At 39.8% G+C, this 57,671-nt stretch carries 48 protein-coding genes and 1 other annotated feature (1 of these 49 running past the window's edge); of the genes, 9 read left to right on the plus strand and 39 right to left on the minus strand.

What is annotated here, in order from left to right:
- Window positions 1–722 precede the first annotated feature (722 nt).
- From JZO85_RS18385 to JZO85_RS18495, 23 genes are all read right to left on the minus strand, one after another.
- Window positions 723–1,034 (minus strand): hypothetical protein, encoded by a 312-nt coding sequence (locus tag JZO85_RS18385; protein WP_207109968.1) that lies wholly within the window; start codon window positions 1,032–1,034, stop codon window positions 723–725.
- Window positions 1,035–1,126: 92 nt separating this feature from the next.
- Window positions 1,127–1,465: a carboxymuconolactone decarboxylase family protein gene (locus JZO85_RS18390; RefSeq protein ID WP_207109969.1), complete on the minus strand. Its 339-nt coding sequence runs from the start codon at window positions 1,463–1,465 to the stop codon at window positions 1,127–1,129.
- Between the two features lie 259 nt (window positions 1,466–1,724).
- Window positions 1,725–2,948: an MFS transporter gene (locus JZO85_RS18395; protein WP_207109970.1), complete on the minus strand. Its 1,224-nt coding sequence runs from the start codon at window positions 2,946–2,948 to the stop codon at window positions 1,725–1,727.
- Window positions 2,949–3,062: 114 nt separating this feature from the next.
- Window positions 3,063–4,235, minus strand: coding sequence for a glycoside hydrolase family 3 N-terminal domain-containing protein (locus tag JZO85_RS18400; protein WP_207109971.1), 1,173 nt, complete (start codon window positions 4,233–4,235; stop codon window positions 3,063–3,065).
- Window positions 4,236–4,415: 180 nt separating this feature from the next.
- A complete protein-coding gene (locus JZO85_RS18405) occupies window positions 4,416–5,120 on the minus strand; it encodes a helix-turn-helix domain-containing protein (RefSeq protein ID WP_207109972.1) in 705 nt (234 codons plus the stop codon).
- A gap of 169 nt (window positions 5,121–5,289) precedes the next feature.
- Complete coding sequence (locus tag JZO85_RS18410; RefSeq protein WP_207109973.1) at window positions 5,290–5,901, minus strand: hypothetical protein; 612 nt, start codon at window positions 5,899–5,901, stop codon at window positions 5,290–5,292.
- Window positions 5,902–6,005: 104 nt separating this feature from the next.
- Window positions 6,006–6,947, minus strand: coding sequence for an oxygen-dependent tRNA uridine(34) hydroxylase TrhO (gene trhO / locus JZO85_RS18415; RefSeq protein WP_207109974.1), 942 nt, complete (start codon window positions 6,945–6,947; stop codon window positions 6,006–6,008).
- A gap of 166 nt (window positions 6,948–7,113) precedes the next feature.
- Window positions 7,114–8,373 carry a DUF5068 domain-containing protein gene (locus JZO85_RS18420; RefSeq protein ID WP_207109975.1) on the minus strand — a complete coding sequence of 420 codons (1,260 nt, stop codon included), beginning with the start codon at window positions 8,371–8,373 and terminating at the stop codon, window positions 7,114–7,116.
- Window positions 8,374–8,535: 162 nt separating this feature from the next.
- Window positions 8,536–9,240, minus strand: coding sequence for a DUF975 family protein (locus tag JZO85_RS18425; RefSeq protein WP_207109976.1), 705 nt, complete (start codon window positions 9,238–9,240; stop codon window positions 8,536–8,538).
- 93 nt (window positions 9,241–9,333) lie between these two features.
- The gene (locus JZO85_RS18430; RefSeq protein WP_207109977.1) at window positions 9,334–11,034 is read right to left on the minus strand and encodes an immunoglobulin-like domain-containing protein; all 1,701 of its coding nucleotides are present in this window, start codon (window positions 11,032–11,034) and stop codon (window positions 9,334–9,336) included.
- 79 nt (window positions 11,035–11,113) lie between these two features.
- Window positions 11,114–11,908 (minus strand): helix-turn-helix domain-containing protein, encoded by a 795-nt coding sequence (locus JZO85_RS18435; protein WP_207109978.1) that lies wholly within the window; start codon window positions 11,906–11,908, stop codon window positions 11,114–11,116.
- Window positions 11,909–11,953: 45 nt separating this feature from the next.
- The gene (locus JZO85_RS18440) at window positions 11,954–13,057 is read right to left on the minus strand and encodes a coiled-coil domain-containing protein (RefSeq protein ID WP_207109979.1); all 1,104 of its coding nucleotides are present in this window, start codon (window positions 13,055–13,057) and stop codon (window positions 11,954–11,956) included.
- 22 nt (window positions 13,058–13,079) lie between these two features.
- Window positions 13,080–13,820, minus strand: a complete 741-nt coding sequence (locus tag JZO85_RS18445; RefSeq protein ID WP_242550432.1) for a hypothetical protein — start codon at window positions 13,818–13,820, stop codon at window positions 13,080–13,082.
- 46 nt (window positions 13,821–13,866) lie between these two features.
- On the minus strand, window positions 13,867–15,444 hold the full coding sequence (locus tag JZO85_RS18450; protein ID WP_207109980.1) for a hypothetical protein: 1,578 nt from the start codon (window positions 15,442–15,444) through the stop codon (window positions 13,867–13,869).
- Window positions 15,444–16,220, minus strand: coding sequence for an MFS transporter (locus tag JZO85_RS18455; RefSeq protein WP_207109981.1), 777 nt, complete (start codon window positions 16,218–16,220; stop codon window positions 15,444–15,446). Before JZO85_RS18455 ends, JZO85_RS18450 begins: the two co-directional genes overlap by 1 nt.
- 28 nt (window positions 16,221–16,248) lie before the next feature.
- Window positions 16,249–16,827 (minus strand): signal peptidase I, encoded by a 579-nt coding sequence (lepB, locus tag JZO85_RS18460; RefSeq protein ID WP_207109982.1) that lies wholly within the window; start codon window positions 16,825–16,827, stop codon window positions 16,249–16,251.
- 154 nt (window positions 16,828–16,981) lie between these two features.
- Window positions 16,982–19,168, minus strand: a complete 2,187-nt coding sequence (locus JZO85_RS18465) for a glucosaminidase domain-containing protein (protein WP_207109983.1) — start codon at window positions 19,166–19,168, stop codon at window positions 16,982–16,984.
- Window positions 19,169–19,182: 14 nt separating this feature from the next.
- A complete protein-coding gene (locus JZO85_RS18470; protein WP_207109984.1) occupies window positions 19,183–20,937 on the minus strand; it encodes a sortase family protein in 1,755 nt (584 codons plus the stop codon).
- 110 nt (window positions 20,938–21,047) lie between these two features.
- On the minus strand, window positions 21,048–21,764 hold the full coding sequence (locus JZO85_RS18475) for a pilin N-terminal domain-containing protein (protein WP_207109985.1): 717 nt from the start codon (window positions 21,762–21,764) through the stop codon (window positions 21,048–21,050).
- 1 nt (window position 21,765) lies between these two features.
- Window positions 21,766–26,664, minus strand: coding sequence for a SpaA isopeptide-forming pilin-related protein (locus JZO85_RS23460; RefSeq protein ID WP_207109986.1), 4,899 nt, complete (start codon window positions 26,662–26,664; stop codon window positions 21,766–21,768).
- Between the two features lie 27 nt (window positions 26,665–26,691).
- The gene (locus JZO85_RS18485) at window positions 26,692–28,476 is read right to left on the minus strand and encodes a SpaH/EbpB family LPXTG-anchored major pilin (protein ID WP_207109987.1); all 1,785 of its coding nucleotides are present in this window, start codon (window positions 28,474–28,476) and stop codon (window positions 26,692–26,694) included.
- 486 nt (window positions 28,477–28,962) lie between these two features.
- Window positions 28,963–30,066: a tyrosine-type recombinase/integrase gene (locus tag JZO85_RS18490; RefSeq protein ID WP_207109988.1), complete on the minus strand. Its 1,104-nt coding sequence runs from the start codon at window positions 30,064–30,066 to the stop codon at window positions 28,963–28,965.
- Between the two features lie 628 nt (window positions 30,067–30,694).
- Entirely contained in the window at window positions 30,695–31,798 is a 1,104-nt protein-coding gene (locus JZO85_RS18495; RefSeq protein ID WP_207109989.1) for a 5-methyltetrahydropteroyltriglutamate--homocysteine S-methyltransferase, read from the minus strand.
- A gap of 58 nt (window positions 31,799–31,856) precedes the next feature.
- Window positions 31,857–32,098, minus strand: a binding site (T-box leader).
- Window positions 32,099–32,275: 177 nt separating this feature from the next.
- Here JZO85_RS18495 and JZO85_RS18500 point away from each other — a divergent pair.
- The 5 genes from JZO85_RS18500 (at window position 32,276) to JZO85_RS18520 (ending at window position 36,859) form a co-directional block, all read left to right on the plus strand.
- Window positions 32,276–32,947, plus strand: a complete 672-nt coding sequence (locus JZO85_RS18500; RefSeq protein ID WP_207109990.1) for a response regulator — start codon at window positions 32,276–32,278, stop codon at window positions 32,945–32,947.
- Window positions 32,935–34,083, plus strand: coding sequence for a HAMP domain-containing sensor histidine kinase (locus JZO85_RS18505; protein ID WP_207109991.1), 1,149 nt, complete (start codon window positions 32,935–32,937; stop codon window positions 34,081–34,083). The genes JZO85_RS18500 and JZO85_RS18505 overlap by 13 nt, the downstream gene beginning before the upstream one ends.
- Before the next feature lie 74 nt (window positions 34,084–34,157).
- The gene (locus JZO85_RS18510) at window positions 34,158–35,042 is read left to right on the plus strand and encodes an ATP-binding cassette domain-containing protein (protein ID WP_242550433.1); all 885 of its coding nucleotides are present in this window, start codon (window positions 34,158–34,160) and stop codon (window positions 35,040–35,042) included.
- Between the two features lies 1 nt (window position 35,043).
- Window positions 35,044–36,255, plus strand: coding sequence for an ABC transporter permease (locus JZO85_RS18515; RefSeq protein ID WP_207109992.1), 1,212 nt, complete (start codon window positions 35,044–35,046; stop codon window positions 36,253–36,255).
- Window positions 36,239–36,859, plus strand: coding sequence for a hypothetical protein (locus JZO85_RS18520; RefSeq protein WP_207109993.1), 621 nt, complete (start codon window positions 36,239–36,241; stop codon window positions 36,857–36,859). The genes JZO85_RS18515 and JZO85_RS18520 overlap by 17 nt, the downstream gene beginning before the upstream one ends.
- Window positions 36,860–36,898: 39 nt before the next feature.
- On the opposite strand, the gene JZO85_RS18525 is transcribed toward JZO85_RS18520, so the two are convergent.
- The 3 genes from JZO85_RS18525 to JZO85_RS18535 are packed head-to-tail and all read right to left on the minus strand — an operon-like array spanning window position 36,899 to window position 41,548.
- On the minus strand, window positions 36,899–38,209 hold the full coding sequence (locus tag JZO85_RS18525) for a PTS sugar transporter subunit IIC (RefSeq protein ID WP_207109994.1): 1,311 nt from the start codon (window positions 38,207–38,209) through the stop codon (window positions 36,899–36,901).
- 5 nt (window positions 38,210–38,214) lie between these two features.
- On the minus strand, window positions 38,215–40,593 hold the full coding sequence (locus JZO85_RS18530; protein WP_207109995.1) for a glycoside hydrolase family 9 protein: 2,379 nt from the start codon (window positions 40,591–40,593) through the stop codon (window positions 38,215–38,217).
- Entirely contained in the window at window positions 40,586–41,548 is a 963-nt protein-coding gene (locus tag JZO85_RS18535; RefSeq protein ID WP_207109996.1) for an ROK family protein, read from the minus strand. The genes JZO85_RS18530 and JZO85_RS18535 overlap by 8 nt, the downstream gene beginning before the upstream one ends.
- Window positions 41,549–41,728: 180 nt before the next feature.
- On the opposite strand from JZO85_RS18535, the gene JZO85_RS18540 reads away from it, so the two are divergent.
- Genes JZO85_RS18540 through JZO85_RS18550 form a run of 3 tightly spaced genes read left to right on the plus strand, consistent with a single transcriptional unit; the run spans window position 41,729 to window position 44,709 of the window.
- On the plus strand, window positions 41,729–42,787 hold the full coding sequence (locus JZO85_RS18540; RefSeq protein ID WP_207109997.1) for a LacI family DNA-binding transcriptional regulator: 1,059 nt from the start codon (window positions 41,729–41,731) through the stop codon (window positions 42,785–42,787).
- Window positions 42,787–43,593, plus strand: a complete 807-nt coding sequence (locus JZO85_RS18545) for a Cof-type HAD-IIB family hydrolase (RefSeq protein ID WP_207109998.1) — start codon at window positions 42,787–42,789, stop codon at window positions 43,591–43,593. The genes JZO85_RS18540 and JZO85_RS18545 overlap by 1 nt, the downstream gene beginning before the upstream one ends.
- Window positions 43,594–43,608: 15 nt before the next feature.
- Entirely contained in the window at window positions 43,609–44,709 is a 1,101-nt protein-coding gene (locus JZO85_RS18550) for an SIS domain-containing protein (RefSeq protein WP_207109999.1), read from the plus strand.
- Window positions 44,710–44,917: 208 nt separating this feature from the next.
- On the opposite strand, the gene JZO85_RS18555 is transcribed toward JZO85_RS18550, so the two are convergent.
- From JZO85_RS18555 to JZO85_RS18565, 3 genes are all read right to left on the minus strand, one after another.
- Window positions 44,918–45,379 (minus strand): PTS sugar transporter subunit IIA, encoded by a 462-nt coding sequence (locus JZO85_RS18555; protein WP_207110000.1) that lies wholly within the window; start codon window positions 45,377–45,379, stop codon window positions 44,918–44,920.
- Window positions 45,380–45,407: 28 nt separating this feature from the next.
- Complete coding sequence (locus JZO85_RS18560) at window positions 45,408–46,910, minus strand: PTS transporter subunit EIIC (RefSeq protein ID WP_207110001.1); 1,503 nt, start codon at window positions 46,908–46,910, stop codon at window positions 45,408–45,410.
- Window positions 46,911–46,988: 78 nt separating this feature from the next.
- On the minus strand, window positions 46,989–47,672 hold the full coding sequence (locus tag JZO85_RS18565) for a putative N-acetylmannosamine-6-phosphate 2-epimerase (RefSeq protein ID WP_207110002.1): 684 nt from the start codon (window positions 47,670–47,672) through the stop codon (window positions 46,989–46,991).
- Between the two features lie 146 nt (window positions 47,673–47,818).
- Between JZO85_RS18565 and JZO85_RS18570 the strand changes: the two genes are divergently transcribed.
- The gene (locus JZO85_RS18570) at window positions 47,819–48,637 is read left to right on the plus strand and encodes a MurR/RpiR family transcriptional regulator (RefSeq protein ID WP_207110003.1); all 819 of its coding nucleotides are present in this window, start codon (window positions 47,819–47,821) and stop codon (window positions 48,635–48,637) included.
- Window positions 48,638–48,685: 48 nt separating this feature from the next.
- Here the strand turns inward: JZO85_RS18570 and JZO85_RS18575 are convergent, their stop codons facing one another.
- The 10 genes from JZO85_RS18575 to JZO85_RS18615 form a co-directional block, all read right to left on the minus strand.
- A complete protein-coding gene (locus JZO85_RS18575; RefSeq protein WP_207110004.1) occupies window positions 48,686–49,285 on the minus strand; it encodes a winged helix-turn-helix domain-containing protein in 600 nt (199 codons plus the stop codon).
- 280 nt (window positions 49,286–49,565) lie between these two features.
- On the minus strand, window positions 49,566–52,217 hold the full coding sequence (locus tag JZO85_RS18580; protein ID WP_207110005.1) for a WxL domain-containing protein: 2,652 nt from the start codon (window positions 52,215–52,217) through the stop codon (window positions 49,566–49,568).
- Window positions 52,210–52,557, minus strand: coding sequence for an EF2685/EF0750 family sortase-dependent surface protein (locus JZO85_RS18585; RefSeq protein WP_207110006.1), 348 nt, complete (start codon window positions 52,555–52,557; stop codon window positions 52,210–52,212). The genes JZO85_RS18580 and JZO85_RS18585 overlap by 8 nt, the downstream gene beginning before the upstream one ends.
- A 14-nt stretch (window positions 52,558–52,571) precedes the next feature.
- The gene (locus JZO85_RS18590) at window positions 52,572–53,606 is read right to left on the minus strand and encodes a WxLIP family cell surface protein (protein ID WP_207110007.1); all 1,035 of its coding nucleotides are present in this window, start codon (window positions 53,604–53,606) and stop codon (window positions 52,572–52,574) included.
- Between the two features lie 576 nt (window positions 53,607–54,182).
- On the minus strand, window positions 54,183–54,431 hold the full coding sequence (locus JZO85_RS18595) for a hypothetical protein (RefSeq protein WP_207110008.1): 249 nt from the start codon (window positions 54,429–54,431) through the stop codon (window positions 54,183–54,185).
- A 185-nt stretch (window positions 54,432–54,616) separates the two neighbouring features.
- Window positions 54,617–54,742, minus strand: coding sequence for a hypothetical protein (locus tag JZO85_RS23370; protein WP_277988957.1), 126 nt, complete (start codon window positions 54,740–54,742; stop codon window positions 54,617–54,619).
- A 147-nt stretch (window positions 54,743–54,889) separates the two neighbouring features.
- Complete coding sequence (locus JZO85_RS18600; protein ID WP_207110009.1) at window positions 54,890–56,038, minus strand: DUF3089 domain-containing protein; 1,149 nt, start codon at window positions 56,036–56,038, stop codon at window positions 54,890–54,892.
- Between the two features lie 111 nt (window positions 56,039–56,149).
- Window positions 56,150–57,028 (minus strand): 16S rRNA (adenine(1518)-N(6)/adenine(1519)-N(6))-dimethyltransferase RsmA, encoded by an 879-nt coding sequence (gene rsmA, locus JZO85_RS18605; RefSeq protein WP_207110010.1) that lies wholly within the window; start codon window positions 57,026–57,028, stop codon window positions 56,150–56,152.
- Window positions 57,025–57,588 carry a ribonuclease M5 gene (rnmV, locus tag JZO85_RS18610; protein ID WP_207110011.1) on the minus strand — a complete coding sequence of 188 codons (564 nt, stop codon included), beginning with the start codon at window positions 57,586–57,588 and terminating at the stop codon, window positions 57,025–57,027. Before rnmV ends, rsmA begins: the two co-directional genes overlap by 4 nt.
- Window positions 57,581–57,671, minus strand: the 3' portion of a protein-coding gene (locus JZO85_RS18615) for a TatD family hydrolase (protein WP_207110012.1). It continues 686 nt past the right edge of the window; only the last 91 of its 777 coding nucleotides appear in the window; the start codon falls outside the window, past its right edge; it ends in the stop codon at window positions 57,581–57,583. The genes rnmV and JZO85_RS18615 overlap by 8 nt, the downstream gene beginning before the upstream one ends.

Here is a 57,671-nt window from a genome sequence, read left to right on the forward strand (position 1 = left end):
TTAGAAAGCAATAAAATTTTTGTCATGACATCTCTCCCAACTCATTTGCATACAAGCAACTTCAGCTATATCAATAAATAACGAATAGAAAATCATATATTTTATAAAAAAAGCCCATGAAGGCTTCAGTAAAATTTTATTCTCTAATTTTTTATTTTCAATAAAATTATATAAATTACTCTTGCTCATATTTCTATGGATCAAAACCAACAGCATATCAATAATACCTATAAGCAGACATGAAATCAATATATATATAACGATATATTTACATAATGGATGTTTTTTAATTATTTATGCCTTGATATGTCAATTGTTAAGATTAAAAAAAGATACATATATATAACAAAAAAATCCTTATTATTAAAAAATCAACTTTTATTTCATTGTTATTCAACAAGAAACAATTCTAAACCTACTGTTTTCCTGATATTTTTAAAAGAATTACCTAATAATAATTATTATCGATTCACTTAATATTTAAACCTCCATTTTTATGCATAAAGATAGTCCAATCACGAAATAAATTGATTGGACCTAAAGTTATCCTGTCTTTATATGAATTTTTTTAGATTCGTTAATAAAATTTGTGAAACTTCACTTATGTAATTAGCTTTGTATTTTTTTATCTTTTAATCATCTAAACTCCAACAAAAACAAAGTGAGTATCACTACTTTCTTAACCATTCATTACCAACAACTCAACCTACATTGTCCTTCGATCACTTTTCCAAGACGATATTCCGAATAGCAATTTCTTTTTTTACCTCATTCATTTTCTTTTCCAGTGCCCGTTTTATCTTGTCGAAAAGCGGATCGTATTCGTCGGATACATTCCTGAGAATCGCTATTACTTCTAGTTCAAGATTCTTGGCAACCTCTTCTAACGTATAGTAGTAAATTTTTAAATGGTCATTATTGATTGCGACTAATGGAAGCTCAACACGCTCAGAATTGATCCAGCAGTTTTCCTTCGCAGCTAAAAATGGCACCCCACTTTTATGTCGCAATACTTTTTTCAAGTCTTGATTCACGATAAACCTCCTAAAAATTTATTTTCAATTATTCAATCCCTCTGATTGAAAAGGCTTGCATTTTCAGTCAAAAAGCAAGTAATTCATACTGTCTAACCTAACAAATGCTCCGCAATGGATAACGCTTTTGCTCCATAGGCGGTTGAAGGTCCTCCACCCATCAGGATAGCTACTTCGATCGTTTCAGAGAGTTCTTCAATTGTTGCTCCGGCTTTAATCGCATCCCGTACATGACCCAAAATACAGCTTTCACAGCGAACAGAAACAGCGATTCCTACTGCAATCAATTCTTTTGTTTTTGTAGGTAGATGCTTCTCTTTCAATGCTTCCTTAGCTACTTCTTGAAACTTTCCAATCATTTCAGGAGTGTTTCTCCTTAAAGCGGCTTGGGTTCTAGCTAAATCTGTATATTCTTCCTTGTAATCTATCATGTCATTACCCCTTTCATGTATTAAAAAGTAAGTATATTTAAAATAACTATTTTGGTCAATTTTTATGAACTATTTTTGTTCATTAGACAAAAAATCTTGAATAATTCACCATATTGAATACTTATATACAGATATCCGACAGAAAAATGCTAAAGAGAAGTCTGGTAATTTTAAAAAATCAAAAAAACTTGACCAACGATGTAATTTTACATGCGCTGATCAAGTCTTGAAGTGAATATTAATCACTCAAACACCATATTTAGCTTTTTTCGATTTTCAGTTTTGCTCGACGATAAAAGACCAAACACAAAAGACTGAATAATAGAGTCAGAATTCCTGAGATCAGAAACCATTTTGCGATTCCAAATTTTTCTGACAAAGGACCAGCTAGTAACAAGCCGATCGGCATCGCTGTCGACATCACACTGCCAAACAGTGAAAAGACCCGGCCTAGCTTTTCTGGTGCGACAGTCTCCTGTAAGTAGGAGGTAAACGGAATATTATATAAATTTCCAACTCCGCCCATTAAAATACAGAAGAAGACAAACATCCAGTATCCTGTTAGGTTCGCCGGTGCTAAGCCGCTGCCGATGAAGGTGATCGCCAAACCGATGTTTGAAAGCTGTGAGGCTAACAATTTCTCTCGCCAATTCTTCTTCATTCCGATCAAAAAGGCACTAACCATCATGCCGGCTGCATAAGAAAATTCTACTACGCTAGCAAACCATGCGGATAATTCAAAATGAACATTCGTCATTAATGGAAATAAAATTCCTAATGGCAGATAAAAGATCATGATGAAAAAGGAAAAGAACATGACTACCAGCATTGGCGGATCTTCCTTAAATACGTTAAATCCATCCTTCAACTCCTGCAGATAGTGCTGCATACTCTCTTCGCTGCGGGGAATGTCTGGTACTTCTACAACCCATAAGGTCATACAAGCAGCCAACGCCCCAAGCAAATCTGTCAGTAGAATCACCCATAGTGGCATTGCCGCAAACATCACCGCACCTAGAACCGGCCCTAGCATGAAAGCACCCGATTGTAAAAATTGATTCCAGCTATTTGCTTTGACCAACTCTTCTTCCGGCACCAATAGAGGAACGATTGCTTGAATCGAAGGCGTGTGGAATACATTTGCCAATGATCGTAAAAATAGTGCTGCGATCACCACTAGATAGCCAGGATTACCGAAGAGAAACCAAATAGACAGCCCAAGTGCTACTAGGCCCATAAATAGATCCGCAAAAATTACGACATATTTTCGCTTCAGTCTATCTAGCCAAACACCGACAAAAGGACCTAAAAAGATTTGCGGTAAATAGGCAGATAATCCGGCTAAAGATAGCATAATGGCTGATTTAGATTCATTGGTCAGCCACCAAATCAAGGCAAACTGAACAGCGGAGCTTCCAATCAAAGAAACCGTCTGTCCAGATAAAATCGTTAAATATTTTTTTCTCCATTGTTGTTTTTCCATAATTTCTCCTTTGTTTGTCGTTTGAACAAACAAGAAGTCCGTCAAACGTTAATTATTTGGCGATTCGATCAATTCTCAAACGCATAGAAGCACACATAAAAAATCCTCCTTTATTTATTTGATTAAACCTAATTCAACTTTCCATGTCAATAAACGCTCAACAGATTGTTCCAATTGTTCTTCGCTGTACTCCCCTTTTTTGATTGCTTCCAAGATATAGGGAATCTGAGTACTGTAGCTTGAGGATAAAATCATATCATTTCCTGCTTGCAGCGCCTGCAGCCCCGCTTCTTCCTGAGAAATGAAGTTTGCTAATCCTGCCATATCCATATCATCCGTCATGATCACACCTCGAAATCCTAACTCATTACGAATGACATCATGCACTGGTTTTGAAATCGAGGCTGGTCGATCACCATCGATTGCTTGAACAATATTATGTGAAACCATGATACTGTCAGCTCCTGCTCTGATTCCCGCTTCAAAAGGCAAAAAGTCGCTTTTTCTCAACTCATCTAACGAACGGTCATCCGTCACGATCTCCACATGCGAATCACGATTATTACCATATCCTGGGAAATGCTTTAAGGTGGAGCCAAGCTTTTGTTTCTTCATTTCCTCCACGCTTAATTTCACATAATGACTGGTTCCTTCTGCGTCCATCCCGATTGTCCGATCATAGATGAAAGATTGCGGATCTGTTGATACATCCGCATCTGGGAACATCCCCAATTGAATCCCTAGCTCGCCAAAAACCTGTGCCTTTCGATCGATTTCCTGCGTGATACCTTCCCAACCATTTTCTTGATACAACTCTTGGGGACTTTTAAACGCAGGGGAAACGATTTGATTCCGGCTTAACCGACTAACGATCCCGCCTTCTTCATCCGATCCAATAAACATAGGTGTCTTACTGGCTTCCTGATAACTCTCAATCACTTGTTTTACATCGGCTTGGCCTCTATTTTCCATGTCGCGATCAAAAAGTAAATAACCGCCCAAATGGTAGTTTTGAATATCTGCCACTTGATTTTGCTCGGGCACACGTGCCATGAAGAGCTGCCCGACCTTTTCTTCTACAGTCATTGTTGCCAGTAGTTTATCGACTTTTTCTTTCACAGTCATTTCCTCATTCTTCGATTCTGTTGTTTGTTCAGTTTGCTTCGTTGTCTCACTAGATTTTTTCGAACTGCTATTTTCTGAAGAGTCTGTCGCAGTATTTCCACAGGCGGTTAAAATGAATAATGCCGATAGAAACATCAGACTCATTAAAATACTTTTTTTCACTTTTCTTGCTCCTTCATTGGATCGAAAAACTACTCTTTTATAAGATAGCTTGAGTAAAACTCATATCCATACAGTACTTTGCTTATATTTTAGCATAGCTTGCAAAAAGAACGCATCGTTTCGAATTTTGCAAAAAAAAAACGCCGATAAAAAGTATCGCTACTTTTATCGGCACAGTGTTTACTTGTTTTGAACAGCGACATCTTTACGAACACGATACCCCTTGCCCCAAATGGTTTGAATGATTTCTTGATCAACCTCAAGAATTTCCAATTTCAGCTTGATATTTTTTACTAAAGAAGATAGCTGAGCCAATCTTGATTGGGAAACATTCCCCCACAGAGTCATACACAACTCATCACGCGAAACGATCTCGCCTGGTTGGCTGCGCAACTTCTCCAATACCTGAAGCTCAAGCGAAGATAGATTAATCAAAGTCATCGCTGAAAGACCTTTATCTTCTTCCACAGTCACACATTCTTCTGTTGCGACAGGTTCGAACGATCTGCCATGGTACTGGGTTGCCACTTCCGCTAACTGCTCCCGCAACACTTCAACTGAATCACTATTTTGAACCACTCCAGTTAAGCCTTGTTCAATTAACGCTGCTCGTTCCTCTTCACTAAGGTAGTGGTCGACCTCACGCAAAATACTCTGACTGCGCTGCTTTAATTTCGGCAGCATCAATTCCATTTCGTAACTTGAAATTGTTTCACCAATAATAATAATTGGGAAATGATTTACTAGTTCAGGAATACGTCCATCCATTTGAATTTCATCTAAAATACTCGTAGAACAAAAAACTTCATAATTTAAATGCTGCAATTTATTGGTTATAATTTCTTCCGCCAAAATATTTTTAGTTAAAACTAATACTCGAACCATCCACTCGCCCTCATTTTCTATACAAGAATAACTATGAATAAAATATAACTTAAATTTAAGCAAATAAAAGGTCTTTTTTTAGATGATATTAAATAAAATTATGAACATTCCTAACTATTTCGCTTTTTTCATTTTTAAATAAAGAAAAACCGTGATTTATTATCACGGTTTACACTGTTACCTTATGCAATTCTTTTTCCTGTTTAACAGCTTTCTCAAAGATAGGTAAGTTAAATTGTTTGTACAATGCTCCTGCAACAAAGTACGCAATATTGAAATCCACTAAGCTGTGAATCAATCCGCCGATCCCCATCAAGATAAAGACTGTGTACAAATAGCCTTGTGAATAGAAGGTATCTGGCATGTTCCCCATGAAGTAAAAAGCTGATACAACAATCATCTCAGCAGCCGCATGAATAACGCCAATCACTAAATTGAATACCTGGAAGCGTCCATTTGCTAAAGTGAATTTTCCATCCTTCAAAACAAGCTCTGGATGTTTTTGCAGATAACTCGCTCCGATCCAAGCAAAAATCAAATGAGAAAAGGCTCGTAATGCAATGATCGGTGTGGTTGAAATAAAGAAACCAAATGTCGTTCCGAGAACGACCGCAAGTGCTACTAATGGTGAAAAGAACATCGCGATAAACACAGGCACATGGCTTGCTAAAGTAAACGATGCTGGTCCAATGACGATTTTCGGCATGACCATCGGAATCAAAATTCCTAATCCAATCAATAATGCGGAAATCGTTAAATTTCTAACAGAATTATTTTTCATTTTCTCCTCCTACATATGTCAAGACACTTAATTCGTACTTTAGTGTAGATCAAACCCTTCGATGTGTCAAGACATATAGAGTGAGAATTTTTTGAAAAGTTTCACTAGTTTTCAATCAAAGCGAGCTGTTCCTCTCGTTCTTCTGTTGTCATTTGGTGCTTTTTAACGTAGCGGTTATTTGGATTTTTAGCGCAGTCTATGGAGCATGCACCTAAATATTTTGCTTCATTTTCTTCTGAGACCAACATTTGACGATTGCATTCCGGATTGCTGCAATTGATATAGCGTTCGCAAGGTGTACCGTCGAACCATTCTTTACCGATGACCTTTTTATCCACCTGATTGATCTCCACACTGATACGCTCATCAAAAACGTACATTTTGCCATCCCATAGCTCACCACGTGTGACTTCATCTTTTCCATACGCCGTGATTCCTCCATGAAGCTGAGCTACGTCCTCGAAGCCTTCGCGCAACAGCCAGCCAGAAAATTTTTCGCAGCGAATTCCGCCGGTACAATAGGTCACAATTTTTTTATCCATAAATTCCTCTTTATTCTCACGAATCCATGCAGGCAATTCACGGAAGTTATGAATTTCTGGGCGAATCGCACCGCGGAAGTGTCCTAGATCGTATTCATAGTCGTTCCGAGCATCAATGACGACAGTCTCTTCGTCTAATAAAGCTTCGCGAAACGCTTGCGGTTCCAAGTATTTACCAGTCAATTGACGAGGATTTACATCTTCTTCTAAATTTAGCGCCACTAATTCTGTTCGTGGACGAACAAATAATTTCTTAAAGGCATGTCCTTCGCTTTCATCCATTTTAAAATAAGTGTCCTTAAAACGTTCATCACCCAACATGACCTCCATATAACGATCTGTCGCTTCAATTGTCCCTGAAAGTGTGCCGTTGATTCCTTCTGGTGCAACTAAGATACGTCCCTTGATCCCCAGACTACGACAAAACTCAAGGTGCTCTTTAGCAAAAACCTCCGGGTCTTCGATCTTTGTATAGTTATAATATAGTAATACACGATAATCCATATTGATTCTCCTCCAACATTTATAGTCCATAAACTACTATAGGAGATGGAAATCGTTTTTTCGAACTTGATGCTTGTGTAATCAGTTACAAGAAAGAATCCTCTTGTAAAAAATCTACAAGAGGACAATGATTTAATCTACTATTCTATCTCTGAACACAATTACATTATGGATTTGAAAGCTCAAATGATAGATCGTCACTAGTTGTTATACGCTCAGATTTCGCATTGTAAAGATTGACATTTAGTAGATAGTTTTGATTCTTGTAAAGCTTTTCGTAAGATTCTTTGTCTAGTAAGAAAACTAAATACTTAGTAGCATTGCTTCCTTTTCCAATATTTTTTGCTCCAGTATCCACTTCCAACATATTTTCACTCATCATCTTGACTTTATTACCAATTGTCAAAGTGGCATAGGTGCTGTCGACATCCAGCGATTCCTCCCCTTCATTTTTTACATTGAGTTTAACTGTCAGTAGGACAACTCCAGAATCAAATTTACTAAATCTTGCTGCTTGGTCTTCATTTGGTTCAAATGAAGAAACTTGATAGCCTTCTACAGTAACATCTACCTCTTCAAACTTTTCTGTTTTACCTAATTCTTTTTCTTGTATCATCGTTTTTGTCCCCATATTGTCCTTCGTAGCCTTATCTTCATAAAACTCAGAACTGGCAGACTTGCTGCTGCTTCCTTTGTCAGATAGAGCAATGACTTCTTTTTCGGGTTCAATAATGGCATCTTCCTTATTAAAACTATTTGCTTTGCTATAAAGCCCTGAAAGATTGAATGTAGCTGTTCCAGTTTCTAAAATTTTTTCCATGGCAGCTGGCTTGATTGCTAAACCTACGTATCCTGAAATTTCTTCATTCGGTTTAATTTCATTTTTCTTCTTGACTAACTCGCTAACTAAGTCTTCTCCTAAAAGATCTGCATTGCGACCAACTAAAGAATCATAGCCAACTACACTCATTGAAAAGCTTGGGCTAGCATAAACGCTTTTATCGCTATTATTTTTGTAAGTCGCTGAGACTAACAATACGCCACCTTCTTTGACTTGATCACCAAAAGGAGTACGAAAATTACGCGAAAAATTTTCGATCTTAATATATTTATAGCCATTTATAGTAAAACTGGCTTGATCATTGCCATTGACAATAGGCTCATCTTTTCCAAAAAGTGTTGTCAGCTTTTCTGCTTCGGTGTTCTCTTTCAGTAATTCTTGTGCTTCGCTCATGTCGTTTTTTTCAGTTTTTTTGAGAGCTTCTTGTTTGCTACTACTAGCTTCAGTAGTACTTTCTTTTACCTTTGAGCTACTAACAGAAACCTTTGATTTACTAGTTTTTGAGCTATCAACCTCTTGTTTACCACACCCGCTAATTCCTAATAAGGCGATTGCTACAAGAGAGAGTATTACCTTCTTTTTCATTTTGTCCCTTCTTTCATTAATCATTTTTGATATTCCTATTTCTAATTAAAAAAAGAATGGACTCCCCCATATCTTTTTCTAAAATTTATTTATACTAACCCCACTTTATCCACTCCATAAAAAAATAGTATTTTTTTGAAATACTATTACTCAAAATCAATTTTATTTTTGGGTATGCTCTTGCAAATCTTTATAAAAAGCGGCTCTAGTAGCAGAAACATAAGGGGCTACCCATAAGCCAGCAATACCTAATGTTAAGGCGACGATGAGATACCAGCCAATAAAAGTAATATCCAACCAAAACAAACGTTTTTTATGACCATTCATTATGCGGCGACTTGTCGTGATTGTATCTAAAACTTTCGGTTTTTCACCCGTTTGTCGAACCTGATCGTAATAGATAAAATAGCATTGAGAGTATGCGTAAATTTTTATAATTCCTGGAATCAAAAATAGAATCATCCATAAAGAACTGAAAATGGTATAAAGTAGTGACAGTAGAATTACACCACCAATGTAAGTTCCCTGAAATCCCCGAAATACATCTTTAAATGGTGCAATTGCTGTCCGTTCCTTTCGCAATAAATCCAAATATGTCCAAGAAATTCCGCTCATAAATAATGCGCTGATAATTGTAGATAAAAGACCCATTCCTCTATCTGCATTAGCTAGTTGATACTCTGTAGCAAAAGAGACCAAGCTAGCAGTTGTTCCGTGAGTAGAATACCAGACTAATCCAGATAATGTAGAAAAGATCAGCACACCTACAATTAATAATGTAGGAATAAGATTCAAAAGAATTGCCTGACCCCATCTCCCTCTCAGATTATCTTTTGCTTCTAGTTTTAATTCAGTAGTTGTTTTCATAACCTATTAAACCTTCCCAATAAAAAAGGGGGAAGGATCCCCCTCTTTTCTCAATATGAAATTTGCAAATATCAGTAGAGTTTTCTCTACTTTTTAATTCTTAATATTTTTTTCAGTGATTTTTTTCTTAAACAGAAATGCACCAACGCCTGCACTCATAATCAAACCAATCAATGTCAGGAACACATTACTTGAAGACTCACCCGTTTTTGGTAATGTTGAAGCTGTCTTTACTGAACCTTTTTGTTCCGTTTTCACTGTCGTAAGCTTACTTGTTACCTTAGGACTTGTCTTTTCACTATTCACATCTCCAGCTGAGTCAATAGTTTGCGTTGGCTCATTCTTGTTAGCTTCAGATCCGTCATCTTCAGCTGGAATTTCTCTCTCTTTGACTGTCAATGTCATTGATTTTTCTGCTGTTTTTCCTTCATTTGTTATAGCAGAAAACATGATTTCGTGTACTCCAGGCTCTACTAAAGTACTTCCCACGAACTTAACTTTAATTTTCCCATTAACAACTTTAAATCCAGTAATAAAATCATTTGGATTTTCAGTTGTTGCCCAAGCCAAAATCATTTCTTTGGTTAATTTGTCTCCGACATACATCACTTTATCTTCAACAATAATGTTAGGTAAACGATCGCTAGTATCACTTACAACATTTACATTGATTGTTTTTGTAACTACAGTACCCGCAGCACTTTTTGCTTGATAAGTCACTTGATAGGTACCTGCTTTTGAGGTATCAGTATTGTCTGACAAAACAAAGATTCCGACACTTGAAGCATCCGCGGCTTGACCTAATTCTGTCTCTGCGCCATTGACATCTGTCTCATAGCCTTTAGCATAGCTATAAGGATCGAAAGTATCGCCTACATTTAACGTGACATCCGTCGCATCAATTCTTACTGCACTATTATCAACAATTGTAATATTGACAATTTTTTTGGTTACTGTGTTATAACTTGAAAGAACGGCAACTTCAACAGCAATTGTGCCTACTTTATCTGTTGAATGATGACCCGAAACTAAAATATTTAACGGCCCGTTAGGAAGAACGGTGCCATCAGCATCCTTCACCACAATACGATCCCGAATAGCTTGAACATAATCAGCTCCTTTAGGTAAACTAAAGTCAGCTAGTTCGATACTGTACATACCAACATTTGTATCGACTACTCTAATATTTGCAGACTGAGTTGCGGTTTGTCCTTTTGAGTTCGTGACTGAATAAGTAAGTAAGTAAGAGCCGACAACATTTACATCAACTGTACCTGTATACGTTACTTTTGAGGTAATGTCTCCATCTGTTTGATCTGTTGCACTCACTCCAGCCATCGGATCAAATGCAGTTCCTTTAGGTATTGACTGAACTGGAATGATATTGATTGCTGGCTTTGAATCTGACGGTACATTGGGCGGAAATGGATTCACATCTAATGGTTTTACTTCTGCTGGCTTTTCTTGTACCGCATTTTCTTGCTGAGGTGCCGCAGGTGCTGGTACTTGTGTACTAGCTTGAGTTGTTTCTGCTGTTGGTGCAGTATTGCTCGGCGTTGACACCTCTGGCGCTGGTGTTGCTGCTGTATCAGGAGCAACTGGTGTTGATACCTCTGGCGGTGAAACTGGAGCTTCTACTACTGGCGCTGCAGGTGCAACAGGTGCTTCGGTTGCTTGAGTTTGTTCATGCAAATTTGTCTCATTTTCAGCAGCGGTCCCCGTTTGAGTAGCAAGAAATGCGGGTAGTAACACCGATGCTATAGTGAATGTTGCCAAATATTTTCTTCTTTTCATTTTTCTCTCCCTTTATTCCATAATTATTTATCTAACCTCAAAAGAGGATAAGATCATCATTTGTACACTTTCTTAAAACCTATCCATTTGAAACAATGCTTTTGTAAAGTTCATCCGTTTGAATATGCTTAAGTAAATTCTGATTAATTCTATATCCTTTACCCCACAATGTATGGATAGCGATTTTCTCTAAATTCGCTTGCTCAAATTTCATTTTAATTCGTGTTACCGTGCTGGAAAGAGAAGCCAAATGTGATTTAGTCACATCTTCTTTCCAGATTTTGTGACAAATTTCTTCTCGAGTAACAATTTGATTTCCTGCTTCGATTAAAATCGATAAAATTTTTGATTCAGTTTGGGATAATCGATGCAGCGTCTCAATAATACGGCGATTGGATTCAGTGTATCTGCCTGTATCTTGAAGATAATTTGATCCAATTAGTGAAACTTTGCCTGACAATTGAACAACATTGCTATTCTGTTGGGTACCTTCCGTTAGATTTCTGTTTTTCTTCAGGTTATACAAGCATTCGCGTAATTCATCAACAGAGTCTCCTGAAGAAATAATCGCATTGAGTTGTTCAAATTCTAAATATTGTTGATCTGCTTCTGTCACATTTGATTCTACTTTTCGAATAATAAGGACAGGGTAATTCTTTAAGATCGGTATGAGTTCTATTACTTCTCCCTCACAAATTGTTTCACTTAAAATGACATATTGGAAAAGATTAAAGAACTCTCTTGCATCCAGTTGTTGGCTGCATGTTTCAAAAATTTTTGAGGAACAATAAACTTCATAATTCAATGCCTGCAACTTTCGTTGAATTTCTTGTTCAGCTAAAACATTTCTAGTCAGAATCAAGACTTGATTCATAGTAATCTCCCCTACCTAAATAATTATTATTTTGCTCTCAATAGCTTATTTATACTCTTTTCGTGAGATCACAGAGACTTTTGGGTATTCGTAACGTCCCTTAATTTCTTCTATATCTGGGAGATTACTTTGTGCCAATTGATCCACACGACTCTTCAACTCTTCATAGATACTCATAATTGTTTGGCGAGACTCATCTACTTCACATGAAATTTCTTTGGCTCGATCATAAATTGTTTGAAGTTCTACTTCAGAATCTTTGACAATTCGTTGAGCATCTAATTTAGCTTTTTCTACCATCCGGTTAGCTTGACGCCGAGCGGAAATCAAAACTTCCCCAATTTCATGTTGGGAATGCGTAGCTTCTTGCTTCAACGCTTCATTTTCATTTTCTAATTTTGCGATTTGGTGCTGCAATTGCGAAATAAGTTCACTCTCAATTACAGAGTCTTTACGTTTCTGCTCTTCGATCAATTGCTGAACGAGTTCTTCTTTTTCTAAAATTAGTTGGTCCTTATGCACGATTAATTGATCCAGTTGAGCGACCTGTTCTTCTTTTTCCTTAAGTTCATTCACTACACTCTCCATTTCTCGTTCGATTTTCTGGATAGCTTCGTGATATTGAAGATCGGCATCTTTTTGGTCTCTAGTGAATTTGTGAATTTGTTGTTTGGCCTCTTGCAGCTCATTTTCTAAGGTCTGATAACTTTTCAATGATGTCTGTAAGGATGAAACTTTTTTTTCTGCTTCTTCTAGCTGCTCTTTCAAATATCGTGACTCTTTATTGTCTTGCAAACTCTGAATTTCTTGTCTATTTCGTCGAACTTCAGCCTCTAAGTCTTGAACCTGACGACGATTTTCGGCTTTTTCTTCGCCAGTTCTAATCAAGGCCTGTTTATATTTCTCGTTTTCTTTCATTAAACGCTGATTCTCTAATGTACTTTCTTTTGTCAGCTTATTCAGAAGATCATCTTTCTCACTGTTCAAACGTTTCAACTCGGCAATTTCATCAAGTTGCTTTTTTGAATATTTTTCCGGTAGAGTGTTCGGCTCTTCCTCAAATAGAATGTCTTCTTCTGGAACAGAATTAATCTCATCAATAATATTCTTATTGAAAAACCAACCATTTTTCTTTTGTTGTGCGTTCATAGTAACTCCCTCTCCTCTTTCTTTACTCATCTTCTTGGATCAATGAAAAATCTTCGTCCGCTTTCTCACGAGAAAATGTACAACTATACGTTTTTTTCTTATTTTTGTCATTCATCAAGTTCATCTGGAATGTGATCTGGGTTAACTTCGATACATCTTTTGCTTCTTTAGCAAATGCCTTGATGTTATCCTTGATTTGCTGACGATTTTCTTCACTGCCAGAGTCACCCGCTAAAGCGATATTCAGTGTCTGAGTTGGAATATCCAATACGATCAATGTGGTAGAAAGCCCGAAGTAAGAACTCACCTTCGTCGACAAATCACTCTCTATCTCGTATTGCTTCTCACGATTTTCTTTTGAAAATAATTCATCCCATGGATATTTTTTCAATCCAATTCCTTTTTTGGGATATTCTTTTATCGGTAGTTTCGTAACAATTTGCCTTTGTTCCTTTTTCAATGTATAAAGCTCATCCTTTAGCTGATTGCTTCGTTCCGACATTATATATACCTGTTCTTCCATCTTAAACAATCCATAAGTGGTCAGTAAGAGACCCATTGCCAAAAAAATTGTTAGATAGAGCAAAGCGGATACATGCTTTTCTTGTTCAGTCTGCTTGACAAACTCCAGCTTTCGCTGAAATGATGGTGATGTATCCGTTGGTAGATTTAGTCGCTGTAATTGTACTTTTATAACCATTCGGCGAAACCAAACAATGAATACTAAAATGACCAACCCTACACTAATCCAGTTTATGATCAAAATATGCTTATCTCCTTTTCTTCGACTTAGTCAACTATTGTTTTGTTTAGTTTCGTGTTGTATCAAAATATTCGGAGCGATTCTGATCTTGTTTATTTTTCTTTATCTCCTTCAACAGTGTTCCGTTGGAAAGTGCCTCTACCTTGAATTCCAAATCATCATAGATAGAAAGGACATTTTTTCTTGATTCGGAGACTTCGATCAAGATTTTTCTCGCTCGGTTACTGATATTTTCTAATTCCAATTCTGCCGAACTGATAAGATGTTTCGCTTCTGTCTGTGCTTCTTCAATCGTTCTATTCGCTTGTTTTTTCGCTGAAATCAGGACCTCACCGATTTCCTGTTGTGACTGAATGACTTCCTTTTTAAGCTGTTCGTTTTTTTCCATCAGCTCATCGACTTGTTTCTTAGCTTGAATCAATTCAAGACTTTCTTCATTGGCTTTTTGTTCTTTCAACTTACTTAGTTCTATTTGAGCATCTGCTAAACGACTTGCCAGCCGTTCTTTTTCAGCCTCTAACTGTTCCAAATTACTCGTCTTCTCTTCCAGCTTTGCGATCTCTTCATGGGCATCAAACAAGGCACTATTGAGCGCTTCTTTTTCAGCCGCGAGCTGCTCGATTTCTTCAATGGTTTCTTCTTGAATTTGTTCTTCTGGTAATTGTCCTTGTTCCCCAACATCCATGTGTGATTCCTCCAATGCATTTTTAAGCTTTTGAGCAACTTGTTTCTTTAACTGCTGAATCGTCTGTCGGTATTTGGCATTCTCTTCCCTGAGACGTGTCAGTTCTGCTTCGGTTTCTTGTTCTTTCTCATCAAGCAACTCTAGCAATGTATCATTTTCTTCTTGAAGCTCATTTACCTTTGTCTCATTCTTTTGATTGATGGTATGTAATTGCTGATAATCTTGTTCCAACTCGTTGTATTGCTTTTTCAACTGATTAAATTGATTGATTTCTTCTTTATGATCTACTTTAATCTGAGCTAATTTTTCTTCTTTTTTCTTATTCTCTTCTTGCGTGTCTAGGTAATTCTTTTGGTACTCCTCAAGCTGTTTAGTTACTTCTTTCAGTTTTACTGATGCTGCTTTTCTTTCCGCGTTTTCTTTTTGAGCACGTTCGTCTGTATCAATTAACTCTCTTTGTTTTTCATTTAACTGCTGCTGAAGCTGCTGGACTGTTAATTTTGTTTCTTTCTTCTCTTCATCTATTTCGGCAAACTTTCTTTTCCAATCCCTATCTCGTTCTTTTAACTCATCTTCTAGTCGAATGCGTTCGAATTCTAATTTCCCTTTCAATTCATCATTCTCTATTTCTAGCTCCTGAATATGAGATTCGGTCTCCTTTTTATACATGGCCAGTTCTTCTGGATTTTCCTGAATTTCTAGCCCTGCTGGTGGAACAGCAATTTTGCTTTCAGATTCCTCATCCATTTTCAGATTGATAAGGCCTTCTTGTTCCTGAATAAAGTTTTCTTCCTCATCCATCATCATAGAAGTCTCGGAGTTATTTTTAGTTTCGCTGTACAGCTCTTCTGCACTCAATTCTTCTTCGGTAATATCGTTAATAAACTCCTTCAACGCATTCGTTGACAGCCATTTTCGTTTTTTCTTATTCTCTGCCATTAGCCTTTCCCACCGTCATTCTTTAGATTCTGCTCAGATACATTTTTTTTATTGAAAACACCCTCGCTGTTCTCGCGAGAATAATTCACACTGTAGACAACCTTTTTCTCCTTACCAACGGACGTAATCATCCGAACATGAATATTGGTCAGCTCGGAAATGCCTTCCGCTTCCTTTGCAAAACGATCAATATTTTTTTGGATCGTTTCTTTACTCGCCTCATCATCTGCTCTTCCTTTCAATTGAAGAGACATCGTTTTCGGTTCTGACAACGAAACACTCGTCTCAATAGAACCAAAATAAGGCATCGTTTGTTGGGAAATCGTTGCTTCCATTTGACTCTGAAGCTTAGAATCTTTAGTTTCCGCAGTTAATTTATTCCATTCATGCGCTTTGAGCCCGATTCCTTCATCCGGATAGTTTTTCAATGGAATACTTAATATAAGCTGTTCCTGTTGATATTCCATCCCTTTGATACGGTCCTCTAATTGAGCATTTTTACTTTTTAATTTTTGATGATCCTCCGCTAAGAATAAAAACGAGCCTATAAAGAGCATCAATCCAAGCCCAGTCATCAAACATACAAGTAGTAAGTAACGAATGTGTCTCGCCTGTTCAAGCTTTCTCAGGTAGTTAACCTTTCGGCGAAACAAGGGTGATTGATCTGGTTCCTTTTGAATTGCGGCGAATCGTAAATCAAAGAGTAGTCGGATAAGAACAAAAATAATAGCTAAAATAACGAACCCAGCACTGATTATTCCTAGTATGATCGTCATTCCTTCACCTCTAGCAGGTTTTTCTTATTCATTCACTATTCGCCTGCTTTCTGATCACTGATGGAAGATGGAACTGAACAGTCCCCTCGATTTCCTTTTTGTAGACAAAGCCAAAAGTACGACTATCCTTCGACACATCAATATGGTCGCCGGTCGTGAAGTATAACCCTTTAGGAATCTTCGTTAAGTCTTGAAATTTTTCAGCAACTGCTGGGGATAATTGAAAGGTATACGTCGTTTCAAAATCCCCCTGCTCACCAATACTCAAGACCATTCGATCGTTGCGGATGAACATGGTGTCTCCTGGCATCCCAATTACACGCTTCACAAATTTTCCATCCTCTCCTTTGACAGAAAAAGCAATTACATCGTATCGGTGAATCGGATTTCGTCTCTTCACTAAAACCATATCCTTTTCCGTCAACGTCGGACTCATAGAAGTTCCTGAAATTGGGTGAAAACTATACTCTCTGCGCACCAGCTGTCCTGAAATGAATAGGACAACCAGCAATAAAAGAGTGAGAATAGTGAGAACTAGACTCTTTGCGATCGATCTTTTCGGCGGATGGTCTTCTTTTTTTATTTGACGTGAGCGAACAGTTGCCATAAGTTACGGTGCTCCTTTTTTGTTAATAAATAAATTTTCTATGGAAAAATCTGTCTTACTCTTAAGTCGCTTATCTTTCCGTACATTAATTAGCTACGACTAACGCTTGTTAACTTACTGAAGCAAGAAGTAAAGCTGCTAAGCTGAACTTGTCTTATTTTGCTTTGATATATGAAACTTGATCAGATGTCGCCAAGGCAGTATCGATCACTCGATAGGAAACTACTGTACCGCCATAGACATTACCTTCTGAAATTAAGATGCCCTCAGGTCGAACGACTTCCACAAAAGCCACATGTCCATATCGCGGATCTGATCCAGCGACCCCCGGCTTGAAGGAAATCAACCATCCAGCCTTCGGTTTCTGGCTGACCTCATAACCTAAAGCTTTGCCTTTGGTTGCCCATTGGCCACCGTTGCCCATGTAATCATCGACGGTTTTTCCTAATTGATTCACACGGTTGAAGGCATACCATGTACATTGACCAACTGGGTAGGAGCCTGAACTGTTGTAATCCACTCCGTTGTAATCAGGATATTTCATCATAGAACGATATTCTTCTGGAATTTCTTCCTTTCCTTTAATAAAAACTCCTGATGTTGTTCCTTCTGTTTTCGGTTGATCGTATTGTGTTAGATGATATAAGGCAATAATCGAGTTTAATTTTTGTCCATAGCTCGTGTCAGTCGCATAAGTCCCGGTCAATACGTTCGTTGTGCGCAAATAATTTTTCGCTTCAGAACGCCATGCTTGTTGATAATACCCAGCATTTCCAGAAATCCCCCCACGCAGTAGTTCCACATAATCCCCTAAGGATGCCGCGTAATTTGGATATTTACGAAACGCTGAATTGATGGAATATAGATCCCCATTACCGCGATCTTCCTGTGTTGCCATTGAAACGGACTGACCTTGATAGGTTCCTTTAATTCCGAACAGATTGTAGTTAGGCGCTAACGACAAACTACTTGTTCCGGAGCCGCTTTCCAATAACGCTTGAGCGATCATCACAGAGGCAAAAACATCGTAGTCTTGTCCTAACTTACGAGCATCTTCCCCAACAGTTTCAATGAAGTTTTTGGCACTATCGTTTTCAGTGAAGTTCATGGAAGCTGGATATTCCGCAAGAACCTGTTCACCATATTCAGTCAATGATGCTTCGGGCAATTCCTTGATTAATAGGTCTTCATCTAAATCAATAGACTCCACTACCACTTGACGCTGTGTTTCTGTTTCTTCTGATTTTTTATTCGAAGCTTCATCTGAGTTACTCTCATTTGTATCAGATGTCTTTTCAACATCTTCCTCAATTTCTACATCATCAACCGTTAAATAATAGTCATCCCCGATGTAGATTCCCAGCAACGTCGTTTTATCTTTTTTCTTCTGGTACAACAAGCTGCCCACACTGATTTCTTCCGGCAGTTCTTTTGGTGTCCCAGTGACTTCTAAATCAAACAGGTTTTGATAAATATCCGTCGCTAGTTGCTCAGCGTTGTAATCCTCTTCCTGTTTCGTTCCAAGCTTTTTAATGCCTTCATAAATCACTGCCGCATAGTTTTTATTTTCAAAACTGCTTAACAACGGTAGCTCAAAACCCTTCAAATCTGATTGAGCGACTTCCGTCGTTTTCAGTTCACTTGGCAGCTTCAGTGCACTCGTCTGCGAAAAGGCCTCTGGCGCAGTTGGTGCGACAAATGAATCGGCTTGAACACTTGTCGTATTTGGTGTCACCGGAGCTGCCGCGGCAGGTGTGCTTGGCACAACAGGTGTTGACGTAGGTGTGACTGGTTGCTTTGGTTCCTCTTGTCTTTGACTAGTCGAGGACTGCACTGGTACCGAACTGCTTGGTGTTGACGCACTCGGCTTCGTTTGGCTGGGCTTCGTACTACTTGGTGTTGTACTGCTCGGTTTTGTGGTACTTGAAGTAGACGAACTCGTTGAAGGCTTCGTCGCACTTGATGTACTACTAGAAGAGGGCGCTGTCGAGCTCGTCCCGGTCGAAGGTACTGTTGTACTACTCTCAGGCGGCACCGATTCCGACGTTGCCGGAGGTGCTGGTTCTGATGGAACAGACGATTCTGGCATTTCTGACGACTCCGCTACAGGAACTTCGGGTTCTGCAACGGGAACTTCCTCAACGACTTCTGGCACGATTGCTTCAGTTACAGGTGCTTCACTGCTCTCTGGAACAGTGACCGCACTTTCTACGGTTCCTGTTTCTACTATTAAAGAGGAATCGTTGGTCAGCTCTCCCGCCTTTAATGATCCGCTGCGTATGCTAACTAAGCCACCAATAAAGACGAGCAGCCCACAAGTGCCTAATACTATCTTTTTCATACATGGGTTCCTTTCTAAATCAAACTAAAGAATAAAATCGGTAATAAGAAGAGTAAAAATAAGGGCACTACCGTCTGCATCGGATCAGAAATGATCTTCGCAGCCAACGTCATGCTTACTCGCTCAGGTTCAGATACCGGATCTTTTTTTATCAGAGTGCCATCGATCTCTCCTTCATTTCGCTTAAGCTTCATTTGTTGGAAAAGATCCTCCTCAGCACCATGTAAAGGTTGTACACTCTTGAGGTCTCCTTGAACAAGACGCCGATAGATCGTTCCGATATCCCCTTCACATCGTAAGAGGGTCAGCTTCGCGATCCCATTCTTCGGCTCCTTTTCCACATAGGATACCTCGGTCTCTTCGATGATCTTGTTCAAAGACACCTCATAGACATACACTTGCTTAAAGTCCGTCGCATAAATCAGCTGTCCCTTTTTCAAATCCTGGATACGATGCAACAACACGTCTTTGTCGAATATATTATGCGCCAGTGCGACATAATTTCCGCGGCCTAACTGTTGGTCGGAGCGGTAGGTCGCCGCTCCGGTTAACAGATTTTCATTCGCCATCCCTGCTAGAATCGGAAGATCGATCGACACATCTGGAATGACAATTTTTCCAATCCCCCAGTTATTCGTTGTGTTCTGGACGACCGATTTTGCTTTCGCGTAATCTGAAATTTTCACACTGGCGATTTGTTTCTCGCCATAGTTCGCTTCGTTGATTTTATCGATATTGTAAGCACTCAGTTCTTCCCGAGGCCCGATATTGACTGCGGCAGACGCCGGTTCTTCTTCCATGTGGAGATACCCGTAGATGGCGGTGACAAGTACCGCCGTCATTGTCACAAACAAAAGGATGAAGAGCGTTTTCGTAACTAGGAATAATCGTTTCAAATTCTTTCGTGCCTTAGCCGCAATGATCGGATCCTCCGATCGGAATCGTTTGATGAAGCGACGATACAAGCCCATAAGTAAGGCGAAGATCGCGACATTCAGTCCCAATGTGGCCAAGACGATATTTTGATAGCTCCACGTATTGCGTTTCTTGACTTTCCGTTGAACAGCCGTTTTGTAATCTACCCGATGCCCGGTGACTAACAATCGGAACGTATTGATTCCCGGTGGTGTACAGGTCAGAAGCGTGGCTTTGTCCTTGCCTTTATGAATCTTGACCTTATCGACATCACTTGGCAAAATCTCTTCAAAGGAATCGATCTCATACGCCAAGCGTTTGCCTAAAATATTGATAAAAAACAAATCGCCTTCTTTTAAATTTCGAATATCGGTAAAGAGCACCTGGTTCTTGACCCCGCTGTGTCCCGTAATGACCGAATGGGTATTCTTCCCACCAATGGGAATCGAGGTGGGTTCAAAATGCCCCAAGCCCTTCTCCAATGTTTTGAATGACGTGCCGTGAAAAAAAGGCATTTGTTTGATATCAATCGCGGGAATATCAACGGTTCCCATGACATCCCCTTGTTTCATGATTTTGTTGTAAACAACAGGTTCTCCTTTGGGTAATCCTTCTTGCTTGTTATAGATGTACTTGTTATAGGCTTTAGCTAAGGCCCATTGTTCATCCTTTTCCTTTTGCGACATCTTTTTCATCGTGTCGTCGTACTCAGACACTGCCTGACTCCGTTCACGATTGGCTAAATAATTCCCTACAATGGGGTAAAGAAGCGTCAACACACCGCCAACGATCATCAGGATCGCGAAAATCTTTAAAAAGGAATGTTTTCGTTTTGGCTTGTTTCGTTTCTTCATGACGAATCCTTCTTTCCAATAGGGTTTGACAATTTGAAAGAAAGAATCAAGGACACGAAAGGGTACGCATCCAAGATTCTTTCTTCACTGATGATGCACAAAATGAATTCTTAAAAAACATCTTTCTTACGATAGATACTGAACATCCCGACACCGCCCATGGCAATGATCATCGCGAGTATCCACATCAATACTTGCGCCGTGCCAATGTTTCCACTGGTTTGCGGCAGCTTCTTGATTTCCCCTTTTTCATCGACTTCGATCGGGGTCCCATCCGGTCCTTTGGTCACAGGTAATTTAGGGGTATCCCCTAAGACACTGGATTTCGGATAGATATAGACTTCATTCAAGGGTTCCCCCGTCTGTTGAGGAAACGGCAGCTCGACGACAACAGGTTCCATCACGTCTTTTAACTGTGCGTGTTCCTTTTCAACAATCTGGTACATCCCCTGAACCAAATTCCCCGCATGCGCTAGACCTTTCTCATCCGTAGTCACGGTGGTATGGAATGCGCCATCTCCTTGTACAGGTTCAAATCCTGCGCCGCCTTGAATCGGCGTTACACGAGTAATCTCATAAGACATTCCTGCCAAAGGATCCAGATTCTTTCCATCCGCATCCTTGACTTGATCAGCTTTTGTCCCATCTAAGGGCATCGTATCGGCAATCTTGGCAAAATCAACAATCTTATATTTTTGGATAAAAATGCTGTAGCCAGCATTTCCTGCAGTTTCAGTGTTGTCTGCTTCAGCATGAGCAGACAACATCCCACCAAAGCTCAGGAAGAAAACAAACAAACAGAACAACAAACGACGCAGCTTTTTCATTTTAGTTTCCTCCCCTTCCTTTGATTGGTCGAAAATGCAGGAAGACACCAGTCATGCCAATTACCAATAGACTTGCGGCTCCAATCAGAATGAATCTCATGGCTTTGGTTCCACCAGTAAATGGTAGTTCCGTTTGGCCCTTATCCGGGACATGAACGATGGCGATATGGTTATACGTTGGGACTGTGACTTTGATTGGATCCTTCAATAATTCAAATCCATCTGGCGCTTTGGTTTCAATAATGGTGTAATCTCCTGGTGGCAGACTGCTGAATTCTAACCAACCATCGCTGTCAGTTTTAACCGGATCACCAATCTTATCTGCTGGATCAGGGTTATCGCTGTCCCCTTTATATAATTGAAATTCCGCACCTTTTAAGGCATTAGTGCTACTTGCTTCAATCTCTGCATCGCTTAATTTTCCATCACCGTTCGTATCAATTACAGTACCTTCCTCATACTTGAAGAGCTTGATCTTTGATAGACGGGTCAGCCCAGCGTTGACATCAGTCACATGATGAACCTTATCCGTTCCCGTTAGTAATGTTGGTAAATCCTTCAATACTGGGTGATTGTATTCAGGTGTCTTGAAGGTATCTGGATCGGCTTTAGAGTTTAATTTTGGATCGCTGCCAACTAACTGTTTGGTCACAATAGCAATTTTTTTCGTAACAACTATATCACCCACCATAAACTCAGCGAGATACTCCCCTTCAGGAAGATCTGGAAATTGATATTTTCCCTTATCCTGTCCAGTCGTTTTAGTTTTGATCAATGAATTACCTGAACCATCAACAAATTTTTGACCAGTCAGGCTCTCCTTAACTAACTGTTTTTCATAACTACTATTTACTAGGCTTGTCCTATAAAGTTTCACTGGAATATCACCAACAGGATCCTCATTCGACTCGATTACCCCGTTATAGTTATCGTCATACCAGACATATCCTGTTAAATCTCGGCTCAATACTTGAGTTTGAACAATATTACTATTTACCGGAAGTTTAAGGTGACTGTTAAAGGTAGCTCGATTTCTATAGATATTTGCTGTTTTTTGTCCTTGTACTGAGATTGTGACTTCGAAAGCCAACTTATCTCCAATACTTAATTCTTCAGTTGAAACTAAGAATCCCTTAGCATTCTTAATTATTGCAGGTTCCGAATTTCCTGGAACATATAATCCCCAGCCGTAAACGTCATTGGGATCCGTTTTCTCAGACGCTGCATCCGTTGTATAGTTAATCGTTCCACTACCTTCAACAATTTTGATATTCTTGACAGTATATGAACCGTCAAAGTTTGAACCAAATGAATCGCCATTATAAGGTAGTACATCCAAAACATTCACTTTAGAAAGTTTGTCAGAACTGTAATTTTCCAACGTAATTTTATAAGTAATATCACTTGATGCTGCTAAATCAGCATCGTCCTTCTCTCCTACCTCAATCAAACTTTTATCTACTTCTTTAGTTAGAACTATTTGTTGGATCTGATAGAGTTGAACCTGGCCAGCTGAGCTTCTTTGTACCTCTCTGGATGTGTCCCTCTGACTAGAATCGCTTTGAACCCACATTTCACCTACTGTTTTTACTCTAACGTTTGCTAAAGACTGATTATTAAAAGTTAAATCCCGTAAAGAAGGCAATGTTTCAAAAATAATCTCAACTGTGTCCCCATTACTTGGATTAACATTGCTAAAATTCCAAATTAGAGTCGTCGTTCCATTATCATTCTCAACAACATCTGGTTCTTCTGGTAGGGGGTCTCCTCGACTATCTACTGACGAACCAACGCTATACTTAAGTCCCTTTGGTAAAGTGGTTGTTAATTTGACTCCGTAATCAACTTTTCCCTCAGTTAATAAATTACCCTCAACTTTCCATTTCACATTTTCATTTGTTTTATATGTTGGTTTATCTGGAGTTGTTGTAGTTTGTATCTTAAACGACTTGATGAAAATACTATCCCCATTTAAATCACTTTGCTGTTTCAACATATTTCCTTCAGAATCAAAAGTAGATGGAGTAAATCCTTTATAGGTATCCGAGTTTGGGTGTTTTCCTACCAAATTTTGGAAAGAGTCATACCAATAAGTATTAGATAGAGCAGCAGTTGAATTTCCATATTTGTCTTTGTCACCTGCTATACCAATAACTTTCACTGGTACTCCTTGCCAGATTGAGTAAGTTTCATTAAGCTTATTATTCACAAATTTTACGGCAGATATTTTCCCATGAGCAATGGCTTCTTCTGGTGAGGTGTACCAATCATATTGACCTTCCACTGCCGTTTTCTCACTTATAGTTAAGTTGGGATGGTTTCTTGAACTTTTTCCAACTCCATATCGTGTTTTATTTTTAATAAATAATCCAGACGCTGAACCTTGAGAATAAAGGCTTCTATCCATATCATATTCAAATGAATTGGCATTCCAACGAATAATCGTCTGAACTTGTTTAGCAATAGCTTGATTGACAATACTTGCACCACCAACAAATATCTTAGCTTCTCCTTGGCCGACTGTTGCATCACCATTAGTATTTGCCCAGGAATTTGTACTACTTAATCCCGAGTAATCTAATCCTCCAGGATCTCTGACAAAAGTTGCTACTTGTGTGTAGCTTCCTCTCGGTATCGTTATATCAGAAATAGTAACAACCGAATTATCTGAATAATCTTGATCTTCATACCTAATTTTTTTAATTTTAAGATCTGTACTTAAAATTCCGCCTTTAGTCTTATTTTGAAGATACTGCCGTGTCCACTGGACAACCATCATCGAACTTGAGAATATCTTTTCATTATTATTTGTCTTTGTACCGGATATTAAATTGTAGGTATATGGGTTATAAATTGGCGCATATTCAGAATTAGCAACTTTTATAGAAAGTCCATCATTTTTTACATCAACTTTTCCAGTATCGTAAACTCCGATTTTTTGCCTTTCTTCTACGCTCGGCTCTACTACGTGGATTTCTTCAGTCTTACCATTGGGAACAGGAATTCTTGGAAATTCATCCGTAAAATTGAAAGTGTTATCGAAAAGTAAATTTTGGGTCCATCCAGTTTTTTCAGATGTCGCAACAGTAGAAGCTAATGCCCAAACCGGTCTAGTGTGCGTTGTAAGACTCGCAGTTTCTGAAGTTGGAACAGAAATTGGGGTTCCACCTATCGTTTCTTGATAAACGGTATCTGATCCTATTTCTACTTCTATTTTTCCATTTGGGAAGGTTGCCCCTCTAAAATCTGAGGGATCTCTTCCAGAAATAGATTTCAACCCCAATGTCATCCCAATACCTACCGCATCCCATCTATCATTTCCTGTTGCTTTTGATGCAAAATCACTAATTAAAACTCTATTTCCTTTTATTAAAGTAGGTTTAACAGAAGATTTGGCAGATACTGTAATCTTATCCAAATTCAATTCAGGCATATCTGCTTTATCATATGTGAGATTCATTTCTTCGGTTTTGCCGGTTTTATCATTTTGAGCACTGATAATTGTGATTTTCATCGCAGGATTAATTATCGTATTATGTTGAGCTCCATAAACATTTACAATCATCGGAACCATAATCGCGTAATTTCCCACACCTTTAATAGTTGACTCACTAAATCCTATGGACTCCTTTGTATTATCTGAAGTATCAATCAATTTTCCATGTTCACTGTCAACAACTTCGGCATTAAACCGTTGTTTTCCAGATGAATCTAAAGAATACGCATTAGGCAGATTCATTTCGACCCGATATTTTATGTTTGAATAGGTAGTAGTTGGATCGTTTGCTTCCAATGAAAAGGCTACCGCATAACTTATAGAATCAAAGGATCGTACTCTATAATTGCTGGAACCTGAGTCGTATCCAGGATTATCATTTCCTTCATCAAATTCATCTGTTCCATCTTTTATGTTCATTTTTATTCCTGTTACCGAAATTGGTGATGAAGTATTTTTTTCTTCTTTTGTATTTGCTGTTTTTATTGGTAATTCAATTGCTTTAAAAGAATCTTTCTCTTCGTAATCTTTTTTTAATAACTGATCAATGACTAAGTCACGTTCTGTTTCTTCTTTCGTTTGCTTTATAGACTTTGATTTTTTTTTCGTTCTATTTTCTGCTTGTTTAGATGTTTCTTTTCCCTCACTACTAGTGGCTGTCGCCGGTTTTACATTGCTTGAAGATGAATTCTTTTCTATTGTCGTTTTATCTTTATCAAAACTGTTGCCAGTTTCTTTGCTTTCAGAAGAGTCCGCTATTTTTTCTAATACTTTGGAAGAATCTACATTCTCCTTTTTCTGATTAAAACTAAAAAGTATTTGTTGTTCTTTTGTCTTGGGTACTTCTAGTGCAACATTTGTAAGCTTTTTGTTCGTCTTATTAGAGATACTTAATTGAATTTTTTGTTCTTTTTCCAATAATAGACAATAAACATTCTTTCCTTTTTCCTCAACATAAAACAAATGACTCTCGATTCTCTCAGCTTCTTGTGATGAACTAGTCTTACTATTTGAAGTTGATATTTGTTCAGTTGTCTCTGTACTTTCAATATTCTCTTGAGCAGATTCGATTAAATTAGTATAATAAGTGAGTTTATCCTTCGAAACCTTTTTAGCAGGAATAAACTCATTCTTATCATTGATAAAGCTCACTCCATAGTTATCTGATTCCAAAAATCTCAATACTTGTCTTTTTTTAGAACTCATTTCTAGAAGAATGGCCGGCTCAGTGACTGAATAATTTTCATCGACTTTTTTTCCATTGACTTTTACATCAACCAAATGAGTGTTATGGTCATCTGCCTTCAATGGATTCCACTGGTAGACGGAAAATGTGGCTACCAGTAGAAAGAAGATTGGAAGAAGAACTGCGACTATTGCCTTTTCTTTGATTTTCTTGCGCACGGTCTGTCCTCCTTTCTGTCCCATTTTTTAAGCGTGACGACGTTTTTTATCAATTGCAATTGCTGCTGTACCGATAGTGATTGCTCCGATCGCAATGATCACAAGTAACATTGTTCCAGTCCCACCGGTAAATGGCAGATCGGTTTTCTTCTTATTGACAACTGTCAATTCAACCAACGCATCGTCTGCTGTTCCTAAAGTCACTTTTACTTCTTGTGGATCTTTGATCAATTCATAACCAGATGGTGATTTCGTTTCCACTACCCAATAGACTTTTTCGATCTTCTCTTTTTCCCAAGTTGCTTCCTCTGGGTTCTTAGGATCTTGTTTACCGTCACCATTTTCATCTGTAAACCAGTTCAATGCTAATCCGTTAAACTCAGCTTTTCCGTTTACAGAAGTTGCTGTCAAATAAGTCACTCCAGTTGGTAACCCAGGAGTACTTGTACCATCAGCATTTAATGTGTATGATTTACCATCTGAAGCTAAGTACTTCTTCGCATTCGCATCTGCTTCACTTGTAGCAATATGGAATTCTGCTCCATCTAATGCATTTGAGCCTTCATCCGTTTTTTCAATATCGAATCCGCCATTGTAGTATTCTGGTTCGTCACTTTCACCCGTCGTAGGTGTTCCACCAGGTAGCAAATAGTCAATAGTGTACTGGTTGGAAATTGTTCCATTAAAGTCTTTATTCGTCTTCACTTTATAAACAACTTGAAGATGGGTATCCTCATCAACACCTAATTTTTTCATTCCTGCTTTTGTCAAACTAACAACGACATCTTTTTTCGTACCTTCAGTCAAATCTTCCACTTTAGCTGGATTCGTAATGGTTGTCCCACCCAATGTAACTGTATATTCAGTACCATTGGTCAATTTCGTTTTTGTTCCATCTTTGGCGATCGCATATACTTCAGCGTCCTCTAACAAAAGATTCTCATTGATGCTATCGCTTACTTTAAAGTAAGAAGCATAAATCTCATCACCCGCCGCAAATTTCTTGTCAGATGTCACACCAGTGTCTGGGTCTACGTAGTTTGTTATCGTCATGTCCTGTGGGGCAATTGCATACAAGCCATCAGGCAGCTTTGTTGTGGCTTCCCACTGGAAAGAGTTTCCAGCCTTGATGGAATATCCTTTTCCACCTTCAATTGTTTTATCTAATTCTGTTTCTGTAACGATATTCTTCGGATACACATGAACGTCATAAATCAATTTTCCTGTGTCATCTCGTTTAGTTTGTGGTAGATGAACAAAGAATGGATCCATTGGTTTTGTAATCTTTTTCGTAGCGCCATTTTCATCTGTATACGTGTAATCCCCTGTTGTAGCATCTTTAATTTCACGGACTAAATAAATGCCGTCTGCAGCTTTCCCTGTACCAACATCAAACGTTAATTTCCCACCTGCATCCGTTTTTCCTTGAATCGCAGTGAATGAAGAATCTTCTTCCCAAGCTGTTCCCTCAACTTGTTCCAATGGGTTTGTTAAAGAAGCATTTCCGATTGGTTTTACCTTAATGATTTCAAAATTGACATCCTTCATTAATTTCTTGCCGCCTAAATCAGGGGCTTTACTTGGGTCAGAATTAATTCCATCCCCACGTTCGCCAAGTTCAGCACTACTATTGATTTCATACTTCCAAACAGTGATCGACCGTTTCGATGTATTGTCTGAAACTGCATTATCACTAATATTCTGTGCCACAGCATATGGAACGTTAATCACCCCGGCTCCCACTGATCCTGCCATAGTCAACACACCCAAAGTCATCGCTGTTTTACTAATCCATTTTCTTTTCGTTTTCATAATAAACTCCTTTGCTATTTTTTGTTTTCTACGCCCAAATTAGCTACAATAAATAATTGAAAAGAGGTTGCCGCCGTTTTTTCAATTATTCATTTTTTCCAATACACCCTTGAGGTCTTCCATCTCTCCTTTGTATTAGGAACTAATGTATGTCTGTCCTTCGATAAACATACCTCCTTTCAAAAAAGGCAAATCGTAATTTTTTTCGTTATAAACTTCGTGTTCGCAGTATAGAACGCTAAAATTTGTTTCTTCGTCTTCCGAAAAACTAGAAGCTTGTTCGAAAGGCTAACTACAATACTCTTTTCTGCGTAACTTGACGATGATTGACGGCGGACTACTTTTATTTGATTTATTTTAATTTTGAAATTGTAATCTAGTGATAAAAATGGCATTATAAATTTCGAACAGGATTAGTAAGCGCTTTCTTAAAGAAAGCAAAAAAAGCTTCCCTAAAGAACCTTTTCTAATTTTTTTTTAATTATTTTAACTTATCATTTTTTCCATTCTAGAGATTACTCGGACTCGCTGCTCCATCAGTGCATTCACATAAGTGTCCAGTGTCATTTGAGTAGAGGCATGACCTAAGAGTGCACTCACAGAAGAAACATCTCCTTTCGCTTCTAAACACCGAGTAGCAAATGTGTGACGCAATTGATGAAAATGAATGTTGGGGAGATTCGCTTTCTTTCTAATCTGATGAAAATGATAGGTAAGTAATCGCGGTTCACAAGGATGACCATTTGTTGAAAAAACAAAGGTATCTTTTGACTGCTTACGATGTTTCAACAATATTTTTTTTAGTGTTCTCCCTATAGGAATCACTCTTATAGAAGAATCGGTTTTTGATTCTGCAAAAATTAATCGAGTCTTATCGTATATGCTCAAAGCTCCGATACGCTGATAGGTATGGTTGATATAGATAAGTCCCGCTTCAAAATCAATATCTTCCCATTTCAGCGCAGCAATTTCGCCGATTCTCATTCCTGAATGTAACGCTAATAATACAGGCACCCCTCGATCCTTCTTTTCTTTTTCAGCAATTTCCATAAGCCTCGATTGCTCAAAACGGGTTAACGGACTGACTCTTTTCCTTTTGACCTTCGGTAATTGAATGTCAGAAAAAGGATTTGCTACAATCTTTCCATATTTTTTTGCGTGATTTAGACATTTATTGATGATTCGAAAAATGACTTGGATTGTCGAATTAGTCAATTTTTTTTGTAGCTCTTTTAGGAGCATTTTTCCTTGATCTCCTGATAACTCATTTAATGGAATATCCTTAATTGTAGGAAACACATATTTCGTTAATTTGTAGAAGTAACTTGAAAAAGTTGAAGGTTTCACTTCTCCTTGTATCTCTTCTAACCATTGAGTAGTCCACTCTTCGAAAGATTCACTTGAGTTACCACAGGTTTGGCGAAGCGTACTATAATGAACCCGAAGTGGAAAAATTCTTTGTTTTACTTCTGTATAACTTTTTCCATAAACATAGCCATATCTGATTTTCCCATCAGCTTTTCTTCCCTTTGGATACCTACCTTCCCATCGTCCATCTTTGCGTAGATAAATATTTTCTCCTTTGCGCATTTCTTATATCCTCCTTTTTTTGACGGCGTAATAGACGGCCTATTTTTTGTTTTTATTGGTGATTCATGCCTAATATAATTGGAAGAAAGCAATTGCTTACTAGAAGAACATTACCTTTTCTCAATAACAATAATTATTTTAGTGAATTGTATTGCCTAATAATAATCAATAATATATAATTGTTTTGTGACCAAGTTTCTATATAGCTAACAAATAAGTTAATTTTTTTCAAACACTTTGAAAATCTTTCTAGTTTTTCGGAAGACTAAGAAAATATTTACTGAATCAATACGTGTATATCTAATCCAGTCTCCTCACACTTCAACGAACATCCCTACATTACAAACCTTAATATTTTAACATAAAAATGTTATATAAAATAAAGCCAATCATATTTTAATAACTAACGAACAAAATAATGTGATTTATTTATTTCAAAAAACTAATCTAAACAACTAAAATTACACACAAAATCTTATTTTCATGATTTGCGTTGTCTAGAATCTTCACATAAGATATTTGCCTTGTATCATGTTTCAATGTACATTTTCCTTTCAAATTGAAACAACACTAAAAGGAATAAAAGCACCGNNCGGTGCTTTTATTCCTTTTCCAATTTTAAACTATTCTAATCTTCCCAAACTTCCTGCGCTGTTTCAAAAACCAATGATAATTTCGCCCATTGGTCCTCTTCAGTCACTTTATTGCCTTCGTGAGTAGAAGAAAATCCGCATTGTGGACTAAGGCATAGCTGTTCTAGCGGAACATATTGGGTTGCTTCTTTGATTCGCGCCTTTATGCTTTCCTTGTCCTCTAATTCTGGTGTCTTTGTAGTAATCAAACCTAATACGATTCGCTGATCTATGATATTCTTCAACGGTTCAAAGCTGCCAGAACGTTCATCGTCAAATTCCAAGAAGAAGCCGTTAAATTGCGTGATGGATAATAGCCGTTCCGCAATTTTATCGTAGGACCCATTGTAAAGCCAATGAGATTGAAAGTTTCCTTTGCAGAAATGGAAGGTTATCGATAAATCAGCTGGTTTATCAGCTAGAACGGCTTCAGTTATATCACCGAACTCTTGAATTAACTCATCTGGATCATAACCATTTTTTGCGATCATCCCACGGAATCGTTCATCAAATAACCCGCCCCAGCTTGTATCATCCAATTGTAAGTAGCGACAGCCAGCATCATAAAAGGCTTGGATAGCGGCTTGATAGGTAGTAATCAAATCTTGAATAAAGTCCTTTTTATCTGGGTAAACAGGATTTTCATGGTATTGCTTTGACAAAATGAAGGAGTCCAAATAAATCATGTTAGGTCCTGGTATGGTCTGCTTTGCTAACGTTTCCCCGGCGTGCTTCTTAGTAAATTTAAAATGATCCAAAAATGGATGCGCTGGATCAAATGAAAGCGGACCGCTGACAAATGTTCCCTGTGCTTCGGTAGTGAGTCCAAAGGCTGTTGTTTCGAAATCATAAACAGTAATTCCTTTGAGTCCCGCAATAAAATCTAAATGCCACCAGCGGCGACGAAACTCACCATCAGTCACTGCCTGCAACCCGATTTCTTTTTGCTTCTGAATCACTTTGATGATTTCTTCGTCCTCAACCTGAGTCAACGCTTCTCGAGTGATCGTGCCTTGCTTGAATGCTTCACGGGCCGCTTTTAATCTCTCTGGTCTTAACAAACTGCCTACTTGATCAAAACGAAATGGAATACTGCTCATAACATTCTCTCCTCTTTTCTTTCAAAATAATAAATGCCCTCAGATAGCTAACTAGCTATCTAAGGGCATAATTGATATACGGTACCACCTTGATATATGCAGTCTTCTCACGAATCACTGCCTCGATAAGTCCCCTGAAATAGGGGCTTCTGTCGTTTAACGGAACATCCCGTACCTTCCTAATCAGTCAGAAGATCCACTCAAAAGCCATTTTCAAAATAAATAGGTTCCGTCTCTTTTCAGCTGCCGAGACTCTCTGCTGGAATTCATTATCTCTACTTTCTTTCTCATAGTGTTTTAATATTAATCTAAGTTAAGAATAGCGGGCAGTCCGATATTTGTCAAACTCTATTTCGTTAATATCGCGGAAATTTCGCTGTACCTACTATACCGAAGTTCATTATTATCGGAAATTTCTTCCTTCTATTTATTGTGTTAGGATTAATTTATACGATTCCCAATGTCAGGAGGGTTACTGTGAAAAAAATATTGATCATTGATGATGAAGACGATTTATTGGAGACATTCAAAGACTACTTTCAATTAATGAATTACCTAGTCTATACCGCAAGTAACGGCCATGAAGGCTTAAAGCAGCTACGACACCAGCCTGATATCATCATTCTGGATGTGAGTATGCCGGAAATGGATGGCTTTGAATTATGCGAGAGGATTCGGGAGCAGATCACATGCCCAATCGTTTTTCTTTCTGCCAAAGAGGATGAAGAAAGTCGGCTCTATGGATTGATGATCGGCGGCGACGATTATTTGATCAAACCTGTTAGCTTGAAGGAACTGGGGTTACGGATCGAAGCCCACCTTAGAAGAGAAAATCGAAGGAACACTTCTCGCAAAATTGCTTATTTTGGTGAGTTGATCATTGATTATGATCAAAAAAATTTGCACATTCGCAATCAAGCGATTTATCTAACTAAAGTTGAGTTTGCAATTGTTGAATTGCTCTCTAAACACCCTGGTCGAGCTTTTTCGAAAGAAGAAATCTATCAGCAGCTTTGGGACTGGGATAAAGCAGGAGAGGTTTCGATTATTATGGAGCATGTCCGGCGGATTCGGAAAAAAATCAACTCCTGTTCTGATGTTGAGTATATCCAAACTGTTTGGGGGGTGGGCTATAAATGGATTGGCTAGATGGCGTCATCAATCGGCTGTTTGCCAGAAGAAGCAGCCTAGATCAAAGCTTGCTCCTTTATCTTTTTATCGGTGTATTGGCAGTGGCTTTTACTACATTAATTACTGTTTCCATTTGTGTCAGCTGGGAGCGGCTGATTATCATGCCTGATTTTAAAGAATCCAGCTATTGGGAATATCTCACTTGGACACCGCCAGTAAAATCATCACGAACGATTCAAATGCTAGAGCTAATCCGTCAGTATTCGATTTTTCTCTATGTTTTTTTGGGTATCTATATCGCGACAAAACTATTTTACCGCAAGCGTATTTTACAACCTATCAGAATTCTAGAGAAAAGTATCGAACAGATTGAACAGGGGAATTATCACCAGCCAGTCTATTACAATACCTATGACGAATTTGAGAAAACCTCATTAGGTTTGGATCATCTGCGATTAACTTTGCAGACGAATCAAAAGGAGCTCAACAAGCTTTATCATGATCAGAAAAAAGTCAATGCGGCTTTTTCACACGATCTGCGTACACCTTTAGCGACGATCCAGAATAATTTGGAACTGTTGGAGGCTTATTTTGAGCAGGATTGCTTGAGTCAAGAAGCTTTTGAGAAATCTGCTAGAAAAATCAAGGATAGCATCACACGTTTAAACTCTTTTTCGAAAACAATGCACCAATTGCAAAAATTAGAAGATCGTCCACTCCAGAAAACCTTACAGCCATTGAGCAGGATCGAAGAGCATATGCTGGATCTCGGTAGACTTCGCTCGGAAAAAGAGCTGATACTGACAAAAGAATATCCAAGGATCACCACTAAGTACGACGGTCATTTGATTAACGAAGTGGTAGAAAATCTACTGAATAACGCCTATCGTTTCGCTGAAAGGACCATTTCGATTACGATCACCCTGCAAGAGCAATTATTAATTATCTACGTCAAAGATGATGGTCCCGGCTTTTCGAAAAAGGAACTGCTGACAGCTACAGAGCCTTACTATTCTCAAAATAAGAGTAGTCACTTTGGTTTAGGTTTAACCATCGCTGAAGCGTTGGCGCAAAAGCATGGCGGCAATTTAAAAATCGCCAATAGTCTCGAAGGCGGCGCGATTGTCTCAGCTGTTTTTTCCCTAAAAGATTAATTTATCTCAATTGTAGAGAATTTGTAGAGATTTGATGATTATCCTGTAAGTGAACAGAGTATTAGGAGGGATCAATGATGAAAATCGAAATTAATCATCTAAATCAATACTACGGAAAAAAACAAGTTCTCTATGACATCAATCTTTCAATCTCCACCGGCATGTTCGGTTTGCTAGGCCGCAATGGTGCTGGAAAAACGACCTTGTTAAAAACATTGGTGACCTTGCTTCCAACCATCGAAGGCGATATTCAAATGAATGGGATCAATATCCATCAACAGAAAAAAATTCGTTCGATTATCGGTTTTTTACCGCAGGATTTCTCAATGTACGGCAACATGACTGCTTATCAAGCGTTGGATTATCTAGCTGTGCTCTCTGAACTAGACAAGCGAACTCGACGAACGCGTATCCAGGCATTGCTGGAGCAAGTCAATCTGACGATCCATAAAAATGTCAAAGTCAAAGCCATGTCTGGCGGGATGAAACGACGTTTAGGGATCGCACAAGCCCTGCTGAATGACCCGGAAATTTTGGTTGTTGATGAACCAACCGCGGGGTTGGATCCGGAGGAACGGTTGAGATTTCGGAATTTATTGGCTGAGGTCAGTGAGAATAAAATCGTGTTGCTTTCGACTCATATCGCCGGTGATATCGAGGCCGCGGCAGAAAATATCGCGATTTTGGAACAGGGAAGAATCCTGTTCGCTGATTCGATCGAACAATTATTATTGAATGCCCAAGGAAAAATTTTTAGTGTACAAATACCGCGAACTGAAATGAGTGCTGCAAAGAAACAGGTTCAAATCATCAGTTTGCAACAGGAAGGCAGTACTTCTCACCTGCGTTTTATCGGCAATTCACAAGCATCGCTCATGCAGCATCCGCTCGTAATCGAAGAACGCCCTACACTTGAAGATGCCTATCTCTATCTGCTCTCAGTGAAGGGAGGCGATTAGCTTGTTGCTAAAAAAAGAATTGGGTTTGACGTTCAAAAGTCTAACCTATTGGCTGGTCATCCTCTTCATTGGTGCTTTTCTTTTTATGCAGCTGGGATCTGACTTTGTCTCGCTAAAGCAGCCCGAACCTGGTCGAAATGATTATGGTTTCACTCGAACAACGAATAAAGAGATTATCCAGCGCCAAACACTCCATACTCTGCTGCAACAGTATAATAACAAACGATACAATACCTACCCTTTTGGGTTTCTAAAGGTCGTCAAGCCCTCAAAATCTGATCAAGCAGCGATTCGCGACATTTTAGAACGAGCGACTGGTCAATCGATCGATGAGTTGAATCAAGTTCAGTCAAGGGACAAAATAACTGAGGAAGGACAACAAATCAATCAAACAGCCATGAATGAAGGAGTGCCGATAGCCAAGAATTATTCGTTTCAATCCTTTCAAAAGGATATGGCTAAAATCGAAAAGCGGATCGGTAAAGGCTCTGATTTTGCTGAAGATACCTACCTCCATCAAACAATTAAAGAAATGAACTACGAAGAAGCAAAAGCACGCTTCCAATCGATCTTAACCGAGGATCGTGTCTCAGGAGCCTTCGCCCGTATGTCCTGTGATTATTTGGTCATTATTCTAGGTTTAGTCCCGGTGTTCATCGCAGCAACAGTCGTTCTTCGTGATAAGCGCGCTCAGAGTCAATTAGTCATCTCCACTAAAAGAATCTCTACCTTCAAGCTATACGGAACCCGATTTTTGGCAACGATTCTACTATTGCTGTTGCCTATCATTTTATTTAGCTTGATGCCTGCTGTGCAATCCGTCTATGTTGCTCAAAAGTATCAGCATACAGGTGATCTGCTGCTTTTCTATCAGTACATTCTCGGTTGGACATTACCAACGATCGTTGCGGTGGTAGGAATCAGCTTCCTGATCACAACACTGTTTAATGGTTTAGTGAGTGTCATCTTTCAAGTTGGCTTTTGGCTCTTATCGCTTATGGTTAACGGTCGGCAAGTCGTCGGCAGCGTTGGTCTAAACCTGATGCCTCGTTTCAACAATGTCGGTTCACGAGAGATATTTGAACACATCTTTTCCGAACTAGTAATCAACCGGATCTTTTGGTTTGCACTAGGCTTGATTTGTTTCTTCATCAGCTGTGTGATCTTTGATTTGAAACGGAAAGGCAAGGTGCTTTATGGGAATCTTCGTTAAAATCTCGACCGTTTTCTGGCGATTTCATTTTTATCCAGCAGTGATTGCTGCTGTTTGTCTCACGCTGCTGTTTCCCTTCTTCTTTGGGATCGAAAATGCTTCGTTTATACAGAGCGCGGAAATCTACGAACGGTTTTTCCCATTGATCAGTGTGCTTTTGTTTCTGCCGCTGTATCTGCCAGATAGTAATGAGGAAGCAACGGCGCTAATCAGAACTAAGCGATTTAGTTATGTAAAGATCTTAGTTCTGCGCTTGATTCAGATTCTTTGTTCTTTGTTTTTGATGACCTGCGGTTGTCTACTAATTTTTGACAAAAGCAATGCGGTGGTCGAGTTCAACCACTTTTTGTTAAGCGGAATGGCTGATGCATTGTTCATGGGTGGTCTCTATGCGATCGGCTTTGCTTTTACGGCACAGCCTGTCATCGGTTTGATCTTACCATTAGGCTATTATGTCGCTTGCCTTTTTACGGGAGACAAATATTTGAAAATCTTTTATCTCTTCTCATTGATAAAAAATGACATGGCTTCAAAATACGTATTACTTACTAGTGGAATATTGCTGATCCTTTTCAGCATTTTATTAATGGAAAGGAGAAAATAGAAAATACGCGACAGATTGTTAGTCTGCCGCGATATTTTTCTAAACGTTTTCTTCTAGTTTATTTGAAATCAAGACAAAGGGCATATAAATAAATACTCCCACAGCGATGATCACCAGTTGTAAAATGGCCGCTCTAATATCTCCTGCTGTTGCAAGATAACCAGATAGAACGGGTGGTGTGACCCACGGAATCAAAATATAAGTCGGATTAACCAAATGTAAGCTGGTCGCGATATAAGCTAACGTTGTTGAAACCATCGGTACGATACAGAATGGAATCGCATAAATCGGATTGAAAACGATCGGTAAACCAAACATGATCGGCTCGCTAATATTGAATAGGTTCGAAACGCCGCCTAGTTTTGCGATCAGCCGTTGATCCTGTCTCTTAGAAAAAACCAGTAAGGCAATCACTAGACAAATCATCGTTCCGCCACCTCCCATGTAAACATAAGCATCAAGGAATGGCTGGGTCACGATATTTGGTGCAGCTGAGCCAGCATTGATTGCTTCAACATTTTGTTGCAAAGAAGTCAAAAGAATCGGACCTGAGATTGCACCGAATACAAAGGCACCATGGATACCAAAGATAAAGACAAAAGTTGACAAGAATACATACAATAAAATCCCTGGTAATGTCTGGAATCCACCAACTAATGGAGCTTGCAAGATATTGATAATAATTTCTGGAATCGTTAATCCTGTCGCTGTCCGCAACCCTACTTCCACGATTGCAAACATACTAATAGTCAAAAATGTTGGAATCAAGCTATTGAATGATTTCGCAATCGCCGGCGGAACACTGTCCGGCATTTTTATTTTCAAACGCGGATTATTCGTTAATTTTACCACCATCGGTACACTGATCAGCGCCGCGATGATCCCAAGTAGCATCGCAGAAGCGCTTGTATATGTTTGAGTCAACGCTCCAGCTACTTCTAGCTCGCCTCCACCAGTACCTGTAATGTTGATGACATTTGGTACTAACACCACATAGGAAGCCAGTGCTACGATCCCTTCAAGAGCACCATCTGCATCGTATGACCGCGCCAAACGTAAACCAATCAAGAAGGTTGCCATCAAACCAAGAATTCCCAATGTCCCATTATATGCCTGTACACAAATCTCAGAAATAATCGCGCGACCTGGAATCCCTCGCAAGAGACCTGTTTCTTCTGTCAGTAAAACATTGTTCACTAATAGAAAGAACGCTGCGGTGATCGTGATTGGGATGGTACTGGCAAACGCATCACGGATTGCCGCGATAAAGCGATTGCTTGAAATCCTGTTCGCATAATAAGCGACTTTTTCTCCTAAAGCTTCCTTATTGAACGTGCCATCTTTCATCATTGTTTTTAATCTCCTTTTTCATATTTTATTAATTCAGCCACTAATGATAGCCATTTCCCTGCGATACCAACCCAAACTTCTTTATATGTCGCATTGTTGAATTGCGGCCAATACGGCTGATCTTCATTACCAAAAGTCTGCATCCCGACTGGCATTTCCCCAATGATCTCACCGGAGGAAACCGAGTATTGCTGCGGATAATTGTAGCCTTCGCCGTAGATCATTGATTGTCCGAATGGATTTTTCCCTACCATCCATTGCAGTTGCTGATGCCCTTTATCCAGCAACTTTTGACGATCAAGTAAACGTCCCATCACTGCCGCGCTCTTGCCCATTGAAAGCAAGATACCGTTGTTGCCGCGGAAAGAGAACCAGACTGGGAATCGTTTGATGTATAGCCCTTCACCGATCTGAATACCTTGCTTCAACTGTTCTTGATAGCTGGTTTCTGCTTCCTCATCGACTAATAAGTGCTGCTTATAGAAGCTCTCTTTATCCTGCCATTCATCTTCTTTGTAGATCCCGCTGGCATACATAGGGTACGGATCTGTGAATTGACCGAGATAATCTAAATAATCGCCGTAATCATTGGCTCTTTCCTGCCAGTTTGCTACTTGCTCTTGGTTCGTTGAAGCCGCGAAAACTTCTTCAAAGGCTAAAGCATAAAGATGCTCACGGGCTTGGTGATTGAAATGCTGGAAAACATTATGAGTCTCGTCGCGATAAAACATCCCCTTAAGCACTGTGCCATCAGTTAGCTGCAAGCCTTCCTGTTCTTGACATTCAAGCAACGACTCGAACCATTCTGTCATTTGTTCCTGATAGTTATCTTCTATTGTAAGTTGATACATCAATGCCGCTGTCCAAGCCATCGTCGCTAAAAATAGGCTTTTCGAGGTGTTGTAGGTATGTTCCCAGAAAATCGGTTCATGCTTGAATCCGGTCATTTCAAATCCAGCCAACGCATACTGATAATCTTCTTTTACTACTTGAAGCAGCTGCGGTCTCATAGCGTAATCTTTAGGTAAAGACTTGATGATTTTCGCTAAAAGTCCAGTGATCAGGAAATTGTCATAGGGACTGTTATGAATCCGCGGAACCGCATCATCCATCGTACCGATTCGATTATCGGTCCAGCGTGTGATCCCAGCGCTAGTGACCCGATCGCCGCCATCTAAACGTGTCTTTAAGATAAAATCAATGCCCCACTCGCCTTCTTCGATCAAGCGCAGGTAAAGCTCCGGCTGATCCTTGACCGTTTCCGCTGCTTCGAATAAGCTGCTCGTCACTTCTGCTGTCTGAACTAATTGCTGAGAAAGGTCGCCAGCATCATGCCAGCCGCCATTGAAGCTGACCAGAGAACCTTTGTATTCCACTGTCAAATCCTCGTGACAGGTTCCATGAATGCCATGAACGGGACAACCACATCGCTCGCAGAAAATGAAGTTCAAGGATTTCCAAAGTGAATGAGCTTTTAAGTTTGATACGGTGCCAATCTGAAATTCCGGTGTTTTGGTGTCATTGATTTGCAGATAATAAGTGCCGGGTTCCTTCACTTCCGAAAAGTCCAATAATCCAAAAGTCCCTGTTTCAGCCTTAGTTTCTTGAATCTCGCTTTGAAATACGATCTGATCCTCAGTTTTCAGCTCAAAGGTGGTCGCTGAGAAATCTTCACGATTGATGATCGCCGTCTTGGAATACTCTGGATGATAGCCGATATGCGAGAAGACGATTTGATTTTTTGGCGCCTGCCAGCCTTTTGCGGAGGTAAACTGTTCATTTTTCTCCAAATATAAATCGCTGACGGTATAACTAAGCTGTCCTGTTAAGTTCATATACGAACCATTTGCTCCTGAAAAAATTCGGATGCCTGTTACTACGTCTCTTGGCAGATTACTGATATCTAAGACATAAGTCCGTTTTGCCTGTCCTTCAAGATTGATGACATGAGTTCCTTCTCGGTTGTAGATATCAGGAATCTTGATCTCGCCGTCATTTTCCAGCGTGATCGTAAGATTCGGATTGACCACGTTGATACAATCGGCTGAGATATCCAGCTTGATTTGGGTGAAGGCTGACCAGTCTTCTCTTGGGATTGACAGATAAGCACCCACATCACCGAAGTTCACATAATCACCATCTTCTGGTGCGCCTTCTTCCCAAGAATCATAGCGAGTTGGACTTAACAAAGTGACCGTTGCATCCGTTTTATGGATTTCACCGCGTCCCCGCTGCTGCCAGCTTTGAAAGCTTTTAGTCAAAGGTCGGCGTTCTGTGATGTTTTCTCTTTCCAGCTGCTGCTTTTCAAATGAACGGCTATTGTCTAACGGCAACGGTCGATGGATATAGCCTGTCGCTTTGAGGTCCTGTTTAAAATCACGCATAGGTTTTCACTCCTTTCTCCATAATAAAAGCCAATGTCGCGGCTCCTTTTAACGCAACCTCATTGGGATCAAGTGTCGTTACCCGGAATCCTTTTGTTACAAAACGGACTGTTTTCGCATTTAGAAACGTTACCAAATGATTCAAAAACCATCCGTCATTCATTACACCGCCGCCGAAGACGACTGCTTCGGGGTCGCTGACTCGAATCAAGTTCATCGTTAGAGCGGCTGCCGCATGCAATGCTTGGTCTAAAACCTTCTTAGCAAGTCCATCGTTGGCTTCATAAGCGGCAATCAGCTCTTGGAAGGTCACACGTTTCTCACCTTCGATCGTGATGATCGAATCTGGATATTCCGGCGCGAATTTCAGCACCTGATTGTGCATTCCCAGTCCTGAAGCATAAAGCTCGGCGCATCCGGCTCTGCCACAGGTACAAATGTCCTCACTCATCATGTCCACCACCATATGTCCAACTTCGCCGGCGTTATGATTTCCGCCTTTGATCAGGTGATTATCCGCGACTACTCGAGCGGCGATACCTGTTCCTATATTGATATAAACAAAATTTCCTGTTTCCTGACCGACGCCGAGAATGCTTTCGGCTAAAGCCGCTCCGGATACATCATTGGTGATCCAGCAGGGTAATTGAAAGGCTTGGGTAAGTTCATCCGCTAAAAAGATCGGATCTGAAAGCCCCGGATGAATCTCCATCCAGCGCCCTTGCTCTGTATCGACTCTGCCGACTACACAGACACCGATACCGATCAGCTCCCCTTGAATGGTATGCTGCTGCAAATAATTTCTAATAGCTGTTTTGATTTTTTCTGTCGCACTGCGTTGATCGACGACTGTTGAAGGGTATTTTTCACTCTTAAGGATTTCTCCAGCAGGAGTGACTTCCCCAACAAGAATCTTGGTTCCGCCTAAATCAACGGCTAAAACTGTTTGTGTCATTCTGCACCTCACATCTTGGTAACGTTACCAAATAAGTATGAATTGTTTCCGTTTTCAAAATCATCATAACCTGCGTTCATTAACCCTGTCAATAGTTTTTTTTCATTTAGAAACGTTACCAAAAATATCTTGCTTTTTTTTCATTCCTCCCCTAAACTAATTTCTAGGAGGCGCTCTCTCATGAAAAAAAATATCACAATCAAAGAAATAGCTAAAGAAAGCGGTGTGTCTGTCTCGACAGTTTCCCGCGTTTTAAATGATCATCCTTCTGTTTCACCTGCTAAACGAGCAAAGGTTCAAGCAGTGATCGACAAGGAAGGCTTTCAGCCAAGCATGCTGGCTCGCGGCATGATTTCAAATAAAACGAAAACGCTTGCCGTCGTCGTTTCAGATATCACCAACCCGTACTTTACTTCGTTGGTTTCTGAGATCGAGCTGGCCAGCTTTGAGCAAAATTATTCACTTTTACTTTTTAATACTATGACTGCTGGTCGCCAGAAAAGAGCCGATAGCAGCTTCGCGGAACGTGACACCTTTAATACGATTTTTGAAAAGAAGGTCGATGGCGTTCTGATTCTCGGTGGCGAGATCGACCGGGACGAACCAAATCCTGATTACCTTCATACATTGGAACAGCTGAACAGCCAAGTGCCGGTCCTGATCATTGGACAAAAGCAGGAAAACTGCAGCTGCGCTTTTATTGAGCGGGATCTAGAGAAAGGAATCTTTCTTTCAGTCCAACATTTATTGGCGTTAGGACATCGGAAGATCGGTTTTATCGGTGGGGAACCAAGTGTCAAAATCACGACTCAGCGGGTGGAAGCTTTTAAGAAAGTGATCTCACTATATAGTACCTTCGATCCTGACTTGATCCTATTAAGTGATTTCTATACCGAAGATGGGTATCAAAATATGGAGACCCTGATCAAGCAAGGAACATTGCCTGATGCAGTGTTAGCGATCAATGATCGTGTGGCTCTAGGTGCCTTTCGTGCATTAGCGGATCACGGATTGTCCTGTCCAAAAGACATCGCAATCGCCAGCTGTGACGCATTTCCTGATGGAGATTATCAAATTCCGCGAATCACCACCATCAATCAGCATAACCAGTTTCTTGGAAAACAAGCCGTGAAGCGGCTATTAAAAATGATCAATGAAGAACCGTTGGACACTTTAGAAGCACATTCGCCTGAATTAATTATTCGCGAATCCTGCGGTATTGGGAGGATGAGAGATTAATGGAAAAACATTTGATTTTTATGGATATCGACGGCACCTTAGTTGCTCGGGATCAAAAGATTTCCGAACGAACAAAGTCAGTTGTCAAGGAGCTGCAGCAAGATGGTCATCAGTTTTACGTAGCGACGGGGAGAAAATATTCTTCCGCCTTCGAAATGGCGCGAAAGCTGTCCGATGATACGCAGGTCATCGCTTCAAACGGCAGTGTCTATACAGTCAATGAAATGCTCCACAAAAAGCGTTTGTCTGATGAAGCTTTGCGGTTCGTTTATCAAACGACCACAGACTATCAGCTGCCGATGTTTTTCTTTGGTGAGCACACGATTTTCTATACCCAGCAGCTTCCTAGCTACCTGCAGAAAAATGATCAATCGCGAATCGGAAATGATGAAGAAGATTTTTGTTCGATTGATTCAATGGAGACCTTGATGGAGGTCAGTCAGCGCATCGTCAACGGCATCATTATTGCGGATGATCAAGAGGACAAGCTGAAAGAAGTTCGGGAAATTTTGGCCAAGAGTGGGTTACTATCTGTCTCCTCCTCTCACCCAAACAATATCGAGTTGATCCCGTTAGGCGTGAATAAAGCAACGGCGATCCATGCCGTGCGTAAGGAGTTAACGGTTCCGCAAAAAAACATCATCAGCTTCGGTGATGGAATGAATGATTTAGAGATGCTGCAAGCTTCTGGTATCGGTGTCGCGATGGGCAATGCCGTAGATGAGCTGAAGCAGCACGCGCAATATGTTACGAACACGAACGTAGAAGATGGCATCGCCAATTTTCTGCTGGACTATTTCAAATAAAAAGGTGGTAAAACCATGTCGAAACCAACTATGCTGTCCTATATCTTAGAAGAACAAGAAAAATTGACCGCGGCAATCAATACATATCCCGCAAATATCGACGCCGCAATCAAAGGGCTGAACCTAGATGCTGCGAACTGGCTTGTCTTAGGCACAGGCTCTAGTATCAACGCGGCGAAAAGCGCCAAATACTATATTGAAAAAATGGCTGAGGTAAAATTAGCGATTGAAGAACCATACAATTTTACCCATTATGAAAAAATCGATCCCCAGCTTCAAGTTGTTTTAGGTATCTCCCAAAGCGGTCAAAGTACCTCAACGATCGAAGCGATGGACAAAATCACCAATCATCACGCGGTACATACAATGGCGGTGACTAGTATTTCTGATAGTGAGATCACGAAAGTCACCACTTCAACATTAGACGTATTGTCAGGCCGTGAACGTGTCGGCTATGTGACCTTAGGCTTCTCTGCGACCGTTTTAGCATTGATGCTGCTGGGTCTGCGGATTGGTGTAAAAAAAGGCCTAATCACCGAAGAACAAGAGACAGCTGAATTGAAAGATTTCTTAGAATTGACTAGCCGTTTCAATCATGCGATCGAAGCTACAACGAGCTTTTTTGAAACTCATCGCAAGGATTTCCAAGCTGCACCACGCTTCACGTCGATTGCTTATGGACCAGCTGTTGGAACCGCGAAAGAAATGGAGACTAAATTTTCCGAGACGATTCGCGTTCCTTCATTAGGTGTCGAGCTGGAAGCCTTCATGCACGGTCCTTACCTAGAGATCAATCCTGAGCATCGCTTATTTTTCATTGAGACACCTGCGAAGCCTGAGATCATCGAAAAGGCTGGACTGCTGAAAGCTTATGAACAAAGACATACTGAACATGTCTTTACCATTTCGCTGCGAGAAAACGAAGCCGAAGATGCAAACACGCTAGCTTTAGGAGAATGCACAGATGAATTCAAAGCACCTTATCTGGCAGTCATTCCCTTCCAAGTCTTCTGCTGGTATATCTCCAGAGAAAAAGGCATCGATATTACGAATCGGATTTTTACCGACTTCTCACAAGCAGTCAAAAGTAAAACCGTCGTCCAGGACTACGTTTAAATCGCCCCTACTTGATTGGCAAGTCCCTAACTTCCAGTCAATTAGAAATAATCGAAACCGCTCAATCCTTTCAGAATTGAGCGGTTTGTTTTCGTATTCCACTTCTCGTCTTTAACGTGATTAGTAAATTCATATGCGTGACGAAAATCATATGCAATTTTTTCAGTTTTAGAAAATAAATTCGTTCACGTCGTTGTAGTTATCAGCTCTATCTTAACGTTTCTTGATGCTTAACCTGATTTTTATTCAACGAATCAAAACTCTCACCGCCATTTGTAAACAATGTTAGGACTACTTCTGCTTTGCCTGCGGCCCGAACTTTTTCAAAATCAGCGGTAACCAGCAATGTGGTTTCATCGACCGATTGACCTTCTTTTACGTGAACTTCAAAAGGTTCACCGTTCAGCTCAACTGTATCTAGTCCGATATGGATCAACACTTCACTGCCTGAGTTTCCTGTTAATCCAATCGCATGCTTCGTTTGAAAAATCGTTGTCACTGTCCCTTGGATGGGCGCATAAATCTCTGCTGAGGTCGGCTGTATGCCAAAGCCTTCACCCATCATTTTTTGTGCGAAGACCGGATCAGTAACATCCGGCAACGCTACAAAATGACCATCAACCGGTGCAAACACCGCTTCAGTCTTTTTCTTTTTTAATCTCTCAAACATCCCTTATTCCTCCAATCAATCTTCAAGCTTAGTCGTCGCGTCCCAGTAACTGATTGATTTCTTGACTATACAGATCCGCCTTGCCGCCAAAAACTGCTTGAATACCGCCCTGAACTTCAAAAACTGCTGTTGCACCAAGTCGCTTGAAGACTGCCTTTTGAACCTGATCTCCTTGTTTTACAGCTACCCTCAGTCGTGTCGCACAAGCCGTGACCGTTTCGATATTTGTATCTCCGCCCAATGCCTCAATGATTTGCCACGCTTCCTCTTGTAAGCTTTTAGAACCAGAATCATCCACTTCGACAGCCAACTCTTCATCATTCTCCATTCCTGGAATAGCGACACGGAATTTCTTGATGCAGAAGCTGAATACAAAGAAATAAATGAACGCCCAAGCTATTCCAAATGGAATCACTTTTATCCAATTGGTTTTATCATTTCCCTGTAAAACACCGAATAATAAGTAATCGATCAGCCCGCCAGAAAAAGAATTCCCGATTCTAATATTCAATATATCTGCAAAATAGAAAGATAAACCATCTAGAAACGCGTGAATCACATACAACCAAGGAGCAACAAATAAGAACATGTACTCAATCGGTTCAGTGATCCCAGTTAAGAAAGAAGTCAAAGCACTGCTAAAATACAATCCGCCATTTTTCTTGCGGTTCTCTTTTGGAATCGCACGATACATTGCGTAACAAGCCGCTGGCAGACCGAACATCATCGTTGCAAAACGCCCCGCAAAAAAACGAGTCCCATAAGTAAACAATCCTGTGTGACTAGAATCCGCTAATTGAGCGAAGAAAATATTTTGTGCTCCAGAGATTGAACTTCCCGCAACCGTTTCCACTCCACCTAAAGAAGTGTACCAAAACATTGGATAAATGGTATGATGCAAACCTACTGCACCAGTCAACCGAAGTAAGAAACCATAAAAGAAGGTTCCAATGCTGCCCATTTGTGCCACCTGCTGGCCTACAACAACCAGCCCGTTTTGGATCGGTGGCCAAATCAGATAGAATACGCAGCCAATCGCAATCGCGCTAAAAGAAGAAACGATCGGAATAAAACGTGACCCGCCAAAGAACCCTAGAAATTGCGGCAGCTCGATTTTTCGATAGCGGTTATGCAAGAAAGCGACGGTTCCACCAATAACGATCGAGCCTACGACACCGGTATCAATGCTGGCATCTTTAGCAGAAAATAATTCCAATAACCCGCTAATCGTTGCAGTATAAACTAAAAATGCCACTCCACCAGCTAATCCCGCAGTTCCTTTGTCGCCTTTAGCTAACCCAACGGCGATCCCGATCGCAAAAATCAAAGCCAAATTTGCAAATACCGCATTCCCAGCAAAACTCATGACACTGAGAATTGTCTGCAGCCACGGCTGATCCAAAAATGGGTAAGCCGCTACTGCACTTTCATTTGTCAGCGCCCCGCCTAATCCCAACAGCAATCCGGCCGCTGGTAAAATAGCGATCGGCAGCATAAATGCCCGCCCTAACTGTGAAAACTTTTTAAACATAATGATTTATCCTCCTTATTTACTATTAAGTACTCCTGCCACACACCATTTAGTTGTCTCTGCTAAAAACCATCATCCTTATTCTGTCAGCGCTTGAATAAAACGGGCTGCAATCTCCTTCGGTCGTGTGATCGCACCACCAACAACCACCCCGGCTGCTCCTAGATCTTGTATATTTCTCGCCTCCTCTGGTGTATGAATCTGTCCTTCAGCAATAACCGATACTCCTTCAGCAACCAATGCTTTTACTAGCTCTTCAGTTGTTGGCGCTGCAGCGTCTGTGTAGCCTCTCAAAGTGGTCCCAATAAAATCCATCCCCGCATGCCAAGCGTTGACTCCCTCTTCAAAGGTTGCAATGTCCGCCATTAATAGTTGCTCAGGATATTTCTCTTTGACTTGCTTGATAAATTGATCGATCGCTTGATTATCTGGCCGCTGACGCAAAGTACAATCAAAAGCGATAACGTCCACCCCAGTAGCTACTAATGCGTCAACCTCCTTCATGGTCGGTGTTATGAACACTTCAGAACCAGCATAGTTTTGCTTGATGATGCCGATGACTGGCAGATCCACTTTTTCCTTAATTTGTAGGATGTCTCTGACTGTGTTGGCACGAATCCCAACTGCCCCGGCCTCTTTTGCAGCTAATGCCATTAATGGCATGATCCCTCCTTCCGATGTGTATAGTGGTTCTCCCGGCAATGCTTGACAAGAAACAATCAATCCGCCCTTTACAGCACTCAAAAATTCTTTTTTCTTCACGCTCCATTTTCACTCCGTTTTTAAAATATTTTGGATTATTACTCCAAAAATATAGCATGCGCTTTCAGAAATGTAAATAGAAAATGAAAAAAAAGTTGTTTTGACGTATAATTCATTATGACAACGCAAGGACTAAAGGAGAAAATATGACCATTACGTATACGATCCAAGAAAATTACTCAACGCTAACCAAATCAGAAAAAAAAATCGCCGACTATATTTTGTCCAGCGGTGAAAAAATCGTTCACAGTACCATGAGCGATATTCGTGGAGCGACAAATGTGGGCGACGGGACAATTATTCGGTTTTGCCAAAAAATCGGTTTCTCCGGGTTCTCTGATTTAAAAATCGCGATTGCTAAAGAGGATTTCAGCAAGCAGCAAGAAGATTCTCAAGAATCCGACCTTTTTGATAAACGAACGAAAACCATCAACAATGCATTAAAAACGACAAATCAACGATTAGATAACGAACAGCTTAGACAAGCCGTCCAATTAATTACTGAAGCAAATCAACTTTATATTTTTGGTGTAGGCTCAAGCGGCAATACCGGCAATGACTTGGAAGCAATGCTGCTGCGTGTAGGGGTTCAATCTCGTTCTGTCATCGATCCTCACTTCCAAGCGCAAGTTGCTTCTTTACTGACAGAAAAGGACCTAGTTATCGGCCTCTCTTTATCGGGTAGGACCAAAGACACCCATGATTCGCTGCAGATCGCAAAGAAAAATCACGCAAAGATAATTGCTATTACCAATTATCAGCTATCACCCATTGCCCAATTAGCGGATGTTGTCCTGCAAACTGCAATCGAGGAATTTTTAGACGGTGCTTCCTTAGCCGGAAAAATTTCTCAATTGTATGTATGTGATCTGCTGGTTCAAGGTTATGAGATCGAAAACAATGTGAATTCGATTGAATTACGAGAAACGGTTTTGCGTTCTATTTTGGATAAAAGCTTGGATTAGTTCTTTGTGATAAAAAAAGTGATCAGCAGAAGCAGCTGATCACTTTTTTCAGTATTCACGTTTGTTTTGGGTCAAATGGACATCATCAAATGAATACCCTTTGCCCCAAAGAGTTTTGATGCAAGAACTATCAAGATTTGCATCCTCTATCTTTCGTTTAATTTTTTTAATTAGAAATGATAGCTGTGATTGCGTCGAATTTGTCAGCTCTTTATTCCAGATCTGCTGACATAACTCCTTGCGCGATAGAACCTTCCCCTTCACTCTTATCAACTCTTGTAACAATTTTTGTTCTTGGGGCGTCAGAGACAGCTTCGATAAAAATACTTCTTTATCGGTAATACTCACACATTCAGAAGACGAATGCTTACTCTGGGTAACAAAATCGCCTATTCCTTCAAAGCTTAACAGCTCACGAACTTCTTCTAAAGAAGCGTGTTTAGGTAAGAAATAATTAATCCCTTGTTCCTGTTTTTTTAGCAGCTCTTCTTCCTCAGGTATCTTCTCCACTATTTGCAAAACGATGACATTACTCGGACTTGTCCGCTCTAATAATTCTTCGGTCTCTCTGTTAGGAATGGTCTCACTTAATAAAACAATCTGAAAAGTATCCAAAAGCTCCATCGCCTTTTCTTGATATTTCAACATTTTTATTAAGCTGCTGCTGCAAAAAACTTCGTGCCCTAATTTACGAAGAGTTTCTTCAAGCGTTAATTCTGTATAGGGACTTTTCGTCAAAAAAAGAATTCGAAATATTTTTATCACCCCATTCTAATGGCTTCTACTCTTCCAGACTTCTTCAGGCTGCTTGGTCGTACAAGCAGCCTGAAGCGCTAATCTCGACCAAAATAATTTGGCATCACGTCACTTGTTCATAAAGAGCGCATGTTCATTTCGTCAAACCTAATTGCAGTCTTTATTGGAGAATTTACGGTGTATTATCTAGTGACCACGTTAATTTCGCTTGGTATTTCTCTCCTTTTTTCCCAGCATTAGCCGGTAAATTTAGTGAAACCTTGTCAAATGGAATCCTTAGCTGCCATGTTGCTTTTCCTTCTCCATCTTGAGCTGACACTAAGGTGGTAGGACTTTCACCAGCAACTATACTTTCCGAAGCTTTGACCTTGCTTGGTGCTCCCATCGTTGAAGTGCTGATCGTCTCTTGTGGAGTATCTTGGTTGGTAACTGATTCAATCGTAACTCCATCAAACCTTAAAGCAGCTCCGCTACTATTAGGCATCACATTTTTGTCAGTGTCTTTAAAGTCTGAAAGCTGAGCTGTCAATCTCCAGCCTCTACTGTTTGTACGTTCATCCTTCATTCGCGCATAAAAACCTTCTGTTGTAACGTCCTTATTGTCTGTGTACTGCTCCGCATTCAACGTGTAGGAAGTCTCTTTAGCTTGAAGTTTCTTCACACCATAGTTAAAAGAAGTCGGTGCTGATAATAAAGCAATGCCTCCATCTTTTGGTTCTTCAATTTGTTCTTCTTGAATCTGAACACTATCCTTAGCTATTTTAAAATAGGGACTTGCGACAGTGTCATCTATCCAATCTACTCGAGCTTCTATTTCCAACGAGTCTCCAATATTTCCTTTCGCTCTAGTCTCAAAGGAAATCACTTTGGATTCATCTTGATCCAACTCGCCAAGACTATTCGTTCCATTGATATCTTCAATCGTCGCCGCTATACCATCAATCTTGATACTTTCTGGAATAATTGTTAATCCTTTTGGTAAGTCCAAAGTCCCTTTAATCTCTTCTGCTTTTTTAGGCAAGAAACTGTTGATCGTCCATTTCCAGGCTACTTTTTTACCATCGTGCACCTTTTTAGGCGTCGCTTCTATTTGGTTATCCAGCTCACTGACAGCATCAAAATAGATCGAGCCTGAGAACTCTTTTTCTCCAGCGCTGTTGCCTTCGCCTAATTGTGTCCCATCATAACTGAAGTTAATGGATTTATTGATTAAGGCTAACCTAGTAACTCCCGCCATTTTGATAACGTCCCCATCGGTTAAAAAAGTAGGATAAGGAATGATCTCTTTTCCTATATAACCATTCGTTGCCTTCAAACCAGCGTGATTCGTTGTTTTCAAGATATCAATCATTGTTTTTTCATCTGTCACTGCTGGAGCTGGTATTCTGATCTTTTGACTTGATGCTTTTAATTTCGTCAGTTTCGTCAGCCCATTCATGCTAGTAATATCACTAATCTGATTAGCAAAACATTCCAGACTTTCTAAAGCAGTGTTTTTACTGACATCAAGTTCTTTCAATTGATTTGCACTGCATCTCAAAATGGTCATCGCAGTATTTTTTGTCACATCCAACTCAGTCAATTGATTCCCATCACAATACAGCACCTCTAAATCGGGGTTATTACTCGTATCGAGCTGTGTTAACTTGTTACTGTAACTTTGCAGCATTATTAATTTTGGATTGTTGCTTAAATCTAATGCCGTGAGCTGGTTAACAGAACAAGTTAAATCAATTAATTTAGGGTTCTTGCGGACATCTAAACTCGTCAGTTGATTGTAGTCGCAAACTAAATATTGCAGCTCTGGGTTTTGACTAATATCTAATGTAGGCAAGCTGTTATCACTTGTATAGAGTGTCGTCAATTGCGCATTCTTGGTAACATCTAATGCAGGCAGCTGATTCTTAGAAGTATCAAGAAATTCCAATTCTAGGTTCTCGCTGACATCAATCACAGGCAATTGATTGTTTCGAAGATTCAAATAACTCAATTTTTTATTATGAGTGACGTCTATTGCTGGTAACAGGTTATTATAGCAGGTCAATTGTCGCAGATTAGTATTCGTACTAAGATCGATCGAGGGCAGCTGATTCCCATAACAGGAAAGCTCCTCCAATTCGGTTAAACCATTGACATTTAATGTCGTTAACTGATTTTTGAATACACTTAATCTCTTTAATACGGAATTTTGCGTCACATCTAAGCTCGTTAATTGATTGTCGTAACAAATCAATTCTTGTAAAGAACGATTGTTGCTAACATCCAGCTCTGTAAGTTGGTTGTTGTAGCATTTAAGCACATTCAAATTTACTGCATATTCTATTCCTTTTAAGCTGCTCAATGCTTTTTGATTTATTTCAATAGAAGTCAACGCTGCCATATCATCCACTGTTAGCGTGTTTTCAGCTTTTCCAAACCCGCTCCATGAAGCATGGGTGTGGCTAATCGTTGCATCTGTTCTCAAAGCCTGTGCAAATTTAGCATCAATATCATATGGTGCTGAATCTCCTAGATTTCCTTCTTTTAATGTTGTTGCTTGAGTACTTTTTGGTGAATTATTCGCGGCAGATGCTGCCTTATCTGTTTCTCCCGTCATTTGTGGCTTATCAGCTTTAGCTGAACTTTGATCGCGGTCGTTGTCTGCTTCTGTTGTCGCGGAATTGCCGGTCTGTTTTCTGATCTCTTTTAACGGATCTTCTGCCAAAGACGATAATGTGGATTCAACAGTAGAACTTTTTGTTGTTTCAGCATAAATCGCAGTAGACGGTAATAATGATAGTGTTAATAATACTAAACTCAGAATTGAACCCATTCTTTTATTCATGCTTGCCCTCCTTCTTAACATTAAAGAATAATGCTGCCAAAAAAGCTCCTGCTAGGCAAACAAATCCAAGAACTTGAATCATGTACATTTCTTTCTCTCCAGTATTTGGCAAAAACTTTCTCCCGCTTTGGCTAGAAACGACATTTCCTTTCTGCTGATTATCTCCTTGTAGCGTGCCAGCCTTTTTTGAATCATCCTGCTTTGATTCTTCTAGCTTCGATGTTTCGTCTGCAAAACCGATCCCTACCTCGGTAGTGGCGTTATCTGCTGCCAATGTATGCATTGGAAACCCGATAGTCAAGCAGGCAAATAGTACCAACCAATTTCTTTTCTTTAACATTTTTACTACACTCCTCATTTTATCTGACGCTGTTTTTGTTTTATTGAAATAGGCAGAACTCCTAACGCCAATAGGATCAATCCAACAACCATAGGAAATTGTTCCTGCCATTTTGGCGTCCGTGCCTGTTTGTTGCTGTCTAATTTTCTATCCTTTTCTCTGGCGACATTGAATTCTTTCTTCCAGCGCCACGTTTGATCATCACTCTTAACAATGCCGGTAAAGACATACGTTCCTGCGGATAGATTTTTTTTATCTAATGGAACGTTAAATTCAAAATTAGAATTAGGTGCTGCTGAAAATTCTTTGATTTCAAACTTATTTAAAACTTTTTTCTCCCCTTTACGCTTGATATTGCCCATGATGCCCGCTTCTTGTAACATTTTCGGCTGATGATTTTGAATCTTTGCCGCGACAACATTCTTGCCTTTTGAACGTTTCATACCGACACTCTTTAATGTCAAATCAGCTCCGCGATTAAAATCTTCGCCGTCCTCTGTCAGCATTAAGGCGATAACATAAGCATATTCAGTTTTTAAGCCGCCTGTTTGTGCTTTTCCCGTGTCTTTTCTTACAAATCGCAACGCCCCCAGCTTTATCCCCGGAAAATTCTCTTCAGGCGGTTTAATCTGATACTCAATGATCTTCTCTTCAAAATTAGCAACGGTCACTTCTTTTGGATCCTCTTTAATCGTGACTATTTTTGTAATAGGATCTTTTAGACTCTCATCCAGTTCCGGCTTTTTCTGGGTATAGTCAATCGACCCAATAGAGCTGCTCACCGCATCATGAATAGCTAGACTGACAGTCACAGGCTCTTCTTGAATACTTCGGACCTTCACCTGAATCGTCTGAAGAGTATTCGGTTCGACGCTCAAATAGAAATAACTTTGATTTGGATCGACTTGTTTTTCTGAAACGACACTCTCCACAGTAAAGCCCGGTGATTCTTGTGCTCCCTCTGCCTGTGTCACCATTGGTGATAGTAAGAAGCAAAATAGTCCTATGAATAAAAACTTCGCTTTTTTCTTTGTCAATGGATTCAACATTAAACCGTATTTCCCTCAAAATTTTTAGCAAAATTATTTTTCTCAATAATCCTTAATACCTTAAAAAGCCGCATCATCCATCCCCCAGTTCTTCATTGCTTAATAAAACGACACTATTTTTTTCATCACAAAACCCTTTCACGCTTATTTATATCAAGTGTTTACGCCACTCTGATATTTTGAATACTGCACAACAAGAAATTAACCAACAAATATTATTATTTTGTTATTTACTTTTAAAAAGTATACATTACAAGCTCAAACAAAGCAATAATATCTATTATATAATTCAAAGATACTCCGTTATAACTAACATATAATCACGAATTGTATCTATGGGTGATCTCAGAACTATATTCCACTTCTTAGAAAAATCAGTGCAAGGAACTAAAAATCTTTTGTACATGCAAAAAAACTGCCTATCATTCATTGATAGACAGTTTCACTTATTGTACTGCTGATTGAACTGGATCACTTATTTACATATTTTTTTGCTCAATAATACCTCAGCACGCTTGTTTGCAGGTGCTAAGTAAAATAGTTTCACTAGGTAACTCTCAAATGAGCGATATATTTTTAACTTTGGTTATAAACTTTCAATCCTTGTTTTAGACCGATATAAAAACTTATAGATGTCGCGATCATCATTGGAGAAACCGTAAAAATCTCACGATAAAGATCATTTTTACTCCGGTAAGCATCTGGAGATGTAAAAATCAGACTAGAAATAGCGTCCCAGAATGAGTGAAAATTGAATAGAAAGATAACGAAAGATATAAGTGTTAATAGTAACCAAAAAACAACTACGAAATTCGTTTTTTTCATATAAGACCTCCTTAAAAAATTATTTATGCCGAATAAAAAGTATAACACAAAGAATCCAGAATTATAATAACGGAAAAATTTATACAAAAATATATAAGAAAAGCTACAAAAAAATTGAATGAAATGAAAACCAGTTCTCTAATTACACATAGCTTTATCTGTAAATAGACTTCACTCACTGCTTTTTACTTTTCAGAGAAAAAATGATTCCCGATAGCAAACAAGGAAAGGTCCAAAAACACAAATAGTGAAATAATAATGGCGTTGATCAGCACGGATAGTCCGCATAAAACTGTGGCTGTACGCGACAATATAGATACTCCTTTTGAAATCATAATCAATGAAAATTCGTTGAACCCTTTACGTCCGCTTACTAAAAAACAGTAGACATCCTCCATAAAAATGGATTTTGTCTACTGTATTTAAAAACCTGTCTCTATTTGATAGTCATTTACCTCTTATTGAACCGCATCAGTAACTTGTCCGTCTCCCTGTGCTGGTTGCTCGGAGCTCTCTGTCTGTGGATGTGTCGCAAAGTACTGTGCTTCACGATTTTCTGCATTTTGCTGCAGATTATAGTAATAGAAGCTGATATCATTGTTTAAATACGAACCAGCGGGATAAAGTTTTCGTGTGCTTTCCGGCATTTCGTATTTCGCTTTATCAACAGTTGAAGACACGACCAGACCTCTTGTTCCATCAACCGTAGCATCGGCAAGGTTCATGACTTTCGTGTAGTCTCCATCATCATTTCGGACATAAGACCCCAGATTCTCTTCGGCTGGTGCTGGTGTACCATCTGTTTTCCAGTTGATCGGATTAATGGCTAATGCCCCTTCATCCCATGTCGGTAATTCTCCTGTAAAATCTGGAGCAACCGTATTATACGAAACTACCACGCCTGTATCATCTGGACCAGTCGCAAATTTCACCTGCGGATTGTCATTCATTTCTTGTTGTGTCACAGATTGCCCAAGTACATAGGCTGCAATCATGCGATCGCTGACACCGGGATTATTTTTGAAATAATCATACATGATTGCTTTGATCATACGAGCACCTTGCGAGTGACCGACTAGAATAAATGGTCGATTATTGTTTTCGTGCTTGATGTAATAGTCAAAAGCGGCATAAACATCTGCTTTTGGTACACCATCGACATATTCATTTTGTTCCGTTTTTGATTTTGAATACAGCCAGTTTGCGTCTAGCTGACGGTAGTACGGAGCGTAAATATTTCCGCTGGTATCAAAGGCAGAGCCTTGAGTCGCTAAGAATACTTGTGCACCTGCACGCATCGTTGCGTCATCAATTTTCGCTACTGGTGATGACTCTTTATTTTTTTGAGCATAGGCTGTTGGATACAGCATGAAAACATCTGCTTGGCTGGTAATTTCTGATGGCTTGGCCAACCAGTTGCCAGAGTCGCTATAATCACTGGCTTTGATCGTTTCTCCAGATTTTTCTGGTTCTTTTGCTTTTTTTATTGTTGTCTTGCGTGTTTCTTGTTTAGGTGTGTCCTCTTTGCTGAAAAATGTTGTATAGGCATAATATCCGCCTGTAGCTAATACAGCTATTATTACTAATCCAATTAGGAATTTTTTCATCGTGTCCTCCAAGTAAAAAATTTATATACCTTCCTATTATAGGTGAGTTCGGTTTTAATTGACAAATTTCGTTGGGATTTAATGAAAAAATAAAAAGAGCCTGCGCTCTTTTTATGATTGCTTATTCGCCTCTAATGCATTCGATAACCGAGCAAATTCCTCCAACGACAAGGTTTCACCACGACGCTTCGGATCAATCTCCGCTTGTTTCAAGCTGGTTTCCAACCAAGCTTTTTTGGCCTCTTCTTTGCCGTAGCTGCTCAACAAATTATTCCATAAAGTCTTACGACGCATATTAAAAGCCGCTTTCGTCAATTTGAAAAATTCCGTCTCATTGGTTACTTCGACTGCGGGCGTTTCACGCCGGACTAGCCGTAAAATGGCAGAATCCACATTCGGTTGCGGGATAAAAACCGTCTTTGGTACGATAAACGCGGTCGTCGCCTCCATGTAGTATTGAACGGCGATCGACAATGAACCGTATGCCTTGGTTCCCGGCTTAGCCGAAATTCGATCAGCCACTTCCCGCTGCATCATCACTACCATCTCATCAATGGCGAGTTCTGATTCCAAGATATGCATCATGATCGGTGTGGTGATGTAATACGGGAGATTCGCTACGACCTTGATTGACCCTGCTTGATCAAAATACTCAGTTTCCTTTTTTAAATCAACTTTCAGAATGTCGTTATGGACGACTTTGATATTCTCATAAGGGCTCAAAGTATCGGCTAAAACAGGGATCAAACGATCATCGATCTCAAAAGCCAAAACTTGATGCGCCGCGCGGGCCAAATGTTCCGTCAAAGCACCGATTCCCGGGCCGACTTCGATCACGTTGGTATGTTCATCGATCTCAGCGGTAGCGACAATTTTTTGTAAAATGTTTGGTTCGGTCAAAAAATTTTGACCAAGGCTCTTCTTGAAGGAGAATCCGTGCTTTTGCAGAATCTCTCTTGTTCGTGAAGGGGTTGCTATATCTTTGTTCACAAAGTTTCCTCTACTTTCCTCATTGCCTCATGCAGCTGTGCTTCGGTGATTCGAAACATCGTCAATCGTTTTTCTAATTGCTTGGCGTTCGTATAGCCGATCTTCAGCTCATCACCTAGGCGCTCGCGGCGTTCGCGAGCCTGAGCTCCCGCTATTAAACCATAATCCAACAGCGTTTGTCTAGCTATTTTTGCCTCATTCGTTTCTGCCGGAGTCACAACTTTGCGCAGGGCTTCAATGATCGCTTCATCGCTGGCGTGTTCCACACCTAGACTTGCGCCGCGTTTTTGCGGAGCCGCCATTCGTCTAGACAAAAAGGCATGCTGAGCATCAGGGATAGTCTCCATAATAGTTTTACGGATTTTCTCCCCAGAAAAATCAGGATCGGTAAAAACGATCACCCCGCGAGTCTCTTGGGCATGCTCGATTTGTTCGAGGATCGATTCGTTGATCGCTGACCCGCGAGTCTCGATCGTATCAACATCAAAGACTTCCTTCAAGCGTTTGGTATCGTCCTTGCCTTCAACAACGATGACCTCTTCGATTTTTTCTTTAGTCATGGGCATTGATCCTAAATAAACGATGCGCATTTTCCGTTGTCTGGCGCGCAACTTCTTCCATCGGCAGATTTCGTAATTCTGCG

The sequence above is a fragment of the Candidatus Enterococcus murrayae genome (genome assembly GCF_017315985.1).
In the GTDB taxonomy this organism is placed as follows: Bacteria; Bacillota; Bacilli; order Lactobacillales; family Enterococcaceae; genus Enterococcus_A; species Enterococcus_A murrayae.

Coding starts and splice junctions, on each gene's coding strand:
- JZO85_RS18465 (WP_207109983.1), bottom strand. CDS start 19,168: ATGAAAAAGATAGTATTAGGCACTTGTGGGCTGCTCGTCTTTATTGGT.
- JZO85_RS18430 (WP_207109977.1), bottom strand. CDS start 11,034: ATGAAAAGAAGAAAATATTTGGCAACATTCACTATAGCATCGGTGTTA.
- JZO85_RS18405 (WP_207109972.1), bottom strand. CDS start 5,120: ATGGTTCGAGTATTAGTTTTAACTAAAAATATTTTGGCGGAAGAAATT.
- trhO (WP_207109974.1), bottom strand. CDS start 6,947: ATGGATTATCGTGTATTACTATATTATAACTATACAAAGATCGAAGAC.
- JZO85_RS18410 (WP_207109973.1), bottom strand. CDS start 5,901: ATGAAAAATAATTCTGTTAGAAATTTAACGATTTCCGCATTATTGATT.
- JZO85_RS18470 (WP_207109984.1), bottom strand. CDS start 20,937: ATGAAGAAACGAAACAAGCCAAAACGAAAACATTCCTTTTTAAAGATT.
- JZO85_RS18585 (WP_207110006.1), bottom strand. CDS start 52,557: ATGTTAAAGAAAAGAAATTGGTTGGTACTATTTGCCTGCTTGACTATC.
- JZO85_RS18510 (WP_242550433.1), top strand. CDS start 34,158: ATGATGAAAATCGAAATTAATCATCTAAATCAATACTACGGAAAAAAA.
- JZO85_RS18395 (WP_207109970.1), bottom strand. CDS start 2,948: ATGGAAAAACAACAATGGAGAAAAAAATATTTAACGATTTTATCTGGA.
- JZO85_RS18595 (WP_207110008.1), bottom strand. CDS start 54,431: ATGAAAAAAACGAATTTCGTAGTTGTTTTTTGGTTACTATTAACACTT.
- JZO85_RS18505 (WP_207109991.1), top strand. CDS start 32,935: ATGGATTGGCTAGATGGCGTCATCAATCGGCTGTTTGCCAGAAGAAGC.
- JZO85_RS18560 (WP_207110001.1), bottom strand. CDS start 46,910: ATGTTTAAAAAGTTTTCACAGTTAGGGCGGGCATTTATGCTGCCGATC.
- JZO85_RS18545 (WP_207109998.1), top strand. CDS start 42,787: ATGGAAAAACATTTGATTTTTATGGATATCGACGGCACCTTAGTTGCT.
- JZO85_RS18475 (WP_207109985.1), bottom strand. CDS start 21,764: ATGAAAAAGCTGCGTCGTTTGTTGTTCTGTTTGTTTGTTTTCTTCCTG.
- JZO85_RS18590 (WP_207110007.1), bottom strand. CDS start 53,606: ATGTTGAATCCATTGACAAAGAAAAAAGCGAAGTTTTTATTCATAGGA.
- JZO85_RS18575 (WP_207110004.1), bottom strand. CDS start 49,285: ATGTTGAAATATCAAGAAAAGGCGATGGAGCTTTTGGATACTTTTCAG.
- JZO85_RS18555 (WP_207110000.1), bottom strand. CDS start 45,379: ATGTTTGAGAGATTAAAAAAGAAAAAGACTGAAGCGGTGTTTGCACCG.
- JZO85_RS18455 (WP_207109981.1), bottom strand. CDS start 16,220: ATGACGATCATACTAGGAATAATCAGTGCTGGGTTCGTTATTTTAGCT.
- JZO85_RS18450 (WP_207109980.1), bottom strand. CDS start 15,444: ATGGCAGAGAATAAGAAAAAACGAAAATGGCTGTCAACGAATGCGTTG.
- JZO85_RS18440 (WP_207109979.1), bottom strand. CDS start 13,057: ATGAACGCACAACAAAAGAAAAATGGTTGGTTTTTCAATAAGAATATT.
- JZO85_RS18540 (WP_207109997.1), top strand. CDS start 41,729: ATGAAAAAAAATATCACAATCAAAGAAATAGCTAAAGAAAGCGGTGTG.
- rnmV (WP_207110011.1), bottom strand. CDS start 57,588: ATGACTAAAGAAAAAATCGAAGAGGTCATCGTTGTTGAAGGCAAGGAC.
- JZO85_RS18580 (WP_207110005.1), bottom strand. CDS start 52,217: ATGAATAAAAGAATGGGTTCAATTCTGAGTTTAGTATTATTAACACTA.
- lepB (WP_207109982.1), bottom strand. CDS start 16,827: ATGGCAACTGTTCGCTCACGTCAAATAAAAAAAGAAGACCATCCGCCG.
- JZO85_RS18520 (WP_207109993.1), top strand. CDS start 36,239: ATGGGAATCTTCGTTAAAATCTCGACCGTTTTCTGGCGATTTCATTTT.
- JZO85_RS18490 (WP_207109988.1), bottom strand. CDS start 30,066: ATGCGCAAAGGAGAAAATATTTATCTACGCAAAGATGGACGATGGGAA.
- JZO85_RS18425 (WP_207109976.1), bottom strand. CDS start 9,240: ATGAAAACAACTACTGAATTAAAACTAGAAGCAAAAGATAATCTGAGA.
- JZO85_RS18495 (WP_207109989.1), bottom strand. CDS start 31,798: ATGAGCAGTATTCCATTTCGTTTTGATCAAGTAGGCAGTTTGTTAAGA.
- JZO85_RS18535 (WP_207109996.1), bottom strand. CDS start 41,548: ATGACACAAACAGTTTTAGCCGTTGATTTAGGCGGAACCAAGATTCTT.
- JZO85_RS18600 (WP_207110009.1), bottom strand. CDS start 56,038: ATGAAAAAATTCCTAATTGGATTAGTAATAATAGCTGTATTAGCTACA.
- JZO85_RS18550 (WP_207109999.1), top strand. CDS start 43,609: ATGTCGAAACCAACTATGCTGTCCTATATCTTAGAAGAACAAGAAAAA.
- JZO85_RS18525 (WP_207109994.1), bottom strand. CDS start 38,209: ATGATGAAAGATGGCACGTTCAATAAGGAAGCTTTAGGAGAAAAAGTC.
- JZO85_RS18420 (WP_207109975.1), bottom strand. CDS start 8,373: ATGAAAAAGAAGGTAATACTCTCTCTTGTAGCAATCGCCTTATTAGGA.
- JZO85_RS18390 (WP_207109969.1), bottom strand. CDS start 1,465: ATGATAGATTACAAGGAAGAATATACAGATTTAGCTAGAACCCAAGCC.
- JZO85_RS18530 (WP_207109995.1), bottom strand. CDS start 40,593: ATGCGTGATTTTAAACAGGACCTCAAAGCGACAGGCTATATCCATCGA.
- JZO85_RS18485 (WP_207109987.1), bottom strand. CDS start 28,476: ATGAAAACGAAAAGAAAATGGATTAGTAAAACAGCGATGACTTTGGGT.
- JZO85_RS18570 (WP_207110003.1), top strand. CDS start 47,819: ATGACCATTACGTATACGATCCAAGAAAATTACTCAACGCTAACCAAA.
- JZO85_RS18435 (WP_207109978.1), bottom strand. CDS start 11,908: ATGAATCAAGTCTTGATTCTGACTAGAAATGTTTTAGCTGAACAAGAA.